Source organism: Tabrizicola sp. (assembly GCF_016793705.1).
Classification (GTDB): Bacteria; Pseudomonadota; Alphaproteobacteria; order Rhodobacterales; family Rhodobacteraceae; genus Tabrizicola.
This window is the reverse complement of the sequence record NZ_JAEULO010000007.1, coordinates 1-50996: the sequence shown is the minus strand read 5'-3', so window position 1 is coordinate 50996 and position 50996 is coordinate 1. Positions and strand designations below refer to the sequence as shown.

Genomic DNA, 50996 nt, shown 5'->3' with positions numbered 1-50996 from the left:
GATCTCGACCTCGGGCTGCGCCTCGATCAGCTTTTCCTGGACCTTCGCGTCCAGTTCGGCCGCCGTCACCGTGATGGTGTAGCCGCGCTTGAGGCCTTCGTTCAGGGTCTCGGTGACCTGCATGGGGGGACGTCCTTCCTAAGCTTCTCTCGGGCGCTGATGCGCAATAGGTCAACGGCACAGGGCCAAGGCCCTGCGCGCGATCGCGGGCCTTCTAGCAAAGCCTTCCATCCGATGTAAGGGGGAATCGCCAGCCTGCGCGGCGGGCGGGCTGGTGCGGGTGAAGGGACTTGAACCCCCATGCCTTGCGGCGCTGGAACCTAAATCCAGTGCGTCTGCCAGTTTCGCCACACCCGCATCCCGCGCCTTCTAGCAAACCTGCCAAGGGGGTGCGAGGGGCAAAAGCGCCGCCCCATTTGCGCCACAACCGAAGCGGGATCAGGCCACAACTGCCCAGAAATGACCGAACCGACATCGAATGCGGACCACAAAGCCCGCCCAAGCTGGCCTCGGGACATTACGTGAGGACGTGGCGATGGACGCCAAAGCGCCGTTTTCCAGAACACCAGGGGGGGCAGGAATGCCACCGGCGCCGGGAATGCTGGCCGGCAGCATGGTGCGGACCCTGGAAGGCGTGCTTCCGGTCGAATATCTGACGCCCGGCGACCGCATCGTGACGCGCGCCGGTGCGCGGCGGCTGACCTCGGTCTCGGTCGTCGTGCGCAAGATGGTCAGGCTGGTGCGCATCCGCGCCTCCTCCATGGGGCATGACCGGCCCGATCAGGACCTGCTTCTGTCTCCCGACCAGCCGGTCATCATCCGCGACTGGCGGGCGCAGGCGCTGTATGGCGCGCCGGTCGCGGCCATTCCCGCCGCGCGCCTGGCCGATGGCGAATTCATCTGCGTCGAAACCCATCGCAGCGCCCGGCTGTTCACCCTGCGCTTCGACGACGAAGAGGTGATCTACGCCGAGGGGATGGAACTGGCCTGCCCGGCCTTCCTGCCGGAACTGGCCTGAGCGCAGCCTGACGTTGCGTCGCACTGGGTTTGTCGCCGGGATCGGCTAAGCTCGACACATGGACAGCCCGCGCCCTGACATTGCCGCGCTCTTCGCCACCATGAAGGCGGGGAATGACGCCCGCCGCAGGCGGTTTGGCCTGGCCGAACGCCGCGCGGCGCTGGACCGGCTGGCGGATGTGGTGCGTCGGAACGAAGCCGCCATCGTGGCCGCTCTGCAAGCCGATCTGGGCCGCCCCGAGGCCGAGGCGGTGCTGATGGATTATCTGAACATCCTGCAGGAAATCGGCCACGCCCGCCGCCGCCTGCGGGCTTGGATGAAGCCGCGCCGGGTCTGGCCGACGCTGGCGACCTTCGGCGCCTCGGCCCGGATCGAGCCGCAGCCGCGCGGCACCTGCCTGATCATCGCGCCCTGGAACCTGCCCTTCCACCTCGCGCTCGGCCCGCTCGCCTCCTGCCTCGCTGCCGGGAACGCCGCGATTGTGAAACCCTCGGAGCTGACGCCCGCCTCCAGCACGCTGATCGCCCGGATGATCGCCGAGTGCTTCCCGCCCGACCTGGTGGCGGTGGTCGAGGGCGACAAGGCGGAGGCCGAGGCGTTGCTCGCCCTGCCCTTCGACCACATCTTCTTCACCGGCTCGCCCGCCGTGGGACGGATCGTGATGGCGGCGGCGGCGAAGACGCTGGCCTCGGTCACGCTGGAGCTGGGCGGGAAGTCGCCGGTGATCGTCGGGCCGGGGGCGAACCTGAAGCAGGCGGCGGACTGGATCACCTTCGGCAAGTTCCTGAACGCCGGACAGAACTGCATCTCGCCCGACCATCTTTACGTCCACGCCTCGGTGAAAGATGCATTTCTGGAGGTGCTGCGTGAGCGGATCGCCCGCGCCTATGGTGGCGGCGAAGCCTCGCCCCACCTGACTCGCATCGTCTCGCCCTCGCACGCCGCGCGCCTGTCGGCGCTGATTGCCGACGGGCTGGCCAAGGGCGCGGTGCCGCTTCTGGCGGCGGGCCAGTCCGGCCAGGCCGTCGGCCCGCATCTGGTTGAGGGCACCACCCCCGACATGCGGCTGTCGCAGGAGGAGATCTTCGGCCCCATCCTGCCCGTCCTGGCCTATGACCGGATCGACGAGGTGATCGAGGCGATCAACGCCCAGGACAAGCCGCTGGCGCTCTACATCTTCGACCGCGACCACACGCGGGTCGAGGAGATCACCCGCCGCACCACCTCGGGCGCGGTGGGCGTCAATCTCACGCTGGTCCACTACACCCACCTGAACCTGCCCTTCGGCGGAGTGAACACCTCCGGCATCGGCGCGGCGCATGGGCAAGCAGGCTTCCGCGCCTTCAGCCATGAACGCGCCGTGATGCGGAACCGCTTCCTGCTGCTGCCGCTGATCTTCCCGCCTTACAGCCCCCGCGTGATGCGGCTGATCGACCTGATCAAGCGGGTGCTGGGATGACCTACGATTACATCATCGTCGGCGCGGGGTCCGCCGGGTGCGTGCTGGCCAACCGACTGAGCGCGAACCCCGCAACCCGCGTCTGCCTGGTCGAGGCCGGGCCGCCCGACCGCAACCCGATGATCCACATGCCCTTCGGCCTGGCGGCGCTGGCGCAGATGCGCTGGCTGAACTGGGGCTATGAGACTGCGCCCGAACCGCAACTGACGAACCGCCGCCTCTACTGGCCACGCGGCCGGGTTCTCGGCGGGTCGTCTTCGATCAACGCGATGATCTACATGCGCGGCCATCCGCAGGACTATCGCGACTGGGCCAAGGTTGCGGGCCCGGACTGGGACTGGCCCCAGGTGGGTCAGGTCTTCAAGGAGATGGAGGACAACCAAGGCCTTGATGACAACCACCACGGGCAAGGCGGGCCGCTGACGGTCAGCAACCTGGTGCAGCCCAATCCGCTCTCACTCGCCTTCGTGCAGGCCGGGGCCGAGTGCCAGTTCTCCGCCAACCCCGACTTCAATGGTGCAGAGCAGACCGGCGTCGGGCTGTATCAGGTGACGCAGAGGGACGGCAGCCGGTTCAGCGCAGCGCGGGCCTTCCTCGACCCGGTCCGCGACCGCCCGAACCTGACCCTGCTGACCGGCGCGCAGGTCCACCGGCTGCGCTTCGAGGGCCGCCGCGCCACCGGTGTTCAGCTGCGCGACCGGGTGCTGCCGCTGGCCGAAGGCGGCGAGGTGATCCTCTCCGGCGGCGCGATCAACTCGCCGCAGCTTCTGCTGCTGTCGGGCATCGGGCCGGGCGAGCATTTGCAGGCGGTGGGCCTCCCCGTCCTGCATCACGCGCCCGAGGTGGGCGGGAACCTCGCCGACCATCTCGACATCACCGTGCAGGCTGCCGTGAACGACCGCAGCGCCATCGGCATCGCGCCCTCCTTCCTGCCCCGCGCGCTTCGCGCCAGCTGGGCCTACCTGCGCCGGGGGCGGGGCGAGTTCACCTCGAACGTGGCCGAGGCCGGGGGCTTCGTCACCTCCGACCCCACCCGAGACCGCCCGAACCTGCAATTCCACTTCATCCCCGCCTATCTGCACGACCATGGCCGCCGCCTGTCGCTGGGCTATGGCCTGACCCTGCATGTCTGCGACCTTTTGCCGAAAAGCCGGGGCCGGATCAGCCTTGCCACCCCCGACCCGCTGGCCGCGCCCCGGATCGAGGCGAACTACCTTTCCCACCCCGACGACCTGCCGGTCCTGCTGAACGGGCTGAAGATCGCGCGCGCCATCATCCAGGCCCCGGCTCTCGCCCGCCACATCGCCCGCGAAACCCTGCCCGGCCCGCAGGTCGCCAGCGACGCCCAGCTGGAAGCCTTCATCCGCGCGAGGGCCGAGACGATCTACCACCCGGTCGGCACCTGCCGGATGGGCAGCGACAACGCCTCGGTCGCCGATCCGCAGGGCCGTGTCCGGGGGGTGGAGGGGCTGCGCGTCGTCGATGCCTCGCTGATGCCGCAGATCATCGCGGGCAACACCAACGCCCCCACCATGATGATCGCCGAGACCATCACGCGACGGATGCTAGGGCCCGCCTGACCGGCCCGCCTGACGGTCCCGCCTGTCACACAGCTTTTACATTCCTGCAATCTAAGCGTCACGCAGGGCGGCTAGAGCGCTGTCATGCCGCCCGCCGCAAGGGCCGCACGATATCAGGAGTGTTCCGATGAAATCCGCCTCTCTCACCGCGTCGATCCTGGCCTTCGCCGCCGCGATGCCCGCCGCCGCCCGCGACCAGATCCAGGTCACGGGCTCTTCGACCGTGCTGCCCTATGCCACCATCGTCGCCGAGGCCTTCGGCGAGAACTTCGATTTCCCCACCCCGGTGGTGGAAGGCGGCGGTTCGGGCGCGGGCCGCAAGAAGCTGTGTGAAGGCGTGGGCGAGAACACCGTCGACATCGCCAACTCCTCCAGCCGCATCGCGCAGTCGGACATCGACCTCTGCAAGGCCAATGGCGTCGACGAGATCATGGAAGTCCGCATCGGCTATGACGGCATCGTCTTCGCCTCGGACGTGAATGGCGCCGATTTCGCGCTGGCCCCTGCCGACGTCTACAACGCGCTGGCCGCGAAGGTGGTGAAGGATGGCGCTCTGGCCGACAACGCCGCCGCGCAATGGGCCGAAGTGAACCCTGCCCTGCCTGCCCAGGACATCCTGGCCTTCATCCCCGGCACCAAGCACGGCACGCGCGAAGTCTTCGACGTGAAGGTGCTGGAAGCGGGCTGCAAGGAAACCGGCGCGCTGGACCTGTTCAAGGCGACCGCCGAAGGCGCCGATGACAAGGAAAAGGAAGCCAATGCCAAGAAGGCTTGCCTGGGCCTGCGTACCGACGGCCGTTCGGTCGACATCGACGGCGACTATACCGAGACGCTGGCCCGGCTCGACGCCGACAAGAACGCGGTCGGCGTCTTCGGCCTGTCCTTCTACCAGAACAACACCGACAAGCTGAAGGTCGCCACCATGTCCGGCATCGTGCCCTCGACCGAAACCATCGCCTCGGGCGAATACCCGGTGTCGCGCCCGCTCTTCTTCTACGTCAAGAAGGCGCATATCGGTGTGATCCCCGGCCTGAAGGAATACATCGAGTTCTTCGTCAGCGACGACATGGCCGGACCGGACGGCCCGCTGGCCGCCTATGGGCTGGTTTCCGACCCCGAGCTGGCCGCGACCCAGGCTGCCGTGGCTGCGGAAACCCCGATGGGACCGCTGGAATAAACTGACTTGATCGGGCGGGGCGGTCGCGCCCCGCCCGTCTTTACAGACCTGACCCGCGGAAGAGCCCATGTCCGTCCTGATGATCCTGGCTGTCCTCGCCGTCCTTGCGACCGCCGCCTTTCTTCTGTCACGGCAACGGGCGCTGGCTTCAGCGGACGGCAATCCACGGCAGCTGCATTCGCTTCCGCTCTACTATGGCTGGTTCGGTGCACTTGCGGTGCTGGTCCCGGCGCTGGCTGCGTTGGCCGTCTGGCTGATGCTGCAACCCATGGTGATCGAGGCGCGGATATCGGCAAGCCTTCCCGCCACGCTCGTCTCGGACGCCACCAGCGCCGAGTTGACCATGGCCGATGTCCGCCGCGTGGCGGCAGGCCTGGATGCCGCCGTCGCGCAGGGCGCGATGTCGGAAGCCGAGGCCGGGATGATCCGCACCGAATTCACCGACGTCCGTGACCGGCTGGCCAAGGTCGGCGTGGCGCTGGGATCGAACGTCTCGAAGGACGTGCTTGCCGCCGCACAGGATTATCGCGCGATGTCGCACTGGGGGGCCGCCGGACGCACCGCCGCCGTCTTGGCGCTGGCCGTCCTTGGCCTCTTATGGGGCGTCACCCGCGCCCACAAGGATTTCCGCGCCCGCAACCTGGTCGAGAAAGCCATGCTCGGGCTTCTGATGGCCGCTTCGTCCATCGCGATCCTCACAACGGTCGGCATCGTGTGGTCGATGGTGTCCGAGACCTTCGACTTCTTCTCGAAATATCCGATCCAGGATTTCTTCTTCAGCCTCACCTGGTCGCCGAACTTCCGTGGCGGGTCCGACCTTGGTATCCTGCCGCTGGTCTGGGGCACGCTTTACATCACGCTGATCTCGATGCTGGTGGCGGTTCCCGTCGGCCTCTTCGCCGCGATCTACCTGGCGGAATATGCGTCGAAGCCCGTGCGGAACTGGGTCAAGCCGCTGATCGAGATCATCGCGGGCATCCCGACGGTGGTCTTCGGCATCTTCGCGCTCGTGACCGTCGGCCCCATGCTGCGCGACTGGTTCGCCGCGCCGCTGGGACTTGGCAACTCTGGTTCCTCGGTCATGACGGCAGGCATCGTGATCGGCATCCTGAATATTCCCTTCATCTCCTCGCTGTCGGACGACATCATCAACGCGGTGCCGCAATCCCTGCGCGACGGCAGCCTCGGCCTTGGCGCCACCCGGTCCGAGACCGTCCGCCAGGTCGTCCTGCCCGCCGCCCTGCCCGGCATCGTCGGCGCGGTGCTGATGGCCGCCAGCCGCGCCATCGGCGAGACGATGATCGTGGTGATGGGCGCAGGCGCCGCCGCGAAACTCAGCCTCAACCCGTTCGAGGCGATGACCACGATGACCGTCAAGATCGTTGGCCAGCTGACCGGCGACACGGACTTTGCCGCCCCAGAAACGCTGGTCGCCTTCGCCCTCGGCATGACGCTCTTCGTCATCACCCTCGGCCTCAACATCTTCGCCCTCTGGATCGTGCGGAAATACCGGGAGCAATACGAATGACCGACCTTTCCGCCGCCCCCGGCTTCGCCGCACCTCCCCGGCAGTCGATCCTGACCGCCAGCGCGCAGATGAAGCGCCGCAATGCTGCCGAGACGCGCTTCCGCGCCTATGGCATCATCGCGATCACCCTTTCGCTGGTGACGCTGGCGATCATGCTCTTCACCATCCTGCGCGATGGTGCCTCGGCCTTCCACCAGGCACAGCTGAGCTTCCCGATGGAACTTTCCGCCGAGGTGCTGGACCCCAAGGGCAACCGCGCCCGCGACGAGATGGCGAAGGTCACGACCGTCGGCTACCAGAAGGTGCTGGCCAAGGCCTTCGCGGCCGAGCTCGACCGCCGGGGCATCAGCCAGGACGGGCTTTCGGCCAAGGAGATCGGCGAGATCATCTCGAAGGATGCCGCCGGTGTGCTGCGGGCCGAGGTGCTGGCCGATCCCGCGCTGGTCGGAACAACGATTGACGCGCAGGTCCTGGCCGCGGGCCGTATCGACGGCTTCCTCAAGGGCCGCGTCACGCTGGAAACCGCCAAGCGCGACAGCACGATCAAGCCGGAACAGCTGCTCCTGGCGGAAAAGCTGCGGGAGGCGGGGATGCTGTCTTCGGCCTGGAACTGGGGCTTCTTCACCAATGCCGATGCCTCGGACCAGCGGCCCGAAGCCGCGGGCCTCGGCGTGGCGCTGCTCGGCTCGGCCTACATGATGCTGATGGTGCTGGTGATGTGCGTCCCCGTCGGTGTCGCCGCCTCGATCTACCTTGAGGAATTCGCGCCGAAGAATCGCTGGACCGATGCGATCGAGGTCAACATCTCGAACCTCGCCGCCGTCCCCTCGATCGTCTTCGGCATCCTGGGCCTGGCGATCTTCATCAACTTCGCGGGCCTGCCGCAGTCTTCCTCACTGGTGGGCGCCCTGGTGATCAGCCTGATGACCCTGCCCACCATCATCATCGCCACCCGCGCCGCCATCCGCGCCGTGCCGCCCTCGATCCGCGACGCGGCCCTCGGAATCGGGGCGTCAAAGATGCAGACCGTCTTCCACCATGTCCTGCCGCTCGCCATGCCCGGCATCCTGACTGGCACGATCCTCGGCCTCGCCAGCGCGCTTGGCGAGACGGCGCCGCTCCTCCTGATCGGCATGGTCGCCTTCGTCGACAACTATCCCGCCGCCCCGCCCGAGGGCTTCATGGACCCCGCGACCGCTCTGCCCGTCCAGGTCTACAGCTGGGCCAGCCGTGCCGACCCCGCCTTCATCGAACGCTCGAACGGCGCGATCATCGTGCTTCTGGTCTTCCTCGTGATCATGAATGTCGCCGCGATCCTCCTCCGCCGCCGGTTCGAACGCCGCTGGTGATCAGCCCAGCAGCGGCAGCAGCAAGGAGAACAGCTCGGCCTGCGACGAAATCCCGCAACGCTGGTAAAGCTGCTTGCGGAACACCTTCACCGTCTGCGGCGACACCCCGAGCCGCAGCGCGATCGAGGCGGTGGAATGGCCACGCAGGATCAGAAGCGCAACCATCGCCTGTCGGGGTGACAACTGGATGCCCTGCCCCCGCGCCGCCTGGATCAAGAGCGCCGGCATATCCTCCGCCTCGCCCGCCCCCCGCTCGAGGCCCCGCCACTCGGCCAGCGCCAGCGCCGCGAGCACCGGGGACATCCGTCGGCATGCCGCCATCTCACCCGCGCCGAACATCCGCCCCGAGCGCGCATCGCGCCCGAGGCAGAGGTTCAGCGACAGGCCCTCGCTCACGGGTGCCACGAAAGCGATCTCGTCGATCAGCGTTGTCTCGCCGAAATATTCGGTGAAATAGCGGCTGCGCTGGAACGCATCCGGCGCGATGTCGCGGATACGGTAGGCGCCCTCCGCGACCCGCCCCAGATGCAGCTCGTAATAGGGATCCAGCCGGTAGGCCCCGGCCAGGTATCCGTCCTGCAGCCGCGCATAGACCTTCGGATTCTCTGCCCGGGTCAGCAGTACCAGCGGTGGCCCGGCGTCGCGGTAGGCCATGACAATCAGATTGTCCGGCGCAGCAAGCGCGAGGCAGACCTGCCAGAGCGCCTCGGCAAACCCCTCCTGCCGCAGGCTGGCGATGGCCTGCGCCAGGCTGGTCTCGACGGTGGAGGACATCTCGGTCATGCGGTATACCTCGTTGGGGGTATATACCCCCCAATGTCACCACGATAGGATTTTCGAAGCCATCAAGGGGGTATGCGCCCTCCGATGACAGCGGAGCCGAATCATGCGACTGGCCCTATGGCAGGGGTACTCTCCCGCCGCCGACATCGACGCTGCCTGCGCCCAGGCCGAGGCTGCGCTGGCCGCAGCCGCCGCGATGGGTGCCGCCGCCCTCGTCCTGCCCGAGGTCTGGCTGCCTGGCTACAACCGGCCCGACATTCCCGCCCGCGCGCTGGCCCTCGACTGCCCGCCGCTTCGGCGGCTGGCGCGGGCCGCGAAGACCCATCGCACCGCACTCGTCACCGGCTACGCCGAACGCGAGGGCGACCGGCTCTTCAACTCCGCCGCCTGCTTCGGCCCCGATGGCGCGCTTCTCTGCAACTATCGCAAGGTCCAGCTCTACGGCGCGCGCGAACGTGCCCTCTATGCCGCCGGAGACGCGCTTCCCGTCTTCACCCTTGGCGATGAAACTGCCGCAATCCTGATATGTTACGACGTGGAGTTCGCGCCGCATGTGAAGTCGCTTGCCGACAGGGGGGCCACACTGATCCTCTGCCCCACCGCGAACATGGCACCCTTCACCCATGTCCCCCGCGCCACCGTCCCGGCGATGGCCGCGAACCACGGGGTGACCATCGCCTATGCCAACTACTGCGGGACCGAGGGCGACCTGACCTATGTCGGCAACTCCGTCATCGCAGGCCCCCATGGCGAAATCCTCGCCCAGGCGGGCGATATGCCGACGCTGCTCGTCGCCGAGCTTCCGCGCCGCGACCCGTCTCGTCTCTCCACCCAGTCCACCGACCTGAGGCAGCTCTGATGCGCGACCCCCGCCACGACATCCTGTTCACGCCGCTCCAGATTGGCCCCAAGACCGCCAAGAACCGCTTCTATCAGGTGCCGCATTGCAATGGCGGCGGCTACCGCGACCCCTCTGCCGTAGTCGAGATGCGCCGCACCAAGGCCGAGGGCGGCTGGGGCGTGATCTTCACCGAACAGACCGAAATCCACCCGACCTCCGAGATCACCCCTTTCATCGAACAGCATCTGTGGGAGGACAAGGACATCCCCGCGCTCGCCCGCATGGCCGAGGCGATGAAATCCCATGGCGCGCTGGCAGGCATCCAGCTGGCCTATTCCGGCATCAACGGCCCCAACCTCTACTCGCGCGAGGTGCCGCTCGCCGTCACCGGCGGCCCGATCCTCACCTTCACCTCCGACCCGGTGCAGGCCCGGACGATGGACAAGGAGGATATCCGCGACCTCCGCCGTTGGTTCCGCAACGCCTTCCGCCGCTCGCATCAGGCGGGCTTCGACCTGATCTGCCTCTACGGCGCGCATGGCTTCGGCATCCTGCAACATTTCCTGTCCCGCGCCACCAACCACCGGACCGACGAATATGGCGGCGACCTGAGAAACCGCGCGAGGTTCCTGCGCGAGATCGTTGAAGATGCACGGGAAACCACGAAGGGCGAGCTTGCCGTCACGCTCCGCATGTCGCTGCACGAGGCCGGGTCTTACGGTTTCTCCAACGCCGAACTCCGCGACTTCATCGCCATGCATTCCGACCTTCCGGACCTCTGGGACCTTGCCAATGGCACCTGGGAGGCCTGCTCGGGCACCAGCCGCTTCAAGGACGAAGGCGCGCAGGAGGACCTCGTCCGTGGCATCAAGGAACTCACCCCGAAGCCCGTCGTCGGCGTCGGCCGCTTCACCTCACCCGACGCGATGGTCCGCCAGATCAGGACCGGCGTGCTGGATTTCATCGGCGCCGCCCGCCCCTCGATTGCCGACCCTTTCCTGCCGGTGAAGGTCCAGGAAGGCCGCTACGAGGACATCCGCGAATGCATCGGCTGCAACATCTGCGTCAGCGGAGACATGACGCAAGGCATCAGCCGCTGCACCCAGAACACCGCCTTCATGGAGGAATGGCGCAAGGGCTGGCATCCCGATCGCGCCCGTCCCAAGGGTGCCTCCGAAAGCGTCCTCATCGTCGGCGCCGGTCCCACGGGACTTGAAGCCGCCCTGCAAGCCGCCCGGCGCGGCTACCGGGTGACGCTGGCCGAGGCCAGCACCACCCTAGGCGGTCGCGTCGCGCAGGAACGCCTGCTCCCCGGCCTTTCCGCCTGGGGCCGGGTGGCCGACTTCCGCACCGGCCAGATGGCGGTGATGCCGAACGTCGACATCTACCGCGACAGTCCTCTCGCGCCCGAGGATATCCTCGCAATGGGTGCCGACCACGTCGCCATCGCCACCGGGGCCACATGGCGCCGCGATGCCGTGGCACGGCTGCACCTCCACCCGATCCCGACCGATCCGGCGATGCCGCTCTATACGCCCGACGACCTGATGGCGGGCCGCTGCCCGGAAGGCCAGACCGTCGCGCTTTATGATGACGACCATTTCTACATGGGCTCGGTCCTCGCCGAACTCCTGGTTGCCAAGGGCAACCGCGTCCACTTCGTCACCCCTGCAGTGAAGGTCGCCGAATGGACGGACAACACGCTGGAACAGGGCACGATCATGCGCCGGTTGCTGGAGATCGGCGTGGAAGTCCACCTGAGCAAGGCGCCAGAGGCCATTGGCGCAACAGAGATGACCCTCGGCTGCACCTGGACCGGACGGCAGACCACCTTGCCCGCCGATGCCGTCCTCTTCGTCACCTCCCGCACGCCGAACGACAGCCTCTTCCACGACGCGAAAGCCCTCGACTGGCAGGCGGTGGGCATCCGCTCCCTCAAGCTCATCGGCGACGCCGCCGCCCCCGGCCCGATCGCCTGGGCCACCTATGCCGGCCGCGCCTGGGCCGAAGGCCTGGACGAGCCCGACCGCGGCGACGCGCTTGCCTTCCGCCGCGAGATTGCCGCGCTCAACCCCGGGGTTTCGCTCTTGCCATGACCCGCGCGCCGGCATTTCCTGTCCGCAAGTATCCCCGCCGGAGGCACAGCCGAGGCTCTGCGTGTTCTTCACACGCAGGGCCGAGACAAAAGGCTCGCGCCGCAAGGCGCTCATTCTGAAAACCGCCCCTCACCAAGGACCGACGATGACCCACTTCCGCCACCGCAAGTTCAACACCAAGGATACCTATCCCGAGCAGAAGCTCGACAACGACCTGTGTCAGGCCGTGGTCGCGCGGGGCCGCACCGTGTTCCTGCGCGGCCAGTGTCCGCAGGACCTGGACACCGCGAAGGACATCGGCAGCCATGACCCGGTCGAGCAGACCCACAAGGTGATGCAGAACATCCGCCAGCTTCTGGAAGAGGTCGGCGGGAAGATGGAGCATCTGTGCAAGGTCGTCGTCTACCTGACCGACGTCCGCCACCGCGAGGCGGTCTACCGGACGATGGGCGAATACATCAAGGGGGTGCACCCGGTCTCGACCGGGGTGGTCGTCACCGCACTGGCCCGACCGTCCTGGCTGGTGGAAATCGACGGCACCGCCGTGATCCCGGACGAAGATTGAGAGGCGGGGCATGACCTTCTCCATCGTCGCCCGCTGCGCCCGGACCGGGCAGTTCGGGATGGCCATCTCCTCCTCCTCGCCCGCCGTCGCGGCGCGCTGCGCCCATGTCCGCGCGGGCGTGGGGGCGGTGGCGAGCCAGAACATCACCGACCCGGCGCTGGGGCCCATGGTGCTGGACCAGCTGGAATCGGGCCTTCCAGCCGCCGATGCCCTTGCGGTCGTCACCGCGGACCGCCCGCACATCGACTACCGGCAGCTTCTGGTCGTCGATCGCGAAGGGCGGACGGCGATCCATTCCGGGCGGCAGGTGCTGGGCATCTGGGGCGAGGCGCGGGCCACCGACTGTGCGGCGGGAGGCAACCTCCTTGCGGGGGAACTTGTCCCGATGGCGATGGTCGAAGCCTTTACCGCTGCCAAAGGCCACCTCGCGGAACGTCTGATGCTTGCACTGGAAGCCGGGTTGCAGGCCGGTGGCGAAGCGGGGCCGGTGCATTCCACCGGGCTGAAGGTGGCCGACCGGCTGGACTGGCCTCTGGTCGATCTGCGGATCGACTGGTCCGACAACCCCATCGGAATGTTGCGCGAAGCCTGGACCGTCTACGCCCCGCAGATGGCCGCCTATGTCCAGCGGGCGGAGGATCCGACCCGGGCTCCCTCTTACGGAGTGCCCGGCGATGAGTAGCTTTCAAGCCATGAAGAAACGGTTAACGTCCACGGATAATCATCTCATTTTACTTCGTAATCAGAAAATGTCCACCGTGGACACTCTTCCATTCAGGGGCCATAGAACATGACCGAATCCATCCATACCCTCGTCGTCGGCGGCGGTCAGGCCGGGGTCGCCACCTCGGCTCACCTGCGGAAGCAGGGGGTGCCGCACCTCGTCCTCGAACGCGACCGGATCGCGGAACGCTGGCGGAGCTGGCGCTGGGACAGCCTGGTCGCCAACGGCCCCGCCTGGCACGACCGCTTCCCGGATGCCGAGTTCACCGACCTCGACCCCGACGAATTCGCGCCGAAGGAGGCGGTCGCCGACTACTTCGTCCGCTTTGCCGGGGACCGGAACCTGCCGATCCGCACCGGCGTGGAGGTCACCAAGCTGGAACGCCAGGGCGACGGTTTCCGAGCCACCACCTCGATCGGCGAGATCGCCGCGCAGAACGTCGTCGTGGCCACCGGCCCGTTCCAGAAGCCGGTGATCCCGACCGTGATCACCGATCCCGCGATCACGCAGATGCATTCCAACAGCTATCGCAACCCCGGCCAGCTGCCCGAAGGCGCGGTGCTGGTGGTGGGCGCGGGGTCATCCGGCGCGCAGATCGCCGAGGAACTGGTCCGCGCAGGCCGCCGGGTGTACCTCTCGCTCGGGCCGCATGACCGCCCGCCGCGCCGCTACCGGGGGCAGGATTTCGTCTGGTGGCTGGGCAAGCTGGGCAAATGGGACATGAAGGCGCCCACGCCGGGGACCGAGCATATCACCATCGCGGTGAGCGGCGCCTATGGCGGGCATACGATGGACTTCCGCCGTCTGGCGGGCCTTGGCGTGACGCTTCTGGGCCGGGCGGGCGACTACCGCGACGGTGTGCTGCAGTTCGCCAATGATCTGCGGACCAACATGGAGGCCGGCGACCGGAACTACCTGTCGGTGCTGGACGAGGCCGACGCCTATGCCAGGGCCAATGGCCTTGACCTTCCCGAGGAGCCGGAGGCGCGCAACCTGCTGCCCCTGCCCGACTGCGTGACGCAGCCGACCTTGGCGCTGGACCTGAAGCGGGAAGGCATCTCTACCGTGATCTGGGCCACCGGCTTCCGGCTGGACTTCGGCTGGATCGACCTGGACATCTTCCAGCCCGATGGTCGCCCGCGCCACAAGGAGGGTGTGTCTGAGGTTAAGGGGCTCTATTTCATGGGCCTGCCCTGGCTGTCGTGTCGGGGATCGTCCTTCATCTGGGGGGCCTGGAAGGATGCGGAACGGCTGGCCGGGGTGATCGCGGGGCGCGGCTGACGGAGCACTTGCTCGCGAGCGGGCGGCGGTTCGCCCGTCGATGACGTCGTCCTCGCGGAAGTGGGGCGGTGGGCAGGTTTCCCATCCGCGCACCGACCTCCGACGAGGAGACGAAGTCGAAGGCGGAGCGTCCGGTCGCCGGAGGACCGGACTCACGCGCCTGCGGCAGACATGCTAGGCTTCCGACATTTGATGACGGAGGATCGCGATGCGGAGCCTTGCGCTTTCGGCCCTCGCCGCCATGGCCTGCGGTTGTGCAAATGTGAATTACGAAACGACCAGAGCAGGAACATTCACCGGAGAGGTCGCGGTGGTCTGGCTGCGCGGCACCGACAAAGAGGGAGATGGAACCTTTGTCTACGTCCCGACCGAGGCCAAGCCGCTGACGTTCACGCGGCCTGACAAAACGACCGTCATCCAGCCCACCATGATCTACACTGACGGCGGATCGGTCCCCTCGCTGGCACGGGCCTTCCGCGGCCTCACACCCTGGAACTATGGCCCGGCCTATATCGTGCATGACTGGCTGTTCCGCGCCAAGCAATGCTGGGAGGATGGCAAGAAGAGGCCCAAGTATGCGGTTGTTGCCGACATGAGCTTTGCCGAGTCCGCGATGATCATCGCCGAGAGCATCCACGCCTTGCATGACTCCAAGCGCGTGCGGAACGACGACATCTCGGGCGCGGTGGTGACGGCGGCAGTGACCAGCCCCATCTCCTACCGACGCTGGACGCAGAAAGGCGCCTGCGAGGAGGTTTCAGACGCCCATCGCAGGATGGCGCTGGAGGCCGTCGGTCGTGATCCCGAGCTTGGCAGCCGGTCCAAGGTGCGGACGCTGCGGGGACGGGAGGACGGCCCACCAGAGCCCACCCAGGCGGTGGTGGTCGCAATCACCAGCTTCGACTGACGCTCAGCCGTCGGTGTCGGCGTCGTCTTCGCCTGCCCGGTTCAGCGCGATGATCTCGCGCAGGATGGCGTCGATGCGGGCGGAAATCTCGGGGCCGAGCCGGGCGCGCAGGTTGGCGTCGAAATCCTGCGCGTGCTGGCCGATCTCGGTGAAGACGGCGCGGCCCCTGGGCGTGAGGGAGAGGTTCTCGGCCCGGCGGTCCTCGGGGCTGGTTGTACGCAGCAAAAGCCCCTCGACCTCCATGGCCGCAACGGCGCGGGAGACCTTGGTCTTTTCGATATGACTGAGGCGGCAGATGTCGCGGGCAGTCATCGCGCCGAAGCGTCCGAGATTGGCCATCACGCGCCATTGCGTCCGGGTCAGGCCATAGCGGGCCCGGTAGGTGGCCTGGAAGCCGAGGCTTGTGGCTTCGGCGGCCTGGTTCAGCAGATAGGGCAGGAAGTCCTGGAGGTCGAAATCCCGTCCCGGCATGGTCATGCCCCCGGTTTCACGCGGTCGGGGTGGGCGGCGGCGACGTCCGGCAAGGCCTCCATCCGGGCAGCGATGGCCGCAATGCGGGGAAACGGGGTCAGGTCGAGGCCCCAGCGGCGGGCGTTGTAGACCTGGGGGACGAGGCAGAGGTCGGCGAGGCCGGGCGTCGGCCCATGGCTGAAGGGGCTGTCGCCGGTCAGCATCGGCTCCAGCCCCTGAAAGCCGAGGGTGATGAAATGGCGCATCCAGCCTTCCAGCGTGGCGCCGCCGCCGAGGGAGACGGCGTGTTGCGCGACGCGGAGATTGCAGACGGGCTGGATCTCCATGGCGACGGCATGAGCGAGTGCGCGGGCGCGGGCGCGGTCGGCGGGGTGTGCGGGCAGGAAGCCGGCCTGTCGTGTTTCGTCCAGGTATTCCAGGATCGCGAGGGATTGGGTGAGGCGGAGGCCATCGATCTCCAGCACCGGGACAAGGCCCTGCGGGTTGGTCTGGAGATGGGCCGGATCGCGTTGTGCCCCGGTCGCAAGATCGACGGGGACGCTTCGGTAGGGAATGCCGATCAGGTTCAGCCCGATCCGAACCCGGTAGGCAGAGGAAGAACGCCAGTAGTCGTAGAGGATAACATCGGTCATGGGCTGGCTTTAGCCGGTTCGGGATTGCTTGTCATGTTAAGCTTGACTTGGTTGCAGTTGCAACTATTAATCGACTCGACCAGACGGAGGAGGACCCGATGACCCATCATGCTTTGCCGCAGGGCATGATCCGAGCCGCAAGCATCACCGGCCCGCACGAAGGCTACATGCCGGGCTTCGGCAACGATTTCGAGACCGAGGCCCTGCCGGGCGCGCTGCCGCAAGGCATGAACAGCCCGCAGAAGTGCAACTACGGGCTTTACGGCGAGCAGTTGTCGGGCACCGCCTTCACCGCGCCGAGCCACCAGAACGAACGGACCTGGTGCTACCGGATCCGGCCCAGCGTCAAGCACACGCACCGGTTCCGGAAGATCGACGTCCCGTTCTGGAAATCGGCGCCCTGCATCGACCCGGACATCATCAGTCTCGGCCAGTATCGCTGGGATCCGGTGGCCGTGCCCGCGACCCAGAAGCTGACCTGGATCACCGGCATGCGGACGATGGTAACGGCGGGGGATGTAAACACCCAGACCGGCATGGCGAGCCATATGTATCTGGTGAACGCCTCGATGCAGGACGAATATTTCTTCTCGGCGGATGGCGAGCTGCTGGTCGTGCCGCAGGAAGGCCGGTTGCGGTTCTGCACCGAGCTTGGCGTGATCGACCTGGAGCCGCGCGAGATCGCGATCCTGCCGCGGGGCCTCGTCTATCGGGTCGAGGTGCTGGAAGGCCCCGCGCGGGGCTTCGTCTGCGAGAACTACGGGCAGAAGTTCATGCTGCCGGGCCGTGGGCCGATCGGGGCCAACTGCATGGCGAACCGGCGGGACTTCAAGACCCCGGTCGCGGCCTTCGAGGACCGGGAGGCGCCCTCGACCGTGACGGTGAAATGGTGCGGCCAGTTCCACGAGACGAAGATCGGCCATTCGCCGCTGGACGTGGTGGCCTGGCACGGCAACTACGCGCCCTGCAAATACGACCTGGACACCTATTGCCCGGTGGGCGCGGTGCTGTTCGATCACCCGGACCCGTCAATCTTCACGGTGCTGACCGCGCCGAGCGGCATCGAGGGGACCGCGAACATCGACTTCGTGCTGTTCCGCGAACGCTGGATGGTGGCGGAGAACACCTTCCGCCCGCCCTGGTACCACAAGAACGTCATGTCCGAGCTGATGGGCAACATCTATGGCGTCTACGATGCCAAGCCCAAGGGGTTCGTGCCGGGGGGCATGTCGTTGCACAACTGCATGCTGCCGCACGGGCCGGACAAGGGTGCCTTCGAGCATGCCTCGAACGAGCCGATGGTGCCGGTGCGCCAGTCCGAGACGATGAGCTTCATGTTCGAGACCCGCTTTCCGCAGCACCTGACGCCCTTCGCGGCGCAGGCCGGGCATCTGCAGGAGGATTACATCGACTGCTGGGGGTCCTTGGAGAAGAAGTTCGACGGGACGCCGGGCGTGAAGTGACGGGCGGCGGACCGGGGGTTTCACACCTCCGGCCCCCCGCGGGATATTTTCGGACAGAAGATGAAGGAAGCCGCATGGGCTTGATCCGATCCTGGGTGGAAAGCGCCAATGCGCCGGACCATCCGTTTCCGCTGAACAACCTGCCCTGCGGGGTGTTTTCGACGCCCGATGAGGACGCCCGCTGCGGCATTGCCATCGGGGATTTCGTGCTGGACCTGGCCGCGCTGGAGGAAGCGGGGGTGCTGGAGCTTCCCGGCGCACCGCTTCTGGACGTGCCCTGCTGGAACGAGGTGATGGAGGCGGGGCCGGAGGTCTGGGCGGCCTTGCGCGCCCGGCTGACTGTGCTGCTGGCGGAAGGCTCGGCCGAGAGGGCGGCGGTGGAGCCGCATCTGGTGCCGCTCTCGCAGGCCGAACTGCACCTCCCCTTCCTCATCAGCGAATACACCGACTTCTACGCAGGGCGGAACCATGCCTTCAACGTCGGCACCATGTTCCGGGGGGCCGAGAATGCGCTGCCGCCGAACTGGCTGCATATCCCGATCGGCTACAACGGGCGGGCCTCGTCCGTAGTGGTTTCCGGCACCCCGGTGCGGCGGCCCTGGGGGCAGGTGAAAGGGCCGGACCAGGGGCTGCCCGCCTTCCAGCCCTCGCGCCGGTTCGACATCGAGCTGGAGATGGGTGCCGTAGTGGGCATGGCGAGCGAGGGGCCGGTGACGGTGGCCGAGGCCGATGCAATGATCTTCGGCTATGTCCTCTTGAACGACTGGTCGGCGCGGGACATCCAGGCCTGGGAGTATCAACCGCTCGGGCCGTTCCAGGCCAAGGCGACGGCCACGACGATTTCGCCCTGGATCGTGATGAAGGCGGCGCTGGAGCCCTTCCGCGTGTCCACCCCCCCGCGCGAGGTGGCGCTGCTGCCGCACCTGAGGGAGCCAGGGCCGATGCTTTACGACATCGCGCTGGAGGTTGGACTGACCCCGGAGGCCGGGCGCGAAACCGTGATCGCGCGGACAAACTATCGCGAGATGTATTACTCGGCCGCGCAGCAGCTGGCGCATCACACGACGAGCGGCTGCCCGATGAATGTGGGCGATCTTCTGGGGTCTGGCACCATCTCGGGCCCGACGAAGCAGTCGCGCGGGAGCCTTCTGGAGCTGTCCTGGGGTGGCAAGGAGCCGCTCGCCATCGACGGGGGCAGCCGCAGTTTCATCGAGGATGGCGACACGTTGGTTCTGCGCGGTCAGGCGCAGGGCGACGGTTACCGGATCGGCTTTGGCGAGTGCAGCGGGAAACTTCTCGCAGCACTTGAGGACCCTTACGCAAGGAACTGAAATGGCAAAGGCTTTCGCATCGCAGGGCGACCTTGCGGACAAGAAGATCAGCTTCACCGAAATCGGCGAGGGGCTTTACGCCTTTACAGCCGAGGGCGACCCCAATTCGGGCGTGATCATCGGCGACGACAGCGTGATGGTGGTCGAAGCGCAGGCCACGCCACGGCTGGCGCAGAAGGTGATCGACTGCATCCGGGGGGTTACGGACAAGCCGATCTCTCATGTTGTCCTGACCCACTATCACGCTGTCCGCGTGCTGGGCGCGAGCGCTTTCAAGGCGCCGCAAATCATCATGTCGGAGGCCGCCCGCAACATGGTGGCCGAGCGCGGGCAGGAGGACTGGGACAGCGAGTTCCAGCGCTTTCCGCGCCTGTTCCAAGGTCATGAGTCCATCCCTGGCCTGACCTGGCCCACCACAACCTTCAATGGCAGGATGACCGTCTGGCTGGGCAAGCGGCGGGTGGACATCCTGCAGCTTGGTCGGGCGCATACGGCGGGGGATGCGGTGATCCATGTCCCCGACCAGAACGTGATGTTCACCGGCGACATCGTCGAGGCGCATTCGGCATGCTACTGCGGCGACGGTCATTTCGCCGACTGGGGCCCGACGCTGGAGGCGATCCGGGCCTACGATCTGGATGCGATCGCGCCGGGGCGAGGCGATGCGGTGATCGGCCAGAAGGCCGTTAACGGGGCGCTGGACCGGACGAAGGACTTCGTGGCCTCGACCTACAGTCCCGTCGCGCGGGTGGCGGCGCGGAACGGGTCGCTGAAGGAGGCCTGGGACGCCTGTCGCGCGGAATGCGACCCGAAGTTCAAGGACTATGCGATCTACGAGCACTGCCTGCCGTTCAACGTCGCCCGCGCCTATGACGAGGCGCGCGGCATCCATCACCCCCGGATCTGGACCGCCCAGCGCGATCTGGAGATGTGGGCGGCGTTGCAGGGGTAAGCGATGGCATACGATTACCAACCATTCCCCTACACTGCGCCCCCCGGGCTGACGGCGCCGGAGCCGCGCCACAAGGTCGTCATCGTCGGCGCAGGGCCGATCGGGCTGGCGCTGGCCATCGACCTGGCACAGCTCGGCGTGCCCTCAGTGGTGCTGGACGACAACAACGTCGTCTCGGTCGGCAGCCGCGCGATCTGCTGGTCGAAGCGGGCGCTGGAGGTTCTGGACCGGCTGGGGGTCGGCCAGAGATGCGTCGAGAAGGGTGTGGTCTGGAAGGTGGGGCGCACCCTGCACCGGGACGCGGAGGTGTGGAACTTCGACCTGCAGCCCGAGCCGGGACACAAGATGCCGGCCTTCGTGAACCTCCAGCAATACTACGTCGAGGAATACCTCGTCGCCCGGGCGCTGGAGTTTCCGGGGCTGATCGACCTGCGGTGGAAGAACAAGGTCACCGGGCTGGCGTCGGGTGACCATGCGGTGCTGACGGTGGAGACGCCGGACGGCGCCTACCGGCTGGAGGCCGACCATCTGGTCGCCTGCGACGGGGCGAAGAGCGATATCCGGGGGATGCTGGGCCTCGATTTCGACGGCGAGCTGTTCGAGGAGCGCTTCCTGATCGCTGATATCGAGATGACCGGCGATTTCCCGTCAGAGCGCCGCTTCTGGTTCGAGCCGCCGTTCCATGCCGGGCAATCGGCCCTGCTGCACAAGCAGCCGGACCACATCTACCGGATCGACCTGCAACTGGGCTGGGACGCCGACCCCGAGGCGGAGCGGCAACCCGAGCGGGTGATCCCGCGGATCGAGAAGGCGGTGGGGCATCGGGATTTCCGGCTGGACTGGGTGTCGGTCTATACCTTCCAGTGCCGCAGGCTGGCGCGGTTCGTGCATGGTCCGGTGATCTTCTGCGGCGACTCGGCCCATATCGTTTCGCCCTTCGGTGCGCGCGGCGGCAACGGGGGCTTGCAGGACGTGGATGCGCTCGGCTGGCGGCTGGCGGCGGTGGCAAAGGGCCACGACCCCGCAATCCTGAACGCCTATGACCGCGAGCGGCAGTACGGGGCGGACGAGAACCTGCTGAATTCATCGCGCACCACGCGGTTCATGTCGCCAGCACCGGGGGCCGAGCGGTGGTTCCGCGACGCAGTGCTGGCATTGGCGGGCAAAGCGGCTTTCGCGCGGCCGCTGGTGAATTCGGGGCGGCTGTCGGTGGCCTGCACCTATCCGCTGACCGGGCCGGACGACCCTGCCCTGCCCCCTGCCGCCCGCCCCGGCGCGGTGGCCCCGGATGCGCCGCTGGCCGATGGCTGGTTGATCGACAGGCTGGGGCGTGAGACGGTGCTTCTGGCCATCGGCCAGCCTGCCCCCCGTGTGCCGGGGCTGAAGGCGCTGAGCGTGGAGCCGACGCCCGAGGTCCGCGCGCGCTATCTTGGCGGGGCGACGCGCGCACTATACCTGATCCGCCCGGACCAGATCGTCGCGGCCCGGTGGCAGACCGCCGCGCCAGAGGCCATCGCAAGCGCTGCCGCGGTCATCTGGGAGGACCGGACATGAGCCTGATCACCACGCCGAATCTGGCCGATCCGGACGCCGCCTATGCCGCGCTCTTGGCGGCGCACAAGGGATTGAGCGAGGCGGAAAGCCAGGCCCTGAATGCGCGGCTGGTGCTGGTGCTGATGAACCATGTGGGCACCGGGGTCTTTGAAGAGGCATTGGCGCTGGCCAAATCCGCTGGGTGACGGGGGCAGATTGCACACCCCGCAATGCAGGACGGCGAGGTAATCGGGTCTCCGGCGCCGCGTAGGGGGCAATCTGCCCACGCCCGCGCGGATCACGACGCCTTCAGCACCCCACGGTCGATCTGGTCCTGCTCGATCGATTCGAAGAGGGCGCGGAAGTTGCCTTCGCCGAAACCATCGTCACCCTTGCGCTGGATGAACTCGAAGAAAATCGGGCCGATGACGGTCTTGGAGAAGATCTGCAGGAGGATCTTCGTTTCGCCCCCGTCCACCACGCCCTCGCCGTCGATCAGGATACCGTGCTTCGCGAGCTTCTCGACGGGTTCCTCGTGCCCCACCACGCGGGTCTTCGACAGATCGTAATAGGCCATCGGCGGCTTCGGCATGAACTTCAGACCCGCTTCGGCGATGGCGTCGGTGGCGGCGTAGATGTCGTCCGTCCCGACGGCGATGTGCTGGATGCCCTCGCCCTTGTAGCGCTTAAGGTATTCGACGATCTGCCCGGTCTCGCCCCGGTCCTCGTTGATCGGGATGCGGATGCGGCCGCAGGGGCTGGTCAGGGCGCGGGAATGCAGGCCGCTGAACTTGCCCTCGATGTCGAAGAAGCGAATCTGGCGGAAGTTGAAGAGGCGCCCGTAGAAGTCGAACCACGTGTCCATGTTGCCGCGATGGACGTTGTGGGTCAGGTGGTCGAGGTAGCGGAAGCCCACGCCCTTCGGCTTCGGCATGGACAGCCAGTCGAACTCGCCGTCATAGGGGTTCGTGTCGCTGTAGCGGTCGGTGAAATAGATCAGCGAGCCACCGATGCCGACGATGGCGGGCAGGTCCAGCGCCTTGTCGGTGCCGGTGTAGGGCTCGGCCCCGTTCGCGACCGCGTGGACGAAGGCATGGGCAGCGTCGACCACGCGCCAGCCCATCGAGGGGGCGCAGGGGCCGTGCTCCTCGACGAAGCGGCGGGCGTGGCTGCCGGGCACGTCGTTCAGGATGTAGGTGATGTCGCCCTGCTGCCAAAGCTCGATGGCCTTGGTCTTGTGCCGGGCGGTCAGGGCATAGCCCATTCGGGTGAAGAGGGCGCGCAATTCGTCCGGGTTGGGGTGGGCGAATTCGACGAACTCGAACCCGTCGGTTCCGGCGGGGTTTTCGGGCGAGATCACGGCACGCGGGGCGTTGTGCGGAAAGGGACCCATGGTTTCTCCTCCGGGCAAGACTGGTCTGCTTCAGAATGTCATGGCTTCCCCGCAGGTGGCGCGCAAGTTTTGGCCATGATCTTCAATATTCTGCGTGTATTTATTGCATTTTTCGCGAACTGCGCGAGGATTGCGCATGATGGATGAAACCGATTCTCGCCTGCTGGCGGCCCTTCAATCCGACGCGCAGATCACCGCGCAGGATCTTGGTGCGCTTCTGAACCTGTCGGCCAGCCAGGCCGCCCGCCGCCGTGCGCGGCTGGAGGCTGATGGGCTGATCACCGGCTATGCAGCCCGGTTGTCGCCCGGCAAGCTGGGCCTGACGGTGCAGGCCTTCGTCCAGGTCCAGATGGCCGCCCATGCGCCGGAGACCGCGCGCGAGTTCCTGCGCCTGATCGCCACCCTGCCCGAGGTCGTGGCCTGCTGGACCCTGACGGGCGAGGCCGACTATCTGCTGCGGGTCTGGTGCGCCGACCTGCCCGCGCTCAATGACCTGATCCACCATCGCCTCTTGCCGAACCCTGCCGTGGCCCGGGTGCAAAGCCAGATCGTCATGGCGCAGCCGAAGCCCGACGCAGGTCTGCCGGTCTGACCGGGAACCGGCGCGGGGGGCTGGATGTTTCCCTTGCTTGACACCTGTTGGAGGAGTGCAGATGGCCTATGTCGATGGCTTCCTGATCCCGGTCGAAAACAGCCGGAAAGACGAATACCACGCCCATGAGGAGAAATGGTGGCCCTCGTTCCGCGACAAGGGGGCAAAAGCCATGACGGTGTGCTGGGGCGACGATGTGCCCGAAGGCAAGCAGACCGACTTTCGCCGCGCGGTTGACCTGAAAGAGGGTGAGTCGGTGGTGTTCTGCTGGATGGTCTGGCCGGACAAGGCCACGCGCGACAAGGCCTATGCCGCGATGATGGCCGACACCAGCATGGAAGGCATGGAGATGCCCTTCGACGGCAAGCGGATGATCTGGGGCGGCTTCCAACCCATCCTCGAAGTCTGACGCCCGTTCCGGCGCTTCCCCTTCCGCGCGGGTCAGGCTAGAACCCGCCGGGACCAAGGGGAATGCGCGATGCCGATGGAAAAGACCTTCAACGCCGCCGAGGCCGAGGCCCGGATCTCGAAGCTGTGGCTGGACGCCAAGGCGTTCAAGGCGGGCGCGAATGCCAGGCCCGGACGCCCGGCGTTTTCGGTCATGATCCCGCCGCCGAACGTCACCGGCTCGCTTCACATGGGCCATGCGTTCAACAACACCTTGCAGGACATCCTGACCCGCTGGCACCGGATGCAGGGCGACGACACGCTTTGGCAGCCGGGCACCGACCATGCCGGGATCGCAACCCAGATGGTGACCGAGCGCGAGATGGCGAAGGAGGGCAACCTCAGCCGCCGCGAGATGGGGCGCGAGGCGTTCACCCTGAAAGTCTGGGAGCAGAAGCGGAAGTCGCGCGGCACGATCATCGGGCAGTTGCAGCGGCTGGGGGCAAGCTGCGACTGGGACCGCGAGGCCTTCACCATGTCGGGCGCGCCGGGGGCTCCGGCGGGCGAGGAGGGCAACTTCCACGATGCGGTGATCAAGGTCTTCGTCGACCTTTACAACAAGGGCCTGATCTATCGCGGCAAGCGGCTGGTGAACTGGGACCCGCATTTCGAGACCGCGATTTCCGACCTGGAAGTCGAGAATATCGAGGTGCCGGGCCATATGTGGCACTTCAAGTATCCTTTGGCCGGGGGGGAAACCTACGAATATGTCGAGAAAGACGCGGAGGGGAATGTGACCTTCCGTGAGACGCGGGATTATATCTCCATCGCCACCACCCGGCCCGAGACGATGCTGGGCGATGGCGCGGTGGCGGTTCATCCATCGGATGAACGTTATGCGCCAATCGTCGGACATCTTTGCGAAATTCCGGTTGGGCCAAAGGAACACCGCCGGTTGATCCCGATCATCACCGACGAATATCCCGACCCGACGTTCGGCTCGGGCGCGGTGAAGATCACCGGAGCGCATGACTTCAACGACTATGCGGTGGCCAAGCGCGCCGACATCCCCTGCTACCGGCTCATGGACACCCGCGCGCAGATGCGGGCGGACGGGGTGCCCTATGCCGAGGCGGCGGAAGTGGCGCTGCGCATGTCGCGGGCCTGGCTGGTGGCCAAGGGCTATGCGACGCCGGGGTTCGCCGAGCAGCCGTTTGCATTGAGCGAGGCGGAGGTGGACGCGCTGAACCTGGTGCCGGACGACCTGCGCGGACTGGACCGCTACGAGGCGCGCAAGCAGGTGGTGGAGCAGATCACCGCGGAGGGGCTGGCGGTGATGGTGCTTCCCGACGATCCGCGTCTTGGTAGGTCGGGGCGTGCCCCGACTCCGGCGGAAGAGCCGGGGCACGCCCCGGCCTACGTCCCCTATGTCGAAGCGAAACCGATCATGCAGCCCTTCGGCGACCGGTCCAAGGTCGTGATCGAGCCGATGCTGACCGACCAGTGGTTCGTCGACACCGCCAAGATCGTCGAGCCCGCGCTTGATGCGGTGCGGACCGGCCGGACGAAGATCATCCCGCCGAGCGGCGAGAAGACCTATTACCACTGGCTGGAGAACATCGAGCCCTGGTGCATCTCGCGCCAGCTCTGGTGGGGGCACCAGATTCCGGTGTGGTATGGGGTCGCCAAGGACTTCATTGGCAACGAGGAAGGCCAGAAGTTCTCACAGGTGAGTTTTTGCGCACCGGACAGCGAGTCAGCGCGGGAATTGGCCAAAGAATACTACGGGCCGGACTTCGAGGTGGGCGTTTCGCTCGGATCGAATGGCGCGGGTCAACCGTCGCACAGCATGCCGTATGACAGGAATGGTCACACGGTTCGCGCCGTAACGATCTACCGCGAGCCCGACGTCCTCGACACCTGGTTCTCCTCCGGCCTCTGGCCCATCGGCACGCTCGGCTGGCCGGAACAAACCGAGGAGTTGAAGAAATACTTCCCCACCTCGGTCCTCGTGACCGGGCAGGACATCCTGTTCTTCTGGGTCGCCCGGATGATGATGATGCAGCTGGCCGTGGTGGACGACATTCCCTTCCGCACCGTCTACCTCCACGGCCTCGTCCGCGATGCCAAGGGGAAGAAGATGTCGAAGTCCCTGGGCAACGTCATCGACCCCTTGGAGATCATCGACGAATACGGCGCCGATGCGCTGCGGTTCGCCAATGCGGCGATGGCCTCGCTTGGCGGCGTCCTGAAGCTCGACACCCAGCGGATCGCGGGCTACCGGAACTTCGGAACGAAGCTGTGGAACGCCTGCCGCTTCGCCGAGATGAACGGGGTCTGGGAGGGTCACGCGACCGGCCCCACCCCCAACCCCAAGGCGACCGCGAACCGCTGGATCATCGGCGAGACGGTGAAGACCTTGGCCGAGGTGAACGTGGCGCTGGCGGACTTCCGCTTCGACCAGGCGGCGGATGCGCTTTACAAGTTCGTCTGGGGCAAGGTCTGCGACTGGTATGTGGAATTCGCCAAGCCGCTGTTCGACGGCCCGGATGCTGCCGAGACCCGCGCGACGATGGCCTGGGTGCTGGACCAGTCGATGATCCTTCTCCACCCCTTCATGCCCTTCATCACCGAAGAGCTGTGGGGCACCACCGGCAAGCGCGCGAAATTGCTGGTCCACACCGACTGGCCGGAGCTGCCCGCCACCCTGATCGACCGCGACGCGGAACGCGAGATGACCTTCGTCACCACGCTGATCGACGATATCCGGTCTGCCCGGGCGCAGGTGCATGTGCCGGTGGGCCTCAAGGCCGATCTGGTGGCGACCTCGCTCACCGACGAGGCCCGCGCGGCGTTCCAGCGCAACGAGGCGCTGATCAAGCGGCTGGCGCGGGTGGAGACTGTCACCGAAGGTGCGGCACCGAAGGGCAGCATCGCGGTGGCGGCGGAGGGGGCGGCTTTCGCGATCCCGCTCGCCGGGCTGATCGACATCGCCGAGGAGAAATCGCGGTTGCAGAAAGCGCTGGACAAGCTGGCGAAGGAGATCGGCGGGCTGAAAGGGCGGCTCGACAATCCGAACTTCGTCAGGTCCGCGCCGGAGGATGTGGTGATGGAGGCGACCTCGAACCTGGAGGCGCGCCAGGAAGAGGCATCGAAGATCGGGGAGGCCCTGGCCCGACTGGCGGACCTGGGTTAGTTTTCGGCGGTAGGGAAATCCCGCCCAAGCCTTTCCATGGTGGATGCGTCAGATTGATGCAACCCCCGGAAAGGACACCGACATGCGCCTTCTCGTTTCCGCCCTCGCTCTTCTTGCCTGCACGGTCACGGCGGCCCTGCCCTATTCCGAAGAGCCGCTGCCGCAGATCGTCCTGAGGGGCGGCGAGGGGCAGGCGGTCGCGGACAGCGGGGTGGTCCTGCTGCTGACGAAAGTCGACGACCAGCGCTGCCCGGCGGGGGTGGACTGCTACTGGGAAGGCATGATCCGCGCCGAGATCACGGTGATGCCGCCGAAGGGCGAGCTGGCGCAGATCGTGCTGTGCAACCTGTGCGAGGATGGCGAGCGCAGCGCCACGGTCGCGGGCCTGACGCTGACGCTGATGGGCCTTGCCCCGTCCACGGAGGAACTGGCGAAACATGCCCGCCCGCCGATCCTGACAGACTATGCGCTGACGGTCGCCTACCAACCCGCCGACTGACGCTTTCCCGTCCGCGTTTTGCCGGGCAGAGCCGTGGCAAGCGCCTTGCAACGTCGGCCGCATGGACCCACCTTCACGGACAGGAGGTGATGCATGTCCTGGCTGTCGCGCCCGGTCGAACGCCAGATCCAGAAGGCCCGGTTGAAAGGCCAGTTGCAGGGGCTGGAGGGCGAGGGCAAGCCGCTTCCGGACCGGCCCGGAGACGCCTTCGTCTCGCCCGGCGATGCGGTGGGCTTTCGGATTATGGCGCAAGCGGGGGTCTTGCCCGAGGAAATCGTGCTGAAGAAGGCTGTCGCGACCCAGCGGGAACATCTTGCGGCATTGACCGGTGAGGCGGAGCGGAAAGCCGCGACGACCGAACTTGCACGGCTGGAGATGCGGCAGGCCATCGCCGAGGAAGTGCGCTGCAGTTCCTGCGCTGAGGCGCAAAGGGAAAGGGCGGCCCGAAGACCGCCCCCTATCGTTCACAGGATCATTCGACCATCGTGGTCGGCCGCGGCGTGCCGGCGGTTTCCGCAGGCAGGACCGGCAGGCTCACCTCGGGCATGGTGCCGGTGAGACTGTTCAGGAAGGCCACGATCTGCGCGGTTTCTTCCGGCTTCAGGCTTTCGCCCAGCTGGCTTTCCGCCATGATCTCGACCGCCACGTTCAAGTCCCAGACCTTGCCCGAGTGGAAGTAGGGCGCGGTCAGCGCGATGTTGCGCAGGGGCGCGGCGCGGAAGACATATTCGTCCGACGCGGTTTCCGTGACCTTGAAGCGGCCCTTGTCGCCCTCGGGCAGCACTTCGGCTCCGGGCTTCTCGACCAGGCCGAAGGGATAGTAGCCATGCCCGCCGACGTTCACGCCCGAATGGCAACCGGAGCAGCCCTTGTCCATGAAGAGTTGGAGCCCGGCCTTGGCCTCGGCGGTCAGCGCGTTGTCGTCGCCGTTGAGGTAGGCATCGAAGGGCGCCGGGGTCAGCAGCGTCGCCTCGAAGGCCTCGATCGCCTTGGCCATATTGTCGAAGTTCACCGGATCGGCCTGGTCGGGGAAGGAGGCTGCGAACCAGGCGACATAGTCCGGCATCGAGCTGAGTGTCGCCACCACATTGTCGGGCGTGTTCGCCATTTCGACGCCGGCCTGCACCGGACCCTTGGCCTGGGCAGCCAGGTCATCGGCCCGGCCATCCCAGAACTGCGCCTCGTTCAGGACGGCGTTCAGCGCGGTCGGCGCGTTGCGCGGCCCCTTCTGCCAGCCGTGGCCGACCGAGGTTTCCATGTTGTCGTCACCGCCGGTGGTCAGGTTGTGGCAGGAATAGCAGGAGAAGACGCCCGAGGCCGAGAGCCGCGGATCGAAGAACAGCGCCTTGCCGAGCGCGATCTTTTCGGGCGTGACGGTATTGTCGTTCAGCGCCGGAAGGGTGGATGGCAGGGGCTTGAACTGCTCCACCGCCGCGTCGTGCAAGGCGTCGGCGACGACGGGCCCCGCAAGGGCTGTCGTGGCTATCAGGGCATAGGTGAGTGACCGCATGGCTGCCTCCGGTTCGGGTCTGCTGGTTCGCCGCAAGTATCGCTGCAGTGCGGAAAAACCTCCCTGATCTAGATCAATTCTAAAGTGCAATTGCTGCGGCGTGCGGTCGCAGTTTGCCCGCTAACAGTCTGGAAACGCGCGGAAAAGCCGACTGGAGTGCTAAGGAATTAGCCCTTGCGCGGTCCGCTGGCCCGTGCCAGCCTGCCATCATGTCGCGCTTCCTCACCCCCCATGCCGCCCAGCTTTCCTCCACCGTCCCCTTCACGGGGCCCGAGGCGCTGGAGCGACGGACGGGCATTTCGTTCCGTGCAAGGCTCGGGGCGAACGAGAGCCTGTTCGGCCCCTCGCCCCGGGCGGTGGCCGCGATGCGGGAGGCGGCGGCGGGCGCCTGGATGTATGGCGACCCCGAGAACCATGATCTGAAACAGGCGCTGGCGGCGCATCATGGCGTGACGCCCGGCCATATCGCGGTGGGTCCGGGGATCGACGGGCTCTTGGGGTTGGTCTGCCGGTTGACGCTGGAACCCGGCATGCCGGTGGTGACCAGTCTTGGCGCCTATCCAACCTTCAACTTCCATGTCGCGGGCTATGGCGGGGCCTTGACCCGGGTGCCCTACAAGGGCGATCATGAGGACCCGGAAGCACTTGTTTCCGAAGCGAAATCCCTGGCTGCGCGGCTGGTCTACCTCGCCAACCCCGACAACCCGATGGGCAGCCACCACCCCGCGCAGGTGATCGAGGACATGGTGGCGAACCTGCCGGACACCGCGCTTCTGATTCTGGACGAAGCCTATGCCGACCTTGCGCCCGAGAGCTCGGTGCCGGTGATCCCGGCGGAGCATCCGCAGGTGATCAGGATGCGGACGTTTTCCAAGGGCTACGCTCTGGCGGGCGCGCGGGTGGGTTATGCGATCACCAACCCCGATCTGGCGCTGGCCTTCGACAAGGTGCGCGATCATTTCGGAATGAGCCGGATTTCCCAGGCCGGGGCGCTGGCGGCGCTGAGGGATCAGGACTGGCTGAGAAGTGTAAAGGACAGGACGGTTGCGGCGCGCGCGCGGCTTTCGGCGATTGCAGTGTCGAACGGGCTGGTCCCCCTGCCATCCGCCACCAATTTCGTCACCATCGACTGCGGCCGCGACGGGGATTACGCGCGGAAGCTGCTGGCGGAACTGGGCAGGCTGGGGGTGTTCATCCGGATGCCAGGGGTCGCGCCGCTGGACCGCTGCATCCGCATCAGCCTGGGCGACGACCGGACGCTGGATATCCTTGAGGAAACCCTGCCTCTGGCGCTTAAGGCTGCGGGCTGATCACTCGGCGGCGAGGTCGGACTTGGCAGGACCGAGCGCGGGGGCATTGCCCGGCGCCGGGACCTCGGCGGGGCCGAGACGGCGGGCGGCGGGCAGCGGCTCCTGCAAGAGCAGCCGCGTGGTGCCCGGAGCTATGGGGGCAAGCGACTCGATCACCCGGCGGAAGACCAGCACGTTCTGAAAGGTGGTCTTGCTGCCGGTCAGGCCGACCCGCTCTTCGCAGGGCAGCGCATCGGCGCGAACGTAGTCCCAGCCTTCGGCGCCCAGCTGGTTCATCAGGGTGGTCAGGGCCAGCGCGAAGCGGTCTTCTGTGGTCTTCACGCCACGGGCCCTTTCCCCGCGCTTCGGGGCGGGAATGACCTTGAACTCGAAACGCTGCATCGGGTTTCTCCCGGTTTGGTCGGGAATTCATATGAGAAACTTGCGCTAACCGCAAATCACGGAAGCTTTTTTCCGCCGATGCGCGGTTCTGCGGCAACAGCCGGGTTCAGAGCCCCAGCTTCGCCGCGACCAGCGCGTTGACCGTGGCCGGGTTGGCCTTGCCGCCGGTGGCCTTGATCACCTGGCCGGTGAACCAGCCCGCAAGCTTTGGATTCGCCTTGGCTTTTTCCACCTGATCCGGGTTCGCGGAGATGATCTCGTCCACCGCCTTTTCGATCGCGCCGGTGTCGGTGACCTGCTTCATGCCCCGAGCCTCGGCAATCTGCGCCGGGTCGCCGCCTTCGGTATAGACGATCTCGAACAGGTCCTTGGCCATCTTGCCGCTGATCGTGCCCGCGGCGATCAGGTCGATGATCCCGCCAAGCTGCTTGGTCGAAACCGGGCTTTCGGTGATGTCGTGGCCTTCCTTTTTCAGCCGCCCGAACAGTTCGTTGATGACCCAGTTCGCTGCCATCTTGCCGTCACGGCCTTTCGCGACGTCATCGAAATACCGTGCTGAATCCAGTTCGGCGGTCAGCACGTTGGCGTCATAGTCTGTCAGGCCATAGTCCGCCATGAAGCGGGCCTTCTTGGCATCGGGCAGTTCCGGCATCGCGGCATGGATGCCATCGACCCAAGCCTGCTCGATCTCGAGCGGCAGAAGGTCGGGGTCGGGGAAGTAGCGGTAATCATGCGCCTCTTCCTTCGACCGCATCGAGCGGGTCTCGTTCTTGTCGGGGTCGTAGAGGCGGGTTTCCTGCACGATGGTGCCGCCGTCCTCAATGATAGCGATCTGGCGGCGGGCCTCAAAGTCGATGGCGGCCTGGATGAAGCGCATCGAGTTCATGTTCTTGATCTCGCAGCGGGTTCCCAGGTGCGAGAAGTCCTGCGTTTCCTGGTATTTCTCGTACTGGCCGGGGCGGCAGACCGAGACGTTCACGTCGGCCCGCAGGTTGCCGTTCTGCATGTTGCCGTCGCAGGTTCCAAGGTAGCGCAGGATCTGGCGCAGCTTGGTGACATAGGCGGCAGCTTCCTCGGGCCCGCGGATGTCGGGGCGGCTCACGATCTCCATCAGGGCAACGCCCGTGCGGTTGAAGTCGACGAAGCTCAGGTTCGGGTCCATGTCGTGAATGGATTTCCCGGCGTCCTGTTCCAGGTGGATGCGCTCGATCCGGACGCGGCGGGCGATGCCGGGGGCCAGTTCCACGATCACCTCGCCCTCGCCCACGATCGGGTGATAGAGCTGGGAAATCTGGTAGCCCTGCGGCAGGTCGGGGTAGAAATAGTTCTTGCGGTCGAAGGCCGAGGTCAGGTTGATCTGCGCCTTCAGCCCCAGCCCGGTGCGGACCGCCTGTTCCACGCAGAATTCGTTGATCACCGGCAGCATTCCCGGCATCGCGGCATCGACGAAGGCGACGTTGGAGTTAGGCTCCGCACCGAAGGTGGTGGAGGCGCCGGAAAAGAGCTTGGCGTTGGAGGAGACCTGGGCGTGGATTTCCATGCCGATGACCAGCTCCCAGTCGTGCCTGGCCCCGGCGATCACCTTGGGCGCGGGCGCGGTATAGGTCAGGTCGAGCATGGGGTGCCTCCGAAAGCGGTCCTGCGGCCGGGTTTAGGCCGCAAGCCGCGACAGGGCAAGGGGAGGTGTCAGGTCCGCCGCACCAGCGTGCCGAGGCCGTCGCCCCGCCGCACGATCCGCGCGCCGCGTTTCAGAGCGGGGCCGAAGACCTCGGCCATGGCGAAGGCGAGGGTTTCGGTCCGGCTGGTCCAGCAATCCATCTGGATTTCGCGCAGGCGGTTCCAGAGCACGTCGGACAGCGCAGCGCGCGTCTTGGTCAGCTGCCAGGCGGCGCCCTGCCCGTCCTTGCGGAAGTTCATCGCCATGCCGGAGAGGACACAGGCGGCGACATTGGCGCGATGCTGGCAGCCGGTGGCGATCTGGTAGTCGTGCAGCGCCTCGAGGAAAAGCTCCAGCTCCAGGGTCGGGGACAGGTCGCCCAGCGCCTCGGCGGCGGCGATGTGGAACACCGCGTAGGAGGCCTTGCCGGTGACCGCCTCGGTCATGCGGACGGACCGCCGCGCGGCCCGTTCGAAGCCCGAAAGCGAGCCATACCAGCCGGGCAGCATGTTGACGGCATGGGCGGCATGGACGGCGGCATCCTCGGGGTCGAGGTCGACCCAGTCCTCATACCATTCGCGGCTGACGGCGGCCCCGTCCTCGATCCCGGGGATCAGGCCGTAGCGGGTGCCGGCGAGAAGGGGCGACATTTCCTCGATGGGATCGAAAAGGGTGACGAGGGTTTCGGCACGCTCGAAATGCACCGCGCCTTCCGACCAGATCTCGCGTGAGAGCTGGCCCTGCGGCGCGGTCTTGCGCCGGGCATTGGCATAGTCGAGATGACCCTGCGCCACGACTTGCGCGGCGCAGTAGTCGTCCGGGTTGCGGTCGTAGAGGCCTTCGAGCGTTTCGACCTCGGCCACGGCGGTCGTCCAGTCCTTGCGCGCGATCGCCGCAGCCAGCCCCGCGCGCATCCCTTCGCTGATCAGCGGCGCGACACGGTGCCCGCCCGAGGCCATCACCCGTTCCTGGTCGGTATAGCGCAGCGCCTCCAGGAGGTCGGCCCATTCACCTGCCGCGGCCATCGCGGCATGATCGTCGCGGATGCACTGCCATTCGGTCCGCTCGGCACCCAGACGCATCACGGGAACGTCGAGCCGCCCCAGCACCTGCTCGGCCGTCAGCCCGTCAAGGAACTCCCCGCCCGGCCCGGCAACCGGCCGTAGCAGAGTGGCATCTTCTTGCTGACCGCGTCCCGCGCGGGTTTTCACATGCATCAGCGACGGTGTAACTAGCATCGACTCGCCCTCCGGGCAGGTTTCGGCTGCCACAGGCGGACCGTGATGCCGGATCAGGGCGAAAAAAGGGAAATGCGGTGATTTTCGGGTGACGTCGACATGCACAAGGGCATGATTCTGGGAATGTTTGCGGCAGTTTCGCTGTCGGGTTGTATCAGCACGGCGCCGGAGGATCAGATGTCCTTTGTCGCTCCACCGATGCAATGGGACCACCATCCCGAGGGGGCGGAGTGGACCGAATCGACCCTGGTGGCGGTGTCAACCAAGGATCCGCAACTGTCCGAGCGGGTTCCCGCCGACATTGAAACCTGGTGCCCCGGGTATACCGATGCCTCGGTCGAAGAGCGTCGGGCATTCTGGACCGGGCTGCTTTCGGCGGTGGCGAAGTATGAAAGCACCTGGAACGAAAAGGCCTCGGGCGGCGGCGGGCGCTGGATCGGGCTGATGCAGATCTCGCCCCGGTCGGCGGCGAACTACGGCTGCGATGCGACTTCGGTCGGCGCGCTGAAGGACGGCGAGGCCAACCTGGAATGCGCGGTCGAGATCATGTCGACCCAGGTCGCCAAGGACGGGCTGGTGGCCGGGGGCGGCAACCGCGGCATCGGGCGCGACTGGGCGCCGCTGCGGTCGAGCGAAAAGCGGGAGGCGATGGCAGCCTGGACCCGCGCGCAACCCTATTGCAAGGCGACCTGAGCGGTCAGCCCGCCGCCAGCATCCGTTCGACCATCTCGCGCAGGTCGCCCGACAGGCCGGGGGCGGCAAGCATCCGTTCCAACTCGGCGCGGGCCAGCTTGCGCCGCGCCGCGTCGTATCGCGGCCAGGTCTCGAAGGCGGTGGAGACGCGCGAGGCGGTCTGCGGGTTCAGCGGGTCAAGCTTCAGAAGCCAGTCGGCGACCAGCTTGTAGCCCGCGCCGGAACGGTGGTGGAAGGCGGCGTGGTTGGCGGCCAGCGCGCCGATCACGGTGCGGAAGCGGTTCGGGTTCTTCCAGTCGAAGCCCGGCGTCCCGATCAGCCTGGCGGTCAGGGCAGCGGCGTCACCGGGTTCGGCGGTGGCGATTTGCAGGGCATACCATTTGTCCATCACATTCGCGTCGCGGCCCCAGCGGGCGGCGAAGGCTGTCAGTTCCTTCTCGCCCTGATGCACATCCAGAAGTGCGGCCAAGGCGCCGATCTCCTCGGTCATGCTGCGGGCCCGGGCGAAGGCCGAGGCGGCGAGCTTGCCGCCGTCGCGCCGGGTCAGAAGCTGAAGCGCCGCGATCTTCAGCGCCCGCCGCCCGGCTTGCGCCGCCGAAGGCGAGAAGGGCGCGTTGTCATCCAGTTCCTTGTAAAGCCTGTGCAATCCCTCGCCCAGGCGGATCGCCAGCGCCCCTGCCATCTCGCGCCGGGCGGCGTGGATCTTGGCGGGGTCCGGGATTCGGCCCATGGCGTGAATGGTCTGGGCCAGGTCGTCCTCGCCTGGCAGCCGCAGGCAGAGCGCCCGGAACGCGGGGTCAAGGCTGTCGTCGAAGGTGACGGCGGCAAGGGCGTCCAGCCAGTCCGACCGGACCGGCGTGCCCTTCAGCGCCATCTCGGCCATGACCTCCTTGGCCAGCGCCCGGCCTGCCTCCCATTTGTTGAAGGCATCGGTGTCGTGGGCCAGAAGAAACGCGCGTTCGCCGGGAACAGACTTGCGGTCGAGAACGACGGGGGCCGAGAAACCGCGCAGGATGGAGGGGACGGGCTTGGCCGCCAGCCCCTCGAAGCGGAAGCTCTGCTTCGCCCGCGTCATCTCCAGCATGATCGTGGGCACGACCTCGTCGCCGTTGGGGTTGAGGAGCCCGACCTTGATCGGGATCACCTTCGGCTGCTTTTCCGGCTGGCCCGGCGTGGGCGGGTTCACCTGCGTGAAGGTCAGGGTGTACACACCGTCGTCCCATGTGTCCGTGACCTTGAGGCGCGGGGTGCCGGCTTCGGAATACCAGCGCTTGAACTGGGAAAGGTCGCGGTCGGTCGCGTCCTCGAACACCTTGAGCCAGTCCTCGATCGTGGCGGCGTCGCCGTCATGGCGATCGAAATAGAGGTCGAGCGCGCGTTTGTAGCCGGTATCGCCGACCAGAGACTTCAGCATCCCGATGACCTCGGCCCCCTTCTCGTAGACGGTGGCAGTGTAGAAGTTGTTGATCTCGACAAAGCTTTCCGGCCGCACCGGATGCGCCAGCGGCCCGGCATCCTCGCGGAACTGGCGGGCGCGGAGGGCCACGACATCCTCGATCCGGCGCACGGCGGCTGACCGCATGTCGCCGGAAAACTGGTGGTCGCGGAAGACGGTAAGGCCTTCCTTCAGGCAAAGCTGGAACCAGTCGCGGCAGGTGATCCGGTTGCCGGTCCAGTTGTGGAAATACTCATGCGCGATGATCGCCTCGATCCGGGCATAGTCGTCGTCGGTCGCGGTTTCGGGGCTGGCGAGGACGTAGCGCGAGTTGAAGATGTTCAGCCCCTTGTTCTCCATCGCGCCCATGTTGAAATCGTCGACCGCGACGATGTTGAACACGTCCAGGTCGTATTCCCGGCCATAGACCTCTTCATCCCAGCGCATCGAGCGGATCAGGCTGTCCATCGCATAGGCGCAGCGGTCCTCGTCGCCGGGGCGAACCCAGATGTTCAGCGCGACGGTGCGGCCCGAGGCGGTGGTGAAATCGGCGGAATAGGCGCGAAGGTCGCCCGCGACGAGGGCGAAGAGATAGGCCGGCTTCGGCCAGGGGTCGTCCCATTCGGCCCAGCCCTTGCCGCTGCCGGTGGGGTTGCCGTTCGACAGCAGCACCGGCAGATCGGACTCGATGCGCACCTTGAAGCGGGACATCACGTCGGGCCGGTCGGGATACCAGGTGATCTTGCGGAAGCCCTCGGCCTCGCATTGGGTGCAATACATGCCGCGGGACATGTAGAGGCCTTCCAGCGCCGTGTTGGCGTCGGGCACAATCTCGACTTCGGTTTCCAGCGTGAAGGGGCCGTCCGGCAGGTCAGCGGCAGCGATGGTCAGCGAACGATCGTCGATCCGGGGCGCAACAGTTTGGCCGTCGACCGTGCAGGAGATATGCGTCAGCCCCTCGCCATCCAGCCGAAGGTCGTTTCGCCCCGGCCGTTCCGGGTTCGGGCGCAGGGCCAGTCGCGCCTGCACGCGGGTTGCTCCTGGCGAGAGACGGAAGGTCAGGCCCACGCTGTCGACGATGTGGCTGAACGGCTGGTAGTCGGTCAGGTGGATGGTCTTCTGCTCGGACATTTGGCGCTCCCTTTCCTGCCGAAGCTACGGCGGATTGCCCCGGACGCAAGGGGGCGCATCAGCTGCCTTTTGCCGCTTTACGAATCCCCGCCGGGGCGGCATCCATGTTCCATGAATGTTCTTATCTGGTTCAAGCGCGACCTGCGCATTCACGACCATCCCGCGCTGGTGCTGGCTGCCGGGGTCGGGCCGGTCCTGCCGGTGTTCGTGGTGGAGCCGGAGCTATGGGCAGCGCCCGAAGCCTCGGCCCGGCAGTGGGAGTTCGTGGCGGAGAGCCTGGGCAGTCTACGCCAGGCGTTGGCGGGGATCGGGGCGCCGCTGGTGGTGCGGGTGGGCGATGCGGCGGCGGTGCTGGCGGGTCTTTGCCGACGGCATGGCATCGGCCAGATCGTCAGCCTGGCAGAGACGGGGACGCCCTGGACCCAGGCGCGCAACTGGCGCGTGGCGGACTGGGCGAAGGGTGCGGGGATCGTTTGGACTGAGCTGTCGCCCCCCGGCACAGGGGATGCGTTCCAAGGCGGCCCTGACACCCTTCCGCCCGCCCCTGCCCTGCGCGTGGTGGCCGGAGTGGAGCCGGGCCTGATCCCGCCCGCGCGAGCCTTGAAACTGGCCGCCGATCCCTGCCCCCACCGCCAGCTGGGTGGCCGCGACCGGGCGCTGGAGTTGCTGGAGAGCTTCCTGTCGCGCCGCGGCGAGGGCTATGGGGCGGCGCAGTCCTGCCCGCTTGCAGCCGAGCGCGCCTCGTCCCGGCTGTCTCCGCATCTGGGCTGGGGCGTGCTGTCGGCCCGCGAGGTCGCGCTGGCTACCGCGATGCGGCAGGCGGAACGGCCCGGCGGGCGCTGGGGCGCGGCGCTGTCGGCGTTTCAGTCCCGTCTGGCCGCGCAGCGGACATGCTCTGACGGGATCGTCACCCAAGTTGCGGACCCCTTGGTTCAGCCCCTGGGCGATGCGGCGCGGCTTGCCGCCTGGGCGCAGGGCGAGACCGGCCTGCCCTTCCTGGACGCCTGCCTGCGCTATCTGCGGGCGACCGGCTGGCTGAATGCGCGGCTGCGGGAAATGGTGGCTTCGGTCGCGTGCCATCAGCTTGGGCTCGGCTGGCAAGGGGTGGGCCAGCGCCTTGCCAGCCTGTCCACCGACTATGTCCCCGCTATCCACTCGCCGCAGATGGCGGCGCTGACGGGGGCCGGGCCTGCGGGCGTTTTCAATCCGGTGAAGCTGGGACGCAGCCTCGACCTGGGGGGAGTGTTCACCCGCCGCTGGCTGCCGGAACTGGCGACCGTGCCGGATGCCTTCCTGCAGACGCCCTGGCGCTGGCCCGAGGCGCGGCAGCTTCTCGGGCATCGCTACCCCGAGCCGATCATCGACCTAGCCACCGCCACGCGCGAGGCACGAAAGCGGCTGGACCTGAGCCGGCGTCCAGCGGGGTTCGCCGAAGGGGGCAACGGGTTTGTCTTGAAGCCAACCAGCCGCAGCGGGCCTACGCGGACCCTTCGGTCGAAGCCGTCGCAAGAGCAGCTTTCCCTGCCCTTCTGATCCGCTTGACGCATGATGCCAGTCGCTCTTACTATACAGTAATTCAGTAAGGATGATCCATGCCCCGCGACCCCTGTTATGACATCCTTTTCGAACAGGTGCGGATCGGCCCGGTGACCGCGCCGAACCGGTTCTACCAGACGCCGCATGCCACCGGCTTCGGCTGGCAGCGCCCGCAATCCGGCGCAGCCTTGCGGGGGGTGAAGGCCGAGGGCGGCTGGGGCGTGGTCTGCACCGAATATTGCTCGATCCACCCCACGTCGGACGACAGCCCCTTTGCTTTCCTCACGCTGTGGGACGATGACGACATCGCCCCCCTCGCCCTGACGGCGGAGGCGATCCACGCGCATGGATCTCTCGCGGGGATCGAGCTTTGGCATGGCGGCGCCCATGCCTCGAACCGGATGACGCGGCTGCCGGGGATCGCGCCCGACGTGCAGCCCGCGCTCTACCACCTGCCGACAACGGCACGGGCAATGGACAAGGCCGACCTCCGCGCCTTTCGCGGCTGGCAGCGCGATGCGGCGCTGCGGGCAAAGCGGGCGGGGTTCGACATCATCTATGTCTATGCGGGCCACGACTACCTTCCGTTCCAGTTCCTGTCCCGCCGGACCAACCATCGCGGCGACGCCTATGGCGGCTCACTGGAGAACCGGGCACGGCTTCTGCGCGAGATGATCGAGGATACCAAGGAGGCGGTGGGCGACACCTGCGCCGTCGCAGTGCGGCTGGCGGTGGACGAGTTGCATGGGCCGGAGGGGATCACGTCGGTCGGCGAAGGTCGCGAAGTGATTGAAATGCTGGCAGACCTGCCGGACCTTTGGGACGTGAACGTGGCGGGGGCACTGGGGAACGACTCTCGGTCGGCCCGGTTCTCTTCGGAGGGGTTTCAAGAGGAAAACGTCGCCTTCGTGAAGGGTCTGACCTCGAAGCCTGTGGTGTCGGTCGGCCGCTTCACCTCGCCCGACCGGATGGTTTCGCAGATCAAGCGGGGAGTGCAGGATTTCATCGGCGCGGCGCGGCCCTCCATCGCCGATCCGTTTCTTCCGGCAAAGATCCGGGACGGGCGCGAAGACGAGATCAGGGAGTGCATCGGCTGCAACATCTGCCGGGCGGCGAACAATGAAGGCGTGGGCCTGCGCTGCACGCAGAACCCGACCATGGGCGAGGAATGGCGGCGCGGCTGGCACCCGGAGCGGATCGCCGTCTACCCGAAGCGAGAGACGGCGCTGGTGATCGGCGGCGGTCCGGCAGGCCTTGAGGCGGCGCTGACGCTGGGGCGACGGGGGCTGGAGGTGACGCTGGCCGAGGCGGGCGATACCTTCGGCGGGCGCCTCCTGCGCGAGGCGACGCTCCCGGGGCTGGCCACATGGATGCGGGTGCGGGACTGGCGTCTGACCATGCTGGCCAAGCTGCCAAACGTGCAACTGTTCCCGGCCAGCCGGATGGGCGTTGCCGATGTCGCAGAGTTCGGCGCGGATCATGTGGTGGTGGCGACCGGCTCGCGCTGGCGTCGCGACGGGGTGGGGGTCTATGCCATCCGGCCCGGCACCTTTCCCGACGCGCTGACGCCGGACGATGTCGTTGCCGGAATGGCGTTGTCTGGGCCGGTCGTGATCTACGATGATGAACACTATTTCATGGCTGGGGCGTTGGCCGAGCGGTTGGCCCAGCAGGGACTCCAGGTAACTTATGTGACAACCGCCGCCGTCGTGTCCTGCTGGACAGTGCTGACCAATGAACAGGACTTCCTGCAAGCCCGACTGATCCGGGCCGGAGTAAGGATCGTTACGCTCAGATCCCTGAATTCACAGCACAAGGGAAAGGTCATGCTGTCCTGCGTCTACACGGGGCGGGAAGAGGCCCTGCCCTGCGGCACGCTGGTGCTTGCGACCGGACGCCTGCCGGACGACACGCTCTGGCACGATCTTGCCGCCCAAGGCGTCCGCGCGACCCGGATCGGCGATTGCCTTGCCCCCTCCTCCATCGCCGATGCCGTGCATTCCGCCCACCGCTACGCCCGCCTTCTGGGTGAACCCGACGTGCCCCCGCGCCGCGAGCGCGCCCCGGAAAGGAGCCTCTGATGCGCCAGCGCCGCCCGGCCCGCAGCCCAAATGCCATCCCCCAGCGCCCGTTTGGGCAGGTGCCGCGAACCTACGACCCGATCCGGGTGTTGTCGGAGGATCAGGTGGAAGCGATTCACCTGGCCGCGCTGACGCTACTGGTGGAACAGGGGATGCGGGTGCTGAACCCCCGCGCCATCGAGTATTTCCGCCATGCCGGTGCGCGGGTGGAGGACAACATGGTCTACCCCGATCCCGACCTTGTCGAAGAGCGGCTGGCGACTGTTCCACGAACCTTCGCCATCGCCGCGCGGAACCGGGCCAAGGACCTGCGTTTCGGCGGCAGTGACATGGTGTTCTCTTCCGTCGGCGGCCCGGCCTATGTGATGGACCTCGACCGAGGCCGCCGCGACGGAACCTTGCAGGACATGCAGGATTTCCTGCGCCTGTGCCAAAGCCTGAACGTGATCCAGCAGGAATCCGGCGGACCGCTGGAGCCGATGGACCTGCCCGCCGGCACCCGTCATCTGGACCTTTACCTCAGCCAGATCACCCTTCTGGACAAGAGCTGGAACCTGAACGCGCTCGGGACCGAGCGGACGATGGACGGGCTCAACATGGCCGCACTCTCGATGGGCTGGACGCTGGACGATCTGTTGCGCCAGCCCATGATGATGGGGGTGATCAACACCAACTCTCCCCGGCAATTGGACGACCCGATGAGCCAGGGGCTGATGACGCTGGCCGAGCATGGGCAGGTTGCCATCGTCACGCCCTTCACACTGGCGGGGGCGATGGCCCCGGTCAGCCTGGCGGGCGCGCTGGTCCTGCAACATGCCGAGGCGATGTTCGGGATCACGCTGACCCAGATCGTCCGGCCCGGCGTGCCGGTGATGTATGGCGGGTTCACCTCGAACGTCGACATGAAGACCGGTGCGCCCGCCTTCGGCACGCCGGAATATGCCAAGGCGGCGCAGGCCTCGGGCCAGCTTGCCCGCCGGATCGGGGTGCCGTTCCGGTCCTCGAACACCACTGCGGCCAATGCCATCGACGCGCAGGCGGCCTACGAGTCGATGATGTCGCTTTGGGGCTGCCTGATGGGCGGGGCACATCTGGTGATCCATGGCGCGGGCTGGATGCATGGCGGATTGACCGCCAGCTTCGAGAAGCTGATCCTCGACGCCGAGATGCTGGGCATGATGCAGGCCTATTTCAAACCCATCGCCGTCAGCGACGAAGCCCTGTCGCTTGACGCCATTGTTGAGGCCGGGGTGGGCGGGCACTTCTTCGGCACCGCGCAGACCATGGCCCAGTACGAGACCGCCTTCCACCCGCCGATGCTGTCGAACTGGGACAGCTATCCGAACTGGCTGGCGCGCGGGGCCGAGGAAGCCCCTGCCCGCGCCAACCGGATCTGGAAGGACCTGCTGGCGCAGTACGAGCCGCCGCCCCTTGACCCCGGCGTGCTTGAGGCGTTGAACGCCTATGTTGCCCGCCGCAAGGCCGAGGGCGGCGCTCCGACGAACTAGGACCCCGATGCCCCGCGCCTCTGCCCCCCGATTCACCCGGATGACCAGCGAGGACCGCCGCGCGCAGCTGATGGACGTGGCGCTGGCGGGGCTGGCGAAGGGGGGTATCCAGGAATTCACCGTCGACAGGATCTGCCAGGCGGCAGGTGTGTCGCGCGGGCTGATCCTGCACCATTTCGGCTCGATGGGCGGCCTTCTGGCGGCGGTCTATGCCAGGCTCTACCGCGAGACGACGCCGAACCTTGCATCCTTGCCAACCGATCTGCGGCTGGACGCCCTGATCGACGGCACCTTCGCACCGAAGGCCTTCAACCGCGACACGCTGAACGCCTGGGTCGCGCTCTGGGGCCAGATCGCCAATACGCCGAAGCTGCGCGAGGAGCACCGTCGGCAATACGCGACCTATGTCGAGGACGTGTCGGCAGCGATTGCGGCTTTGCCCACGGCGCCGGGGCGAGACATCGACGCCCGTCCCCTTGCCAAGTCGCTGATCTGCCTGATCGACGGGCTGTGCCTGCAACACTGCCTCGACCCCGAGGCGATGCCCGCCGAGGCCGCGAAAGAGGCCTGTCGCACCTTCCTCGCAGCCCAGCTTGGCTGATCACTCGGCGCCCACGATCCGCGCCAGCTTGCCCAGGGTCTGCAGCCCCAGCTCCACCGCGCCGAAGCCCTTGGCCTCGTGGTATTCCTTCGCGGTCGCCATCACCATGCCCAGAGTCACCCGGGTCGCGCCGCCCAGATCGTCGAACGACGCCCAGGCATCCGCGTGCTTCGGCCCGTTCTCGCCCCAGTGCAGCGTGTAGTCCAGCCGTGCCTCGGGAAGGATCGCGCCGTATTTGTGATGGTTCGGGAAGACCGTCCCGTCCGGCCCGATCATGTCGAAGACCCATTCGCCGCCCGCGCGCAGGTCGATGCGGCTGGTCCGGCAGGAAAACCCCTCTGGCCCCCACCATTTCGGCAAGCTCTCGACATTCATCCAGGCGCCCCAGACCACCGGGACCGGCGCTTGGATCACCCGCTGCAACAGCATCGTGCGCTCGGCCACCGCGCCCAGGTTCGCCAGCCCGGCGGTGAAGCCCTGCCGATAGCCCTCGGCCATGTCCCCGGCGAGCGAGGCAAGCTGGACCGTCACCGCGATCCGGGCTGCCTCGGCGTCGCCGGTGAAATCCGCCGTCACCAGCGCCGCTGATTTCCGCGCACCCTCCTGCGAGACGACCTCATAGCCCACCGTCCGCGCCTCGGGCACCAGGTCCAGCCAGCCAGCCTCGACCCGGATGTCCGGCTGCCCCTCCACCTTGCAGAGAGAGACCTCGCGCCCGCCCACCCTCGCGTCGGAGTCCAGGAATACAACCGTCACCTCGGGGCTCGGCGCGGCCCAGACCGCCCGCGCGGCGGGCGCGGTCCAGGCGGCATAGAGCGTCGCCACGGGGGCCGCGACCTTGCGCTCGAAGCTCAGCGTGGCGAAACGGTCCTTCGTCAGATCCCGGCTCATTTGATCAGCCCCTTGGCATACTCCTCCAGCTGCGTCACCACCGTGCCCCAGCCGTCGAAGAAGCCCATGTCCTCATGCGCCTTCCGGGTCTCGGGGGTCCGGTGCCGGGCGATGGCGGTATAGGTCGTCCCGCCCCCCGGCGCGTCGGACAAGAGCAGGATCGCGGTCATGAAAGGTTCCGGCGCGGGTTTCCAGCCTTCGGTGTAAGCGTCGGTGAACACGAGCTTTTCGCCCGGCACCACCTCCAGATAGACGCCCTTGTTGTCCATCACATTGCCTTCGACATCGAAGCTGGTGTTGAAGCGGCCGCCGACCCGCAGGTCGATATCCACCGCCGTCACCTTGTGTGGCTTCGGCACGAAGAAATGCGGAATGTGCTTCGGGTCGGTCCAGCATTCCCAGACCAGTCGGCGCGGTACCGCCAACGTGCGGGTGAAGCTGAGGTCGGTTGCGGGGTCCAGGCCCAGGGTCGTCTTGGCGGTCATTTTTCGCGCTCCTTCATGAGATTCATTACATAGTCGTCCAGCCGATCCAGCCGCGCCTCCCAGACCTTGCGCTGCTCGTCCAGCCAGTCGGTCATCGGCCGCAGGGCCGCAGGCTGGAAGGCGCAGGACCTGACACGCCCGTCCTTCTGGGTCGCGACCAGCCCCGCCTCCTCCAGCACCGACAGATGGCGCAGGATGGTGGGCAGGCGCAGGCCGGTCGGCCCGGCAAGCTCGCTCACCGGGGCCGGGCCCTTCGCCAGACGGTTCAGCATCATGCGCCGCGTCGGATCGGACAGCGCATGGAACAGGAGGTCGAGGTGGGGATCATGCTTAGCCATGTAGCTAACTAAACGCCCCATCCAGAGTCGCGCAAGAGAAACTTAGCCAATCGGCGAAGTTTTCTGCCTTCAGGATTTCCCGACAAGTGATTTCCGGTCTTGCTTGAAATTCCGCCCCGGCTTTCCTTGCCGCCACCCGGCCCCCTCGCCTATTGTGTGCCACAGCATACAAGCGGCCCTGCGGCCAAGGGGGATTGCCATGACGACGCGTCTGGATCGTGCGGGGCTTCAGGTGGATGCAGTGCTGGCCCGCTTCGTCGAGGACGAAGCCCTGCCCGGCACCGGGATCGAGGCCGGGGCGTTCTGGACCGGGTTTGCCGCCCTCCTGGCCGAGTTCGCCCCCCGCAATCGCGCTCTTCTGGCCAAACGGGAAGAGCTTCAGGCCAAGATCGACGCCTGGCACGTCGCCCGGCGCGGCCAGCCGCATGACCACCGCGCCTACAAGACCTTTCTGGCCGAGATCGGCTATCTCCTCCCCGAAGGCCCGGCCTTCACGATCGAGACCACCAACGTGGACCCCGAGGTCGCCAAGGTGCCCGGCCCGCAGCTGGTGGTCCCGGTGACGAACGCCCGCTACGCGCTGAACGCGGCGAACGCGCGCTGGGGCAGCCTCTACGACTGCCTCTACGGCACCGACGCGATGGGATCGCTGCCCCCGTCCGGCGGTTACGAACGCGGCCGGGGCGCCCGCGTGGTGGCCCGGGCGCGGGTGTTTCTGGACGAGGCTTTCCCGATTGCAGGCACCAGCCATGCCGATGCCCGCCGCTACGCGGTGAAGGACGGCGCGCTCCTGGTCGACGACCTGCCGCTGGTGGACCCTGCGAAGTTCGTGGGCTACCGCGGCAACCCGAAGGCGCCGGATGCGATCCTCTTGCGGAACAACGGGCTGCATGTGGAGCTGATCTTCGACCGCGCACATTTCATCGGCTCACGCGACCAAGCGCTGCTGGCCGACGTCCAGCTGGAAAGCGCGTTGACCGCGATCATGGATTGCGAGGATTCCGTCGCCTGCGTCGATGCCGAGGACAAGGTCGGGGCCTATCGCAACTGGCTGGGACTGATGCAGGGCACGCTCTCGGAGGTCTTCCGGAAGGGCGACCGTCAGGTGGAACGGCGGCTGGCGGCGGACCGGGACTACCTGGACCCGGCGGGCAACCCCTTCAAGATCAAGGGCCGCGCGCTGATGTGGGTCAGGAACGTGGGCCACCTGATGACCAACCCGGCAATCCTGCTGCCCGATGGGTCGGAGGTACCGGAGGGCCTGATGGACGCGATGGTGACGGTGGCCATAGCGCTGCATGATCTGCGGAAGACCGAGGGGATGCGGAACTCGGTCCTGGGCTCGGTCTATGTCGTGAAGCCGAAGATGCACGGGCCGGAAGAGGTCGCCTTCGCCGATGCCGTCATGGCGCGGGTCGAAGAGGTGCTGAGGCTGCCGAAGGCGACGGTGAAGCTCGGGATCATGGACGAGGAGCGGCGGACTTCGGTCAACCTGAAGGAATGCATCCGGGCGGCGAAGGGGCGGGTTGCCTTCATCAACACCGGCTTCCTGGACCGGACGGGCGACGAGATCCACACCTCGATGGAGGCGGGGGCGTTCAGCCGGAAGGACTTCATCAAGCGGAAGTCCTGGATCACGGCCTATGAGAACCTGAACGTCGATATCGGGCTGGAATGCGGGTTGTCCGGTCGCGCCCAGATCGGCAAGGGGATGTGGGCGATGCCGGACCTGATGGCGGCGATGATGGACGAGAAGATCGCCCATCCCCGCGCGGGGGCGAACACGGCCTGGGTTCCGTCTCCGACGGCGGCCACCCTCCATGCCCTGCACTACCACAAGGTCGACGTCTTCGCGGTGCAGACCCGGCTGGCCAAGGGGGGGCGGCGGGCGCATGTGGACGGGATCCTGGATATCCCGCTGGCCAGCTTCCAGGCCTGGAACCGGGCGCAGGTCACGCGGGAGGTCGAGAACAACGCGCAGGGGATTCTCGGCTATGTGGTGCGCTGGATCGACCAGGGGGTGGGCTGCTCCAAGGTGCCGGACGTGAACGACATCGGGCTGATGGAGGACCGCGCGACCTGCCGGATCTCGGCCCAGCATATCGCGAACTGGCTCCATCATGGGGTGGTGTCCGAGGCCGAAGTGATGGAGGCGCTGCGGAAGATGGCCGCCGTGGTGGACCGGCAGAATGCGGGGGACCCCCTCTACCGGCCGATGGCGCCGGCCTTCCAGGGGGCGGCGTTCCAGGCGGCCTCGGACCTGGTCTTCAAGGGGCGGGAGCAGCCTTCGGGCTACACGGAACCCCTGCTCCATGCCTGGCGGCTGCGGGTGAAGGCAGGGTAGTGTCCACGGTGGACAAACTCTGATGTCCTTTTGGAATCAATGGGTTGGTTGCGGGCGTTAGGGGAATTTTAACACCTGTCCGCGGGGTGGACTCGGGCGGTTTTCAGATGGAGCGCTGACGCGCGAAGACCTTTTGTCTCGTCGTCGGGCTTCGCCTCCTTCTCGGGCGTTGGGTGCGCTTCGCCCCCCAAACCCCCCGAGGATATTTGGAGCCAGGTGAAAGGGACTGGGTCGACGCGAGTCGATCAGGGCCGGTTTCTGCTGGGCGGAACCTGTCCCAGCACGCCGACTTCGCGGAAGCGGTTGGGACGGAGATAGGCCCAGTTCAGGAGAGCCGCCGGGACACCGATGACGAGGCCTGCGACAGCGGCCCAGAGGAAGGTGGACCAGTCGTAGTGGCCGAGGGAGAGGCCGGTGATGACGACGGCTCCGGCGATGGAGGAGGTCCAGAGGGCGAGGAGCCAGAGGCGAAGGTGCGGGAACATGGAGGGTCTCCCTGCGAGGGTGGATGCAGAGTCAACCCGGCAAGGGCGGTGCTGGTTCCCGCAAGGGATTTCCCGTGCGGAGGGGGTTTGGGAGGTTGTGGTGGAATGATGGGTGGGGACCCGCACTACGTCCGCTGGGCCAATGCGATCCCGAAGGAACGGGCATCGGGAGCAAGGGCGATTTCGGGTTGGGTGCCAACCCACCTTGGTGGGTCGGGATAGCCGCATCATCTGGAAATTCAGGCGTTTGCGCGGGGTGATGATGTTGATGGTGGGTTGGCACGCACCCTACGCCGGCTGTCGTTCGCAGGCATAATCGCAGGACATTGCCAGCCCGGGTATCATCGCCCTGCACCGGGGTAGGCTGGACCCCAGACCATAGCCGCATCGCGCGCGAGCGTCTTTGCCTGGCACGGTGCAGGCGATCCAGGGCGGCTTTCGGGCAACCGGATTCGCGCAGGGCACGGTGCCAGATGCGCAGCGCCGAGGTCGCGCTCCACGGAAGCGCGGCCCCGGCCAGCCAGATCCGCAGTTCGGGGGGAAGCCGGTCATGGACGGACATGGGGTTGGTCTTGCGCCAGTGCGCACGAGGCGCGGAGAGGTTCCGGTTCATGCCACGCGGTGCCGCCAACCGGGGAAGGGATCGGAAAACCCGGCCCAGGCCTCGGGCGTGAAGGCGCTGGCGGGGACGAGGGCCGCGTCCAGCCGGGCGCGCAGGGCGGCCTCGTCCATGCCATGGCCGATGAACACGATTTCCTGCCGCCGGTCGCCCCAGGGTTCTTGCCATTTGTGCGCCATCTCTCTCAGCGCATCGGGATGCGTCGGCCAACGTTCGCGCGGGACGCTGGCCCACCAGCCGCCAAGGGGCGTGATCGAGGAGACGGCCCCGGCAAGCGAGAACTCCGCAACCCAGTTCGGACGGGTCGCCAGCCAGAAATGCCCCTTGGCGCGGATCACGCCCGGCAGGTCTCCGTTCAGGAGCGCGTGGATGCGGCCGGGATGAAACGGTTGGCGGGCGCGGTAGACGAAGGCGGTGATCCCGTATTCCTCGGTCTCGGGTGTGTGGTGGGAGAAGCCGTAAAGCTCCTTGGCCCAGAGCGGATGCTCGGCCGCGCGGTCGAAATCGAAGAGGCCGGTGTCGAAGATCGCATCGGGATCGACGCGGGACTGGTCCGTCTCGATCAGCCGCGCGTCGGGGTTCAGCGCCCTGATGATCTTGCGCGCGGCATCGGCGCGTTCCGGGCCTGCATCATGCACCTTGTTCAGGATCACCACATCGGCGAATTCGATCTGGTCGGTGAGGAGCGTGACGAGAGTGCGTTCGTCGCCCGCGCCGAGGCTTTCGCCGCGATCGGCCAAAAAGTCATGGCTGGAGAAGTTGCGCAGGAGGTTGATGGCATCGACCACCGTGACCATCGTGTCGAGCCGCGCGACATCGGACAGGCTTTTTCCCGCCTCATCGCGGAAATCGAAGGTCGCCGCCACGGGCATCGGTTCCGCGATGCCGGTGGCTTCGATCAGCAGATAGTCGAATCTCCCCTCCGCCGCCAAACGGCGCACTTCGACGAGCAGGTCATCGCGCAGGGTGCAGCAGATGCAGCCGTTGGTCATCTCGACCAGTTTCTCCTCGGAGCGGGAAAGTTCGGTCCCCTCGCGGATGAGGTCGGCGTCGATGTTCACCTCGGACATATCGTTGACGATGACCGCGACACGGCGACCGTCGCGGTTGTTCAGGACATGGTTCAGCAGCGTGGTCTTGCCCGCCCCGAGGAAGCCGGAGAGGACGGTCACGGGGAGGCGGGTGTCTGGCATGGCATTCTCATGTAATGTTATCATATAACATATCTTGACCCCAAGATGCCTGCAAGCCCATAAAAGCGATCATTCAGTTGTGTCGGCGAGCTTTCGGCCCGCGCAGGCGATGCCGCCCCGCCCTACCCCACATCCAGCCCGATCGCATGCACCCGCTGGTTCAGATCGCCGAGCGCCGCCTGCACCGCCCGATGCCGCGCCACGCGGGTCATCTCCCGGAACGCCTCGGCGCGGATGGTGATGTGGAAATGGCTCTCGCCCGAGCCGTCATCCCCTGCGTGGCCCGCGTGGCGGTGGCTTTCGTTCACCACCTCCAGGACCGAGGGATGGAAGGCAGCGGTCAGGCGGTCCTCGATCTCGTCCTTCACAGCCATGTCAGGCCCCCTTCCAAATTCCCGCCAAAGCCTTAAACTTGTGCCCCCGAGTCGGAAACCCCCGTCGGAAAGGCCCCCTTCGCATGACCAGTCGTCCGCCCTTCGATTTCAACCTCAGCGCCGCGGCTGACAAGAAGCGCAAGAAAACCGGGCGGCGGGGCATGTCGGGGGCGTTCGAGACCGCTGACAAGCCCTGCGACTATCCGGGCTGCAAGGAGAAGGCCGCCTTTCGTGCCCCGAAGTCCCCGGACCTGCTGGACGAGTTCTTCTGGTTCTGCAAGGACCACATCCGCGAGTACAACCTGAAATGGAACTTCTTCCAGGGGACGACGGACGAGGAGTTCCAGAAGTTCCTCGACAAGGACCGGGTCTGGGAGCGCGAGACCAAGCCCTTCTCGCGCCAGGGTGACGGCAATGCCTGGGCGCGGCTGGGGGTGAACGACCCGATGTCCCTTCTGGGCGAGAAGGCGACGCAGAATCCCGGGCGGGTGCAGTCCACGGCGACACGGAAGCTGCCGCCGACCGAGCGCAAGGCCATCGAGATCCTCGATGCGCGCGACACGATGTCGAAGACCGAAATCCGCAAGGTCTACAAGGGGCTGATCAAGGTGCTGCACCCCGACATGAACGGCGGCGACCGCAGCCACGAGGAACAGTTGCAGGAGGTGGTCTGGGCCTGGGACCAGTTGAAGGACAGCCGGTTCTTCCGGGAATGAGAGCGGCGAAAACCGGCACCGGGCCGTCGTGTCCCGCCCTTCCCCTTGAACCCCCCCGCGATATGTTCCAAGGATGGCCGGTGCGGCGCAATGGGGCGTCGGCGGCTTTGGATGGACTTTGGCGATGCTGGATCAGGTGATGAAACCGACCGAGGAAATCTCGGTCCGCGATGTGTTCGGGATCGACACCGACATGCGGGTGAAGGGCTTCGCCGAGCGCACCGACCGGGTGCCGGAGATCGATTCGACCTACAAGTTCGACCCGGACACGACTTTGGCCATTCTGGCCGGGTTTGCCTATAACCGCCGGGTGATGATCCAGGGCTATCACGGCACCGGGAAATCCACCCATATCGAGCAGGTGGCCGCCAGGCTGCAATGGCCCTGCGTGCGGGTGAACCTCGACAGCCACATCAGCCGGATCGACCTGATCGGCAAGGATGCGATCAAGCTGGAAGACGGCAAGCAGGTGACGAAGTTCCACGAGGGCATCCTGCCCTGGGCGCTGCGCAATCCCGTCGCCATCGTCTTCGACGAATATGATGCGGGCCGCGCGGACGTGATGTTCGTGATCCAGCGCGTGCTGGAACATGACGGCAAGCTGACGCTGCTCGACCAGAACGAGATCATCACCCCGCACCCGTCCTTCCGCCTCTTCGCGACGTCGAACACGGTGGGCCTCGGCGACACCACGGGACTTTATCACGGCGTCC

47 protein-coding genes, 1 tRNA gene and 1 pseudogene are annotated in these 50996 nt (G+C 66.7%); 31 read left to right on the top strand and 18 right to left on the bottom strand.

Translation table 11 applies throughout. The annotated features are described in order from the left end of the window. Window positions 1-123 (bottom strand): trigger factor (locus tag JNJ68_RS01775; RefSeq protein WP_294971658.1); only part of this gene is annotated, 123 nt, incomplete at its 3' end. 149 nt (window positions 124-272) lie between these two features. Beyond that, window positions 273-357: transfer RNA gene (locus JNJ68_RS01770), tRNA-Leu, on the bottom strand. Window positions 358-580: 223 nt separating this feature from the next. Here JNJ68_RS01770 and JNJ68_RS01765 point away from each other — a divergent pair. From JNJ68_RS01765 to pstA, 6 genes are all read left to right on the top strand, one after another. Further along, the gene (locus JNJ68_RS01765) at window positions 581-1018 is read left to right on the top strand and encodes a Hint domain-containing protein (RefSeq protein WP_294978176.1); all 438 of its coding nucleotides are present in this window, start codon (window positions 581-583) and stop codon (window positions 1016-1018) included. A 58-nt stretch (window positions 1019-1076) separates the two neighbouring features. Further along, on the top strand, window positions 1077-2477 hold the full coding sequence (locus JNJ68_RS01760; protein WP_294978174.1) for an aldehyde dehydrogenase family protein: 1401 nt from the start codon (window positions 1077-1079) through the stop codon (window positions 2475-2477). Next, window positions 2474-4057 (top strand): GMC family oxidoreductase N-terminal domain-containing protein, encoded by a 1584-nt coding sequence (locus tag JNJ68_RS01755; protein ID WP_294978172.1) that lies wholly within the window; start codon window positions 2474-2476, stop codon window positions 4055-4057. Before JNJ68_RS01760 ends, JNJ68_RS01755 begins: the two co-directional genes overlap by 4 nt. A 127-nt stretch (window positions 4058-4184) precedes the next feature. Then, entirely contained in the window at window positions 4185-5234 is a 1050-nt protein-coding gene (locus tag JNJ68_RS01750; protein ID WP_294978170.1) for a substrate-binding domain-containing protein, read from the top strand. Between the two features lie 67 nt (window positions 5235-5301). Further along, a complete protein-coding gene (gene pstC, locus JNJ68_RS01745) occupies window positions 5302-6762 on the top strand; it encodes a phosphate ABC transporter permease subunit PstC (RefSeq protein ID WP_294978168.1) in 1461 nt (486 codons plus the stop codon). Beyond that, window positions 6759-8111 carry a phosphate ABC transporter permease PstA gene (gene pstA / locus JNJ68_RS01740; RefSeq protein WP_294978167.1) on the top strand — a complete coding sequence of 451 codons (1353 nt, stop codon included), beginning with the start codon at window positions 6759-6761 and terminating at the stop codon, window positions 8109-8111. The genes pstC and pstA overlap by 4 nt, the downstream gene beginning before the upstream one ends. On the opposite strand, the gene JNJ68_RS01735 is transcribed toward pstA, so the two are convergent. Beyond that, window positions 8112-8894, bottom strand: coding sequence for a helix-turn-helix transcriptional regulator (locus JNJ68_RS01735; RefSeq protein ID WP_294978165.1), 783 nt, complete (start codon window positions 8892-8894; stop codon window positions 8112-8114). A gap of 103 nt (window positions 8895-8997) precedes the next feature. Between JNJ68_RS01735 and JNJ68_RS01730 the strand changes: the two genes are divergently transcribed. The 6 genes from JNJ68_RS01730 (at window position 8998) to JNJ68_RS01705 (ending at window position 15308) form a co-directional block, all read left to right on the top strand. Continuing rightward, the gene (locus tag JNJ68_RS01730) at window positions 8998-9753 is read left to right on the top strand and encodes a nitrilase-related carbon-nitrogen hydrolase (RefSeq protein WP_294978163.1); all 756 of its coding nucleotides are present in this window, start codon (window positions 8998-9000) and stop codon (window positions 9751-9753) included. Further along, window positions 9753-11831, top strand: a complete 2079-nt coding sequence (locus tag JNJ68_RS01725) for an FAD-dependent oxidoreductase (protein WP_294978162.1) — start codon at window positions 9753-9755, stop codon at window positions 11829-11831. Before JNJ68_RS01730 ends, JNJ68_RS01725 begins: the two co-directional genes overlap by 1 nt. A gap of 145 nt (window positions 11832-11976) precedes the next feature. Then, window positions 11977-12396 carry a RidA family protein gene (locus JNJ68_RS01720; protein ID WP_294978160.1) on the top strand — a complete coding sequence of 140 codons (420 nt, stop codon included), beginning with the start codon at window positions 11977-11979 and terminating at the stop codon, window positions 12394-12396. Window positions 12397-12406: 10 nt separating this feature from the next. Continuing rightward, window positions 12407-13078 (top strand): DUF1028 domain-containing protein, encoded by a 672-nt coding sequence (locus JNJ68_RS01715; RefSeq protein ID WP_294978158.1) that lies wholly within the window; start codon window positions 12407-12409, stop codon window positions 13076-13078. A 108-nt stretch (window positions 13079-13186) separates the two neighbouring features. Then, window positions 13187-14401 carry an NAD(P)/FAD-dependent oxidoreductase gene (locus JNJ68_RS01710; protein WP_294978157.1) on the top strand — a complete coding sequence of 405 codons (1215 nt, stop codon included), beginning with the start codon at window positions 13187-13189 and terminating at the stop codon, window positions 14399-14401. 208 nt (window positions 14402-14609) lie between these two features. Then, window positions 14610-15308, top strand: a complete 699-nt coding sequence (locus JNJ68_RS01705; protein WP_294978155.1) for a DUF1353 domain-containing protein — start codon at window positions 14610-14612, stop codon at window positions 15306-15308. 3 nt (window positions 15309-15311) lie between these two features. Here JNJ68_RS01705 and JNJ68_RS01700 read toward each other — a convergent pair whose 3' ends face one another. Continuing rightward, window positions 15312-15779: a MarR family winged helix-turn-helix transcriptional regulator gene (locus JNJ68_RS01700; RefSeq protein WP_294978153.1), complete on the bottom strand. Its 468-nt coding sequence runs from the start codon at window positions 15777-15779 to the stop codon at window positions 15312-15314. A gap of 2 nt (window positions 15780-15781) precedes the next feature. Beyond that, entirely contained in the window at window positions 15782-16411 is a 630-nt protein-coding gene (maiA, locus tag JNJ68_RS01695; protein ID WP_294978150.1) for a maleylacetoacetate isomerase, read from the bottom strand. 98 nt (window positions 16412-16509) lie between these two features. Here maiA and hmgA point away from each other — a divergent pair, with 98 nt between their 5' ends. From hmgA to JNJ68_RS01670, 5 genes are all read left to right on the top strand, one after another. After that, on the top strand, window positions 16510-17874 hold the full coding sequence (gene hmgA, locus JNJ68_RS01690; RefSeq protein WP_294978148.1) for a homogentisate 1,2-dioxygenase: 1365 nt from the start codon (window positions 16510-16512) through the stop codon (window positions 17872-17874). A gap of 74 nt (window positions 17875-17948) precedes the next feature. Further along, the gene (gene fahA, locus JNJ68_RS01685; RefSeq protein WP_294978145.1) at window positions 17949-19205 is read left to right on the top strand and encodes a fumarylacetoacetase; all 1257 of its coding nucleotides are present in this window, start codon (window positions 17949-17951) and stop codon (window positions 19203-19205) included. Window position 19206: 1 nt separating this feature from the next. Next, complete coding sequence (locus tag JNJ68_RS01680) at window positions 19207-20157, top strand: MBL fold metallo-hydrolase (RefSeq protein ID WP_294978143.1); 951 nt, start codon at window positions 19207-19209, stop codon at window positions 20155-20157. Window positions 20158-20160: 3 nt separating this feature from the next. Further along, on the top strand, window positions 20161-21711 hold the full coding sequence (locus tag JNJ68_RS01675; protein ID WP_294978141.1) for an FAD-dependent oxidoreductase: 1551 nt from the start codon (window positions 20161-20163) through the stop codon (window positions 21709-21711). Then, window positions 21708-21896, top strand: a complete 189-nt coding sequence (locus tag JNJ68_RS01670) for a DUF2783 domain-containing protein (protein WP_294978139.1) — start codon at window positions 21708-21710, stop codon at window positions 21894-21896. The genes JNJ68_RS01675 and JNJ68_RS01670 overlap by 4 nt, the downstream gene beginning before the upstream one ends. 92 nt (window positions 21897-21988) lie before the next feature. Here JNJ68_RS01670 and hppD read toward each other — a convergent pair whose 3' ends face one another. Beyond that, window positions 21989-23083 (bottom strand): 4-hydroxyphenylpyruvate dioxygenase, encoded by a 1095-nt coding sequence (gene hppD, locus JNJ68_RS01665; protein ID WP_294978137.1) that lies wholly within the window; start codon window positions 23081-23083, stop codon window positions 21989-21991. A 136-nt stretch (window positions 23084-23219) separates the two neighbouring features. Here hppD and JNJ68_RS01660 point away from each other — a divergent pair, with 136 nt between their 5' ends. The 5 genes and pseudogenes from JNJ68_RS01660 to JNJ68_RS01640 form a co-directional block, all read left to right on the top strand. Further along, complete coding sequence (locus tag JNJ68_RS01660) at window positions 23220-23675, top strand: Lrp/AsnC family transcriptional regulator (RefSeq protein ID WP_294978136.1); 456 nt, start codon at window positions 23220-23222, stop codon at window positions 23673-23675. Window positions 23676-23736: 61 nt separating this feature from the next. After that, window positions 23737-24084 carry a DUF1428 domain-containing protein gene (locus tag JNJ68_RS01655; RefSeq protein WP_294978135.1) on the top strand — a complete coding sequence of 116 codons (348 nt, stop codon included), beginning with the start codon at window positions 23737-23739 and terminating at the stop codon, window positions 24082-24084. Window positions 24085-24153: 69 nt separating this feature from the next. Next, window positions 24154-27258, top strand: a complete 3105-nt coding sequence (locus JNJ68_RS01650) for a valine--tRNA ligase (RefSeq protein ID WP_294978133.1) — start codon at window positions 24154-24156, stop codon at window positions 27256-27258. Between the two features lie 82 nt (window positions 27259-27340). Further along, window positions 27341-27757, top strand: a complete 417-nt coding sequence (locus JNJ68_RS01645) for a hypothetical protein (RefSeq protein WP_294978131.1) — start codon at window positions 27341-27343, stop codon at window positions 27755-27757. Between the two features lie 93 nt (window positions 27758-27850). Continuing rightward, window positions 27851-28162, top strand: a pseudogene (locus tag JNJ68_RS01640) (DUF1992 domain-containing protein); the annotation flags it as partial. A gap of 67 nt (window positions 28163-28229) precedes the next feature. Here the strand turns inward: JNJ68_RS01640 and JNJ68_RS01635 are convergent. After that, a complete protein-coding gene (locus JNJ68_RS01635; RefSeq protein ID WP_294978129.1) occupies window positions 28230-29267 on the bottom strand; it encodes a cytochrome-c peroxidase in 1038 nt (345 codons plus the stop codon). A gap of 209 nt (window positions 29268-29476) precedes the next feature. On the opposite strand from JNJ68_RS01635, the gene JNJ68_RS01630 reads away from it, so the two are divergent. Beyond that, window positions 29477-30577: a pyridoxal phosphate-dependent aminotransferase gene (locus JNJ68_RS01630; RefSeq protein ID WP_294978127.1), complete on the top strand. Its 1101-nt coding sequence runs from the start codon at window positions 29477-29479 to the stop codon at window positions 30575-30577. Here the strand turns inward: JNJ68_RS01630 and JNJ68_RS01625 are convergent, their stop codons facing one another. From JNJ68_RS01625 to JNJ68_RS01615, 3 genes are all read right to left on the bottom strand, one after another. Further along, the gene (locus JNJ68_RS01625; protein WP_294978125.1) at window positions 30578-30958 is read right to left on the bottom strand and encodes a DUF4177 domain-containing protein; all 381 of its coding nucleotides are present in this window, start codon (window positions 30956-30958) and stop codon (window positions 30578-30580) included. It lies immediately after the preceding gene. A 106-nt stretch (window positions 30959-31064) separates the two neighbouring features. Then, window positions 31065-32576, bottom strand: coding sequence for an Asp-tRNA(Asn)/Glu-tRNA(Gln) amidotransferase subunit GatB (gatB, locus tag JNJ68_RS01620; RefSeq protein WP_294978123.1), 1512 nt, complete (start codon window positions 32574-32576; stop codon window positions 31065-31067). A gap of 68 nt (window positions 32577-32644) precedes the next feature. After that, complete coding sequence (locus JNJ68_RS01615; protein WP_294978121.1) at window positions 32645-33853, bottom strand: hypothetical protein; 1209 nt, start codon at window positions 33851-33853, stop codon at window positions 32645-32647. A gap of 177 nt (window positions 33854-34030) precedes the next feature. On the opposite strand from JNJ68_RS01615, the gene JNJ68_RS01610 reads away from it, so the two are divergent. Next, window positions 34031-34546 carry a transglycosylase SLT domain-containing protein gene (locus JNJ68_RS01610; protein ID WP_363165184.1) on the top strand — a complete coding sequence of 172 codons (516 nt, stop codon included), beginning with the start codon at window positions 34031-34033 and terminating at the stop codon, window positions 34544-34546. Between the two features lie 4 nt (window positions 34547-34550). Here JNJ68_RS01610 and pepN read toward each other — a convergent pair whose 3' ends face one another. Next, complete coding sequence (pepN, locus tag JNJ68_RS01605; RefSeq protein ID WP_294978117.1) at window positions 34551-37112, bottom strand: aminopeptidase N; 2562 nt, start codon at window positions 37110-37112, stop codon at window positions 34551-34553. Between the two features lie 111 nt (window positions 37113-37223). Between pepN and JNJ68_RS01600 the strand changes: the two genes are divergently transcribed. Genes JNJ68_RS01600 through JNJ68_RS01585 form a run of 4 tightly spaced genes read left to right on the top strand, consistent with a single transcriptional unit; the run spans window position 37224 to window position 42838 of the window. Then, the gene (locus JNJ68_RS01600) at window positions 37224-38645 is read left to right on the top strand and encodes an FAD-binding domain-containing protein (RefSeq protein WP_294978116.1); all 1422 of its coding nucleotides are present in this window, start codon (window positions 37224-37226) and stop codon (window positions 38643-38645) included. A gap of 59 nt (window positions 38646-38704) precedes the next feature. Beyond that, entirely contained in the window at window positions 38705-40729 is a 2025-nt protein-coding gene (locus JNJ68_RS01595) for an FAD-dependent oxidoreductase (protein WP_294978114.1), read from the top strand. Next, entirely contained in the window at window positions 40729-42237 is a 1509-nt protein-coding gene (locus JNJ68_RS01590; RefSeq protein ID WP_294978112.1) for a trimethylamine methyltransferase family protein, read from the top strand. The genes JNJ68_RS01595 and JNJ68_RS01590 overlap by 1 nt, the downstream gene beginning before the upstream one ends. Before the next feature lie 7 nt (window positions 42238-42244). After that, on the top strand, window positions 42245-42838 hold the full coding sequence (locus tag JNJ68_RS01585) for a TetR family transcriptional regulator C-terminal domain-containing protein (protein WP_294978111.1): 594 nt from the start codon (window positions 42245-42247) through the stop codon (window positions 42836-42838). Here JNJ68_RS01585 and JNJ68_RS01580 read toward each other — a convergent pair whose 3' ends face one another. The 3 genes from JNJ68_RS01580 to JNJ68_RS01570 are packed head-to-tail and all read right to left on the bottom strand — an operon-like array spanning window position 42839 to window position 44552. Next, complete coding sequence (locus JNJ68_RS01580) at window positions 42839-43729, bottom strand: SRPBCC domain-containing protein (RefSeq protein WP_294978110.1); 891 nt, start codon at window positions 43727-43729, stop codon at window positions 42839-42841. Then, on the bottom strand, window positions 43726-44196 hold the full coding sequence (locus JNJ68_RS01575) for an SRPBCC family protein (RefSeq protein WP_294978180.1): 471 nt from the start codon (window positions 44194-44196) through the stop codon (window positions 43726-43728). The genes JNJ68_RS01580 and JNJ68_RS01575 overlap by 4 nt, the downstream gene beginning before the upstream one ends. Before the next feature lie 14 nt (window positions 44197-44210). Continuing rightward, complete coding sequence (locus tag JNJ68_RS01570; RefSeq protein ID WP_294978108.1) at window positions 44211-44552, bottom strand: metalloregulator ArsR/SmtB family transcription factor; 342 nt, start codon at window positions 44550-44552, stop codon at window positions 44211-44213. A gap of 199 nt (window positions 44553-44751) precedes the next feature. Between JNJ68_RS01570 and JNJ68_RS01565 the strand changes: the two genes are divergently transcribed. Beyond that, on the top strand, window positions 44752-46896 hold the full coding sequence (locus tag JNJ68_RS01565) for a malate synthase G (RefSeq protein ID WP_294978106.1): 2145 nt from the start codon (window positions 44752-44754) through the stop codon (window positions 46894-46896). Window positions 46897-47141: 245 nt separating this feature from the next. On the opposite strand, the gene JNJ68_RS01560 is transcribed toward JNJ68_RS01565, so the two are convergent. The 4 genes from JNJ68_RS01560 to JNJ68_RS01545 all read right to left on the bottom strand — a co-directional run bounded on the left by JNJ68_RS01560 (window position 47142) and on the right by JNJ68_RS01545 (window position 49567). Next, the gene (locus JNJ68_RS01560) at window positions 47142-47381 is read right to left on the bottom strand and encodes a hypothetical protein (protein WP_294978104.1); all 240 of its coding nucleotides are present in this window, start codon (window positions 47379-47381) and stop codon (window positions 47142-47144) included. A gap of 31 nt (window positions 47382-47412) precedes the next feature. After that, window positions 47413-47943, bottom strand: coding sequence for a DUF6525 family protein (locus JNJ68_RS01555; protein WP_294978179.1), 531 nt, complete (start codon window positions 47941-47943; stop codon window positions 47413-47415). Between the two features lie 47 nt (window positions 47944-47990). After that, the gene (locus JNJ68_RS01550; RefSeq protein ID WP_294978102.1) at window positions 47991-49193 is read right to left on the bottom strand and encodes a GTP-binding protein; all 1203 of its coding nucleotides are present in this window, start codon (window positions 49191-49193) and stop codon (window positions 47991-47993) included. A gap of 122 nt (window positions 49194-49315) precedes the next feature. Then, window positions 49316-49567 (bottom strand): BolA family protein, encoded by a 252-nt coding sequence (locus JNJ68_RS01545; protein WP_294978100.1) that lies wholly within the window; start codon window positions 49565-49567, stop codon window positions 49316-49318. Between the two features lie 83 nt (window positions 49568-49650). Here JNJ68_RS01545 and JNJ68_RS01540 point away from each other — a divergent pair, with 83 nt between their 5' ends. Beyond that, window positions 49651-50283, top strand: coding sequence for a DnaJ domain-containing protein (locus tag JNJ68_RS01540; protein ID WP_294978098.1), 633 nt, complete (start codon window positions 49651-49653; stop codon window positions 50281-50283). Between the two features lie 124 nt (window positions 50284-50407). Continuing rightward, the coding region (locus JNJ68_RS01535; protein ID WP_294978178.1) for an AAA family ATPase at window positions 50408-50996 on the top strand (589 nt) is incomplete at its 3' end.

What these genes read in the sequence shown, in the direction of transcription:
- hmgA (WP_294978148.1), top strand. Translation starts at nt 16,510, where the DNA reads ATGACCCATCATGCTTTGCCGCAGGGCATGATCCGAGCCGCAAGCATC.
- JNJ68_RS01645 (WP_294978131.1), top strand. Translation starts at nt 27,341, where the DNA reads ATGCGCCTTCTCGTTTCCGCCCTCGCTCTTCTTGCCTGCACGGTCACG.
- JNJ68_RS01655 (WP_294978135.1), top strand. Translation starts at nt 23,737, where the DNA reads ATGGCCTATGTCGATGGCTTCCTGATCCCGGTCGAAAACAGCCGGAAA.
- JNJ68_RS01735 (WP_294978165.1), bottom strand. Translation starts at nt 8,894, where the DNA reads ATGACCGAGATGTCCTCCACCGTCGAGACCAGCCTGGCGCAGGCCATC.
- JNJ68_RS01750 (WP_294978170.1), top strand. Translation starts at nt 4,185, where the DNA reads ATGAAATCCGCCTCTCTCACCGCGTCGATCCTGGCCTTCGCCGCCGCG.
- JNJ68_RS01660 (WP_294978136.1), top strand. Translation starts at nt 23,220, where the DNA reads ATGATGGATGAAACCGATTCTCGCCTGCTGGCGGCCCTTCAATCCGAC.
- pepN (WP_294978117.1), bottom strand. Translation starts at nt 37,112, where the DNA reads ATGTCCGAGCAGAAGACCATCCACCTGACCGACTACCAGCCGTTCAGC.
- JNJ68_RS01625 (WP_294978125.1), bottom strand. Translation starts at nt 30,958, where the DNA reads ATGCAGCGTTTCGAGTTCAAGGTCATTCCCGCCCCGAAGCGCGGGGAA.
- JNJ68_RS01590 (WP_294978112.1), top strand. Translation starts at nt 40,729, where the DNA reads ATGCGCCAGCGCCGCCCGGCCCGCAGCCCAAATGCCATCCCCCAGCGC.
- JNJ68_RS01755 (WP_294978172.1), top strand. Translation starts at nt 2,474, where the DNA reads ATGACCTACGATTACATCATCGTCGGCGCGGGGTCCGCCGGGTGCGTG.
- JNJ68_RS01570 (WP_294978108.1), bottom strand. Translation starts at nt 44,552, where the DNA reads ATGGCTAAGCATGATCCCCACCTCGACCTCCTGTTCCATGCGCTGTCC.
- JNJ68_RS01545 (WP_294978100.1), bottom strand. Translation starts at nt 49,567, where the DNA reads ATGGCTGTGAAGGACGAGATCGAGGACCGCCTGACCGCTGCCTTCCAT.
- JNJ68_RS01675 (WP_294978141.1), top strand. Translation starts at nt 20,161, where the DNA reads ATGGCATACGATTACCAACCATTCCCCTACACTGCGCCCCCCGGGCTG.
- JNJ68_RS01550 (WP_294978102.1), bottom strand. Translation starts at nt 49,193, where the DNA reads ATGCCAGACACCCGCCTCCCCGTGACCGTCCTCTCCGGCTTCCTCGGG.
- JNJ68_RS01565 (WP_294978106.1), top strand. Translation starts at nt 44,752, where the DNA reads ATGACGACGCGTCTGGATCGTGCGGGGCTTCAGGTGGATGCAGTGCTG.
- JNJ68_RS01680 (WP_294978143.1), top strand. Translation starts at nt 19,207, where the DNA reads ATGGCAAAGGCTTTCGCATCGCAGGGCGACCTTGCGGACAAGAAGATC.
- gatB (WP_294978123.1), bottom strand. Translation starts at nt 32,576, where the DNA reads ATGCTCGACCTGACCTATACCGCGCCCGCGCCCAAGGTGATCGCCGGG.
- hppD (WP_294978137.1), bottom strand. Translation starts at nt 23,083, where the DNA reads ATGGGTCCCTTTCCGCACAACGCCCCGCGTGCCGTGATCTCGCCCGAA.
- pstC (WP_294978168.1), top strand. Translation starts at nt 5,302, where the DNA reads ATGTCCGTCCTGATGATCCTGGCTGTCCTCGCCGTCCTTGCGACCGCC.
- JNJ68_RS01560 (WP_294978104.1), bottom strand. Translation starts at nt 47,381, where the DNA reads ATGTTCCCGCACCTTCGCCTCTGGCTCCTCGCCCTCTGGACCTCCTCC.
- fahA (WP_294978145.1), top strand. Translation starts at nt 17,949, where the DNA reads ATGGGCTTGATCCGATCCTGGGTGGAAAGCGCCAATGCGCCGGACCAT.
- JNJ68_RS01720 (WP_294978160.1), top strand. Translation starts at nt 11,977, where the DNA reads ATGACCCACTTCCGCCACCGCAAGTTCAACACCAAGGATACCTATCCC.
- JNJ68_RS01600 (WP_294978116.1), top strand. Translation starts at nt 37,224, where the DNA reads ATGAATGTTCTTATCTGGTTCAAGCGCGACCTGCGCATTCACGACCAT.
- JNJ68_RS01700 (WP_294978153.1), bottom strand. Translation starts at nt 15,779, where the DNA reads ATGCCGGGACGGGATTTCGACCTCCAGGACTTCCTGCCCTATCTGCTG.
- maiA (WP_294978150.1), bottom strand. Translation starts at nt 16,411, where the DNA reads ATGACCGATGTTATCCTCTACGACTACTGGCGTTCTTCCTCTGCCTAC.
- JNJ68_RS01715 (WP_294978158.1), top strand. Translation starts at nt 12,407, where the DNA reads ATGACCTTCTCCATCGTCGCCCGCTGCGCCCGGACCGGGCAGTTCGGG.
- JNJ68_RS01730 (WP_294978163.1), top strand. Translation starts at nt 8,998, where the DNA reads ATGCGACTGGCCCTATGGCAGGGGTACTCTCCCGCCGCCGACATCGAC.
- JNJ68_RS01760 (WP_294978174.1), top strand. Translation starts at nt 1,077, where the DNA reads ATGGACAGCCCGCGCCCTGACATTGCCGCGCTCTTCGCCACCATGAAG.
- JNJ68_RS01610 (WP_363165184.1), top strand. Translation starts at nt 34,031, where the DNA reads ATGTCCTTTGTCGCTCCACCGATGCAATGGGACCACCATCCCGAGGGG.
- JNJ68_RS01705 (WP_294978155.1), top strand. Translation starts at nt 14,610, where the DNA reads ATGCGGAGCCTTGCGCTTTCGGCCCTCGCCGCCATGGCCTGCGGTTGT.
- JNJ68_RS01710 (WP_294978157.1), top strand. Translation starts at nt 13,187, where the DNA reads ATGACCGAATCCATCCATACCCTCGTCGTCGGCGGCGGTCAGGCCGGG.
- JNJ68_RS01670 (WP_294978139.1), top strand. Translation starts at nt 21,708, where the DNA reads ATGAGCCTGATCACCACGCCGAATCTGGCCGATCCGGACGCCGCCTAT.
- JNJ68_RS01635 (WP_294978129.1), bottom strand. Translation starts at nt 29,267, where the DNA reads ATGCGGTCACTCACCTATGCCCTGATAGCCACGACAGCCCTTGCGGGG.
- JNJ68_RS01540 (WP_294978098.1), top strand. Translation starts at nt 49,651, where the DNA reads ATGACCAGTCGTCCGCCCTTCGATTTCAACCTCAGCGCCGCGGCTGAC.
- JNJ68_RS01595 (WP_294978114.1), top strand. Translation starts at nt 38,705, where the DNA reads ATGCCCCGCGACCCCTGTTATGACATCCTTTTCGAACAGGTGCGGATC.
- JNJ68_RS01585 (WP_294978111.1), top strand. Translation starts at nt 42,245, where the DNA reads ATGCCCCGCGCCTCTGCCCCCCGATTCACCCGGATGACCAGCGAGGAC.
- JNJ68_RS01630 (WP_294978127.1), top strand. Translation starts at nt 29,477, where the DNA reads ATGTCGCGCTTCCTCACCCCCCATGCCGCCCAGCTTTCCTCCACCGTC.
- JNJ68_RS01650 (WP_294978133.1), top strand. Translation starts at nt 24,154, where the DNA reads ATGCCGATGGAAAAGACCTTCAACGCCGCCGAGGCCGAGGCCCGGATC.
- JNJ68_RS01580 (WP_294978110.1), bottom strand. Translation starts at nt 43,729, where the DNA reads ATGAGCCGGGATCTGACGAAGGACCGTTTCGCCACGCTGAGCTTCGAG.
- JNJ68_RS01765 (WP_294978176.1), top strand. Translation starts at nt 581, where the DNA reads ATGCCACCGGCGCCGGGAATGCTGGCCGGCAGCATGGTGCGGACCCTG.
- JNJ68_RS01615 (WP_294978121.1), bottom strand. Translation starts at nt 33,853, where the DNA reads ATGCTAGTTACACCGTCGCTGATGCATGTGAAAACCCGCGCGGGACGC.
- JNJ68_RS01725 (WP_294978162.1), top strand. Translation starts at nt 9,753, where the DNA reads ATGCGCGACCCCCGCCACGACATCCTGTTCACGCCGCTCCAGATTGGC.
- JNJ68_RS01555 (WP_294978179.1), bottom strand. Translation starts at nt 47,943, where the DNA reads ATGTCCGTCCATGACCGGCTTCCCCCCGAACTGCGGATCTGGCTGGCC.
- pstA (WP_294978167.1), top strand. Translation starts at nt 6,759, where the DNA reads ATGACCGACCTTTCCGCCGCCCCCGGCTTCGCCGCACCTCCCCGGCAG.